Here is a 57,671-nt window from a genome sequence, read left to right as displayed (position 1 = left end):
AAAATTAACATCCGTCAGTTTTTCCAGGTAATGGGCGTTTTATTAGTGTTGATTGTCGCTGGGTTGGTAGTTTCAGCCTTAAAACATTTTGACGAAGCTGTGGCTAACCTTGCCCTTAGCAGTCGCGCTACAGAAAACCTTTGTTTCTATTACGAACATTTTACAAAAGTCCACTCTTGTATTTTGGGGCCAATGGTTTCCAATACTTCCACAATCTTACCTGACGAACAGTTTCCTGGGATTATTCTCAAATCTTTATTTGGTTATAGAGACAATCTCTATCTTGTGCAAGCAGTAGGATACGTGACATTTTTACTCACCATTGGAGGACTGTATTTCCGCAGTCTTGGGGGTGCTTCTCCTGAAGGTAAAAAGAATATCCCCTTTGGTCAAAAACCAATTAGTCCTGCAAAAGATTAAAAGCACAGTCGATTTTATATTTCTTGCCTAGTTCCCAGTCAGAGACTGGGAATTCCTATTGGGAGGCTCCGCTCCCCTATTCATGAATGACAAGCATTTCAAAATAGAACCTAAAACAGGATTTTAAATTATATTTATTGAGCTAAGTACCCTATGGTGCAAACAACGCTTGCTTAAGCTGCTGACAAGCCTTTTCGATTGCATCTATACTACCTGGATTTACCAGACCAAAATAATCAAACACATAGACTCGGTTATTTTTAGTTGCTTGCAATTTCTGCCAAAAAGCTTCCTTTTTCAAAGAATCTAAAAGCGCTACTTCAGAATTTCCTTGTGGAGGATTAACTAAAATTATCACCTCTGGATTTGCTTCTAAAACTTTCTCAGCCGAAAGCGTCACGTAACCACCAACTGGGCTTTTTCCTTGTAAATCTGCTGCTATATTTTTCGCCTGGAATTTCGCCAGTAAATCCCCTGCCCAACTGTTTTTATTCGGCGCTAGAATTGGTTGACGACTAACCAGCGCTAGAGTAGAAGGACTCTGAGTTGGCTTATCTGGCAAGAAAGTTTTATAACGATTTAATAAAGGCTGAGGATCGGCATTAATTAACTCAGCCAGCTTTTTAGTAAGTTCTTCTAGAGATTCCCAGCTATTCACCTTAGTGAGCAAAGTCGAAATTCCTAGCTGCTGAAGTTTTTGAATTGGGATGTTAGAAAAACCTTCAGCACCAATAACTAAATCTGGTTTTAGTGCTACCACTTTCTCTAAATTTGGCGGACTTTGACCTTCGCTAACGCGGGGAATATCCTTGAATCTTGAATCATTCTTAAATAATTTACTCCCAGTAATTCCAACAATTTTTGTTGGTTCGAGTCGAGAGATAATATCAGCAGAAAGAGAAGAAAGAGTAACAACTCTTTTTGCCGAGCCTTTTGATAATTGTTGAGAGTTCGCGTTAGTCGCCTCAGTGGTATTTTCCACTTTGGTTTGTGGTTGCTGAGTATTTGCAGTAGTGCAAGCAACTAAAACTATACTCAACAAAATTGCTAAAGCAGATAAGAGCCAACGACGATGCATATTAAAATTCCTTATATGAGTGAGAATGGTATAACATTAGCATTCGTAATTCGTAATTACTAATGATGCTATCAGTTGAATTACGAATTACGAATTACGAATTACGAATTATTAATGTAATTTTTCCAATCCCCAGTTAAACTTACTTCGTCTCCATCCAATTGTCACCGACACGCGCCTCCACAAGCAAAGGCACACTCAAATTCGCTGCGTTTTCCATCACCGATTTAATTTGTAGTTGTAATTCTTCCCACTCATGAGTGGGGATTTCAAACACTAATTCATCGTGAACTTGCAACAACAAACGCGCCTGATAGTTCTTCAGAACCTCATGCAATCTCACCATTGCAATTTTGATAATATCAGCGTTAGAACCTTGAATTGGTGCATTAGCAGCAGAGCGTAGTAAACCTGCATCATAAGCACCTAAATTCTTCAATTTACTCAGATCAATATCTTCTGGATTACTGCCTTTTAATTTACGTAAACTGTTATTAGTAAAATCAAAGTAACGACGGCGACCAAAAATAGTTTCTACATAACCAAGTGCGATCGCTTCTTTTTTCACTCGTTCTAAATATGCAAAAACTTTTGGATATCGTTCATTAAACCGCTTAATGAACTCGTTGGCAATGTTTTTATCTATCCCAGTTGAGCGCGAAAACCTGAGAGAACCCATTCCATAAATCACGCCAAAATTGATAGTTTTTGCCATCCCTCGTTCTTCTGAGGTGATATTTTCTTTTTCAAATACTAACCGCGCGGTAACAGTATGAACATCTTCATTTTGCTGATATGCTTGCACTAATATCGGCTCTTGACTCAAATGAGCCAAAATTCGTAATTCAATTTGTGAGTAATCAGCAGCCACCATTAACCAACCAGATTCTGGCAAAAATGCCTTACGAATTTGGCGACTAAAAGCTGTACGAATGGGAATATTTTGTAAATTCGGATTAGAAGAAGATAACCTACCAGTTGATGTCGCTGCTTGATTAAAATCAGTATGTACTCGCTGGGTATCTGGACGCACCAATGCAGGTAATGCATCAACATAAGTAGACTTTAATTTAGATAGAGTACGATACTCAATGATCGCCTCAACAAACCCAGTGTTATCGTCTTCTTGAAGTCTTTCTAGTGTTGCTGCGTCTGTAGAGAAGCCCGTTTGTATTTTACGAGAATGTTTGGTGCTTAACCCCAGCTTTTCAAACAATATTTGGCTCAATTGTTTAGGAGAACCTAAGTTAAAATTTTCTCCAGCTATTTCAGTTGCTTCCTCTTTTAACCTGGCTAACTCAGTTTCTAAATGCTGTGAAAGTTCTTGCAAATAAGCTGAATCAATACGAACACCTGTGTATTCCATTTCGGCTAAAACTGCTTCTAGTGGCTGTTCCACTTCTGCTAACAGCTTAGACAAAGACGGAATTTTCTCCAGATCCTCACGCAATTTTGCCACTAAACCAAAGGTAGAATAGGCATCCATCCCGCAGTAATCAGCGACAGCCGGAATATCTATATCAGCGATAGTTTTGCCTTTAGGAACTAAATCTAAGTAACTTTTAGCTATCAATCCCAAATATCGCTGCGACAAATCCATCAAGTTATGACTTGAATCGGGATTTAGAATGTAACTTGCCAGCATGGGATCAAACACTACACCCGCCAAATTAATTCCTTGACACCTGAGAACTAATCGGTCAAATTTGGCATTTTGTAAAGCTTTTGGATAATCCGCACTTTCGAGAATTGGGCGTAATACTTCTAACACCAAATCTTTATGCAAATTTTCTCCAGTTTTATGCCCCACAGGAATATAGGCCACCTCATCTGGTTCCATTCCCCAACAGCAACCAATTCCTACTAACTCAGCATCTCTTGGTTCTAAAGCGGTAGTTTCAGTGTCCCAAGCAACGGGTGTTTCTAGATTAGTGAATTTTTGCAAAATTTTCACTAACTCAGTTAATTTAGCTTCGGTATTGATGATACGTGGTGTAATTGGAGAAGTCGATTGTTGTGGAACTGCTGCTGTATCACTAGCACTGAAAAACCACAAATCATTATCTTCATCACCACTGAATTCTGAGTTAGTAGACTTGGAATTATTTACGTCTGTTTTAGTTTCTTGCTTTTCTTCAACTTTGCCACCAAAACGCTGCTGAAGGTCGTTTATCCTGCCTAAAAAAGACTTAAATTCTAATTTTTCTAAAATTGGTGATAAGACGCTTGTATCAAAGCCTTTTAATTTGCAATCTTCTAAATTAAATTCTATCGGAACATCTAAAACTATAGTTGCCAAATAGCGAGACTTCTCGGCATCTTCTTTACCCGCTGCCAGTTTTTTCTGAGTTGCACCTTTAATTTCATCTAAGGCAGCATAAACATTTTCAAGTGAACCGTATGTATTCAGCAGTTGTACCGCAGTTTTTTCTCCAATTCCCTTGACACCAGGAATATTATCTGATTTATCACCACAAAGAGCTTTGAAATCAACAATTTGTGAAGGGAAAACGCCCATCTTCTCTTTGACTTGTTCTGCTTCAAATTCTGTGATGCTATTTGTGGAGCGTTTTAGAGCATCTGGACTAAAATTCAGAACAGTAATTTCTTTGTCAGAGTCGATTAGTTGAAATAAATCGCGATCGCCAGTCAGTATCTTCACCCTATACCCAGCAGCAGTTACTCGCTGTGCTAAGGTTCCCAAAACATCATCAGCCTCAAAACCAGGGGCAGTGAAAAAGGGTAGATTGAAGCCATTCAGCAACTCATGCAGGTTTGCTAAGTCGGGAATGAAGTCTTCTGGCGTTTCCGGGCGATCGGCTTTATAAGTCTCGTCGGCTTCGTGGCGAAAAGTTGCCTCAGCCAAATCAAAAGCGATCGCCATTGCTTCAGGCTGTTGTGTTGCCATTACCTCCAACAGGCACTTCACAAAACCAAAACATATACTGGTAGGAATCCCCGTTTTGGTACGCAGTCCTCCATCTCGCCCTTTGGCGAAAGCAAAGTATGAACGATAAGCCAAGGAGTGTCCATCTACGAGGATGAACGTGGGGCGTGTTGCAGTTGCAGAAGTGAAAGTTTCAGACATAGCCCTATTTTAGCCAGAAGCCTTGTCACATAGTTAGCAATTTCAGATGCTCGTTTAGCTTGGCTTTGGCGACAATAGCCCAATTTTTACGTACCAATTGCTCTTACATATCATTTTAGACAAAGCGATGTCTACGCATTTGTAGCTTTAGTACGGAAGCCAAGTAGAACCAACTTTTAGCAGGGATACTAGCCCAATTAAGTACGTGAGTATAAACATACTAACCAGATAGTAACTAGATCCCCGACTTCTGGTGATAAGTCGGGGATCTATCTCCTGAACCTTTTATGTTTAATTAGGTTGACCTAGCTTACATCTCAGGAACCAACAAAAACTAGCTTAATTTTTCGACATAATATTACCCTATCAAAGCCTCTTTGCCTTAACAAAACTTTATATATACCAATCAAAAAGTCTATTTGTCGAAGGAACTTAAACATAATAACTTTACATAAAGTTACGTGTATTTATCAAGACTACAAGCAAATTTTCAGAGTTAGAAATAAGTTAGTAATCCCGTAATGATTCGTTTCAGAAAAGCATCTCCATCATGACAACAAAACTATTCAACACTCTAGCTGCTGCCACAACTTTGGCAGGAATCGTTGCGACTTCTGGAGTAGCTAATGCAGCTTCTCTCTCGTACACTAGTTCCATTAATTACGATTTGACAGATATCATTGAAGCACCACTGAGCGTCCAAAAGTTTGACTCATCTTTAGGCACACTTCAAGGTGTAACAATAGAATTTACTGGCGATATCCTTGGAAATGCAGGTTTTGAAAATAGGAGTCAAACGGCGAGCCTGGTGGCATTAAATCTCACCAGCGAATTCAGCTTACAACTAAATAATCAGTCTCTATTTGCACTCAATCCAGGATATAGTTACAGTTACCAAACTGCTAAATATGATGGTATCACTGATTATAGTGGCACCTCTGGAAAGACTGTTTCTAACTTAACTGCCACACAATCGGGTATACAGTCTTTCACTAATACGCAATTCTTGCAGTCATTCATTGGTAATGGCAATATAGACTTTTTGTTCACAGCTTTAGCTGAATCAGTAGTTTCAGGATCGGGCAACATTAGATCCTATGTTGATACTTATGCCAAATCAGGTATCAAAGTAACTTATAACTACGATGATGTGAAATCAGTACCAGAACCCTCTGCCACTCTTGGAGTTGGTTTAATTGCTGGGCTTTGTCTGTTGTCACAACGCAAAAAAAGCTGGCTCAAGATGCCTAATTCATAGATTTTTTTGAATAGGTAGGTTTTTACCATCCCATCTATCAGTCAGTCTATTTAATTTAAATAAAAATGCCCGATTTTTTCGAGAATCGGGTTTTTTATTGCGCCTATTAGCCAGAATTTTAACAATTTAATTGTGTAACACAGCATCCTCACAGTATGGAAATTTGGTTGACTAGAGAAGCCAATTTTTTCTACTATTCCCCACTGGTCGCTACAGCCTGTTAACCTCTTACTGGAAGTTAAAATCTAGGAAATTATGCAGAAAGTATCTGCCACACATTTGGCATCTACCGATCATCAGGCTGTTGCAAAAGACATTAAACTACTAGTTTTGGATATAGATGGCACGATCGCCGGACACTCTAACACCATTAGTACAGGTGTCAAGCAAGCTATTCTTGCAGCGCAAGCACGAGGAATTCAAGTGGCGATCGCTACCGGTCGAATGTATCGTTCAGCTTTACACTTTCACCAAAACATCGGCTCTACACTACCATTAATGGCTTATCAGGGAGCCTGGATTCAAGACCCGAACACCCAAAAAATTCATCGTCATTGGGTTGTTTCCAGGGAAATTGCCCACCAGTTACTCGACTATTTTGAACAACCTGAGTTGCGATCGCTTCTATCTGTCCACTTTTACATCAATGATCAGCTATACGTCCGTGAGTTAACCAGAGAAACCCAAATGTATGCAGAACGTTCTGGTATCACGCCGATTCCTGTGGGTGATTTGCGTCAAGCCTTAACGAATGAACCGACAAAAATTCTTGCTTTGTGTGATGACACTGATGTGATTGACAAGCTATTAGGAAATTTGCGCCGCCAATACACACCCGCTGAACTTTATCTGACAACATCTGTTGCTACCTTTTTTGAAGCAACGAACGCCTCTGTGAATAAGGGTACTGCTGTACGTTACCTAGCCGAAGAATTATTAGGATTACAGTTAGCCAATGTTATGGCCATTGGTGATAACTTCAATGATGTGGAAATGCTGGAGTATGTTGGACTTGGTGTAGCTATGGGCAACGCACCAGCAGCGGTACAAGCGATCGCTAGGTGGGTAGCTCCTAGCGTAGAAGAAGATGGGGCAGCAGTCGCAATTGAAAAGTTTTTACTGTAGTGAGGGCACTTCTTTAAACCTAACCCATATAAATCAGAAAGGACACCGACGACTGGCCGTGTTTCGTCTCGGTGCCCTAGCTGGTTCGCTCCTCACACACCTGCTAATGTAGCCGAGGTGGTGCATTGAGTCAATAGCTATATTAAAGTTTTTATTTTTACCTAAGCGACATTACCGATTTATAACTCCACAGGCGCAAAAACACCCAGGTTTTCCTCTAGGACAAATCTTAATACTGACTGAGTAGCCATGAGCAATCCGAGTCTGGCTTGGGCTAACTCTGGTGATTTAATTTTTACCTCACCCCAAATCCGGCAATTAGACCAGAACTTTTCAAAAGCTTGGCTCAAATTCAGCGCCACTTTTTCCCATTTAACAGAACCGTTAACATCAGGGCACTCCATATCGTCTATCACTTGTATTAACTCGCCAATTAGCTGACGCTCATCTGGGTGATTTAACCGCAGTGTTCCGTCACAATTAAGCCAAGGTAGAGGGTTAGGAGAGATAACATCCCAAAAAGCTGAACTAGTATTTGGAACTGGTTCTCTAAGTTTAATCAACCCCTCTCGATGAGCTAAAAGCACTAGGGAACAGCAGCGTGCGTGAGCATATTGAACAGCAAATAAAGAATTGGGCGCTGAGGAGGCAGGAGGCAGGAGGCAGAAGTTGTTTAATTTTGAATTTTGAATTTTGAATTTTGAATTGATTTCTCTCCCTGCTCCCTGCTCCCTGCCCCCCATCTCCCCCTCTCCCCCCGAACTCCCGACTGCGAGACTTTGTAACCAAGTCGCTAAGGTTGAGTGAGTTAGTTCAAAATGTATCCAACCAGGGGGAACTATTTGGACGCTAAAAACGTCGCCACAGATCCCTGATATATCTGAGGCGATCGCACTGGCAAGCTCCATTGCTTTTCGATTCTGAGATTTTGATAGTCGCAGGGACACACTTGAGATGTATAAAACTCTATGATCATCTCTACCTTTATATAGAGGAATTTTCTCATCTTTTATGCATTCGTTTTCTGCTTTGTAAGTATCAATGCTTAGTGTTTTTATTAAATAACTGTACACTAGCAGCTTTATTGATGTATATTTGCTAATTGGTAATTTATAATGCACGTAATATTTCTTAAATCAGCATGTAAGATATATTTGTTACATTTCTGTCATCTATCTTGCGGTATAAATTTAATTTAGATGAAGAAAAATGAGAAGAGGATAAAATTTGATGAATAATCGATGAATAGTAAGTAAACTTTACTACCATCATTGTACAGTAGGAAGTATAACAAAAGAGTAGAGAGTAATTTGCTTTCTATTCTTTGGATTGGCTGGCGCTGTTAGGCGTTAAGCCTGCCTCGCCAACACAAAGACACTCCTTGCACCCTTTTATTTACGTCTTTGTCTTCAGCCGAACGCTCTTTGTTACCTATGCAATCTCCATCCTCCTTTTCTGAGGCATCACGGCCTTTTTTGACTTGGCAACGCATTCTTGACTGGGCTCAAGAACACTACCGCTGCCGCACCTTTAGCAAAGATGAGCGCATTCCAGCCCGGCCTGGATTGCTGTATTTGGTGCAAAGGGGTGCGATCCGTATGGTAGGAACCGCACAAGTTAGTGCGACTGCTAGTCAGCTAACGTCTCGACGAATCAACAGAACTCCAGAAGAAGCGTTCTTGGGTTTTGTGGGAGCGGGACAGCCATTTGAAATTGTTGCTCAATCACCATTCACACTCCAGGCTTACGCCCACGTTGATCAAACTGCGGTGCTGTGGATGTACTGGCACGATTTAGACAATTGGCCTCACTTTCGTCGCGAAGTTATGGATGCTTTTAGGTATCAGCACCAGCGTAAGCTGCTGTGGCTGAGTGCCTTGGGACAACGCCGCACAATTGACCGACTCTTAGGATTTCTCACATTGTTAATTGAGGAATATGGAGAGCCAGCAATGAGCGACACTGATCCTGATGTGATTCGCGGTTATTGTCTGCCCTTTCCCCTAACCCATGCCCAAATTGGTAGCGCGATTGGTTCCACTCGTGTCACCGTCACCCGCTTGATGGGTAAGCTACGTCAACGTGGCTTAATCCTGACTCAAGGGGATAATCTAATCTGCTTGCCAGCAGAATCGATTAATAGAGCTGGTTAAGGCAGAGTTCAGAGCGGCGATTTCCGCCACTCTGTCTTGAGTGAGATGGGCTACGCCCTATTGGAAGCGATCGCAGGAGTCAGCGAATTTTGACAAACCCTGCTTGGGTAATCAGTTCCTGTCCCTGCTCAGTCAGCAGTAAGTTGGCATAAGCGACACCTGCTTGCTGCTCAGTCTGATCATTCTGTTTGACCACCACAAACAGATTGCGGGTAATTGGGTATTTTCCTGATTGGAAAGCTTCGATGTTCAACTTGTTCCGTTTACCAGGACATTCAGACGGGAGGACAGAAGGTTCTTGGTATGGAGCAATGTATTGCCCTTGCGTCCGCCCCAACGGCAAGGCTTTGATTGAGCATTGAGGAATCACCTCTGGGGCAGAAGCGTAGTAGATGCTGCCAGGACTACCAGCCAATTTTTGCAAGGCTTGGGTGGTTGTGGAGATAAATTCCACATTGGAGCTGAAAGCTTGACCACCCAAGATGTCTTGGACAAAAAGTTCGACTGTACCGCCATCAGTAATGCGGCGGGAATAGGGCTTAATCGGGATATTGGGGCCGCCCACCTGGCTCCAATTATTGATTTTGCCTATGTAAATTGACTTTAACTGTTCTACCGTTAGTCCTGGGATATTCAGGTTGGGATTAACTGCAACCGCTAAACCATCAATTGCCACAGGAATTTGTTTTAAACTGAATCCACGCTGCTGGGCACGACTTAATTCTTGATCTAAAACTGGTCGAGAGGACTGGGTAAAGGCTAGTTGACCATCTATTAACGACTGGATGCCAGTACCAGAACCAGGAGATGCATTGCTGGGTTCTACATAACGCAGCCGTAACTCTGGTCGCGCGGCTTGAATTGCGGAATCAACTATTAGTCGAATCGGTGCCCAAGATGTACTGCCACCGTAATTGAATAATCCTGTGGGAACATCCTTTACTAAAGAGAAAGTCCCGCTGCTAGGTTTTCCTGATGCGGCTTGGGGCGTGTTGGTGTTACCAGAATTATTACCAGAATTAATTGTATTTAGCTCCAAACCAGACTTTCTACTGAACCACCAAAAACCACCAGCTATTAGCCCAACCGTAATCAGTATTGATAATACAAGAATAGGTATTTCATTTTTTTGGGACATAGTAAATTACCCCCGCGTCCATTCAATATAAGTGCTTGATAGGTGCTTGCTACTTGAGATTGTATTTGGAGGACGGGTATTTTATTAGCAAATTATGACAAATCCTAACTTCTGATTACTTTAGAAGCCAAGGTATAGTAAATTTCACCTAGATTATTTGTCTCTTGTCTCAAGGTTTGAGTGCTTGTGAGAATAAGTTGACAGTAAGATTTTTTCCCCATGAAGCTCAATTTCCCATGTTGAGAGCTTTTCCAGGTTAAGTATTGGTTAATTTTTAACTTTTTCTTACCGATTAACGCACTGGTTCAAAGTCATAACCAGTGCGGGAGCGGGAACCAGGAACAATTTTTACAAGTTGGACTGGGGCATTGCGATCGCCTGATGCTAAAAATCGAATTGTGCCAGAAGCGCCACTGGTAGAAAAGTCAGAGGACAAGAGTGCTTGTTGGACTCCTGATCGGGTGGGATTACTTTCTAATGCCGCAATTAGAGCGATAGTGGCATCATAACTGAGGGCGCTTCGCCAACTCACATCACCGCCCCATAACTGTCGCGATTTCTGAGGAAAATTTGACTTGCGATCGCCCTCAATATGCCAGGGAACTGCCACTATCATTCCCGCAGCTTGCTCTCTGCCGATTTCTAAAGTTTTAACGGTGTAAACATCATCTCCTCCCAGCAGAGTTAAACGTTTCTGGTTAATCTGAACCACTTGCAGCGCTTTATCGAGAGTTTCAGTATTAGCAGCTAACATTATCACTTCTGCACCTTGTTTAGTGGCTTGTTCTACACTTTTAACCGCACTAAAACCCGCCTTGGATAAGTCAAATTCGCTGGATACCTGTCCACCCTCTAGGGAAACAGATGAAACAAACTCTGATTTTAAAGACTGGCTATAGTTACTCTGAGAATTAAAAAAAACCACTGCATTTTTTTTCTGCAAGGTTCTCGCCATGTAGTTAGCTAAACTTCTAGCAGCCATAAAATCACTAGGAACCGTGCGAAAAACATAGCGGCTAAAGTTAGAAATTTTGACAGATGTGCTGGTAGGAGAAATTGCTACAAGTTGTCCAGAGGTATAGATAGTACCTGCGGCTAAGGTGGAATCGCTAGTATTGGGCCCAACTACACCTAAGACTTCGGAATTGCTGACTAGGCTGGAAGCAATTTGTTTGGCTATTTCTGGATTGTCGTCATCATTAGCTATCCCTACCCTCAACGGCACTCCCTTGACTCCACCAGAGGTATTGATTTCATTTTGGGCTTGGGCAATACCACGTAAAATTTCCAAAGAAACATTGGGGTTGGTGCCAAATGGTACAGAAGCCACAATAGTGTAGCTCTTGGAAGAACCGATCCGGGCATTGTTAAGAAATATCAGAGCTTCTGGATCGTTACGGTTGAGTTTTAGGGCAGCTGTGAAATTGGCGATCGCCTTATCATAACTTTTATTAGCGATCGCCTGTACTCCTTCTTTTTTAACTGGGGAAATCTCACCGGAAGTAAAGGTTTTTTCCCCAAAACTAAGGCGGTCTTGGCTGACTGTTTCTGGGTTTTGAGTGATGGTATTACCAATTTTGACCCCAGAGTTGTTAGTAAACCACCAAAAACCACTGCCAACTATGCCAACTGTCAGCAGCAGGGCCAAAGCTAAAATTGTGGTTTCATTCTTTTGTGACATGAACAAATTTGAATAAAGTAAATATGTTTATTATTTGATTATTTGGCTAAATCTAAGCATTCTGATCATTTAATTCTGACAAATCCAACTTTTTCGATTAGTTCTTGACCTTGAGGTGTCAGCAGCCAATTTGCATAAGCTTCGCCAGCTTGCTGATCTGTTTGACCATTCTGTTTAACGATTACAAATAAATTGCGGGTAATTGCATAATCTCCACTACGAAATACCTTAGTATTCAACTGATTACGCTTACTAGGGCATTCAGATTGAGGTATAAATGGTTCCTGGTAGGGAGGCACAAATTGACTGCTTGTCCGCCCTAGTGGTAAAGACTTAATCGTACATTGGGGTACAACCTCTGGGGCAGAAGCATAGTAAATTGCGCCAGTATTCACTGCTACTTTTCGTACTGCTTCTGTAGTCGTGCCAATGTAACTAATGTTGGTACCAAAATTCTCTTTATTTAAAACATTTTCGACAAAAAATTCTACTGTCCCTCCAGCTTCTTTGCTGCGAGAGTAGACTGTAATTGGCAAATTTGGCCCACCTACCTGTTGCCAATTAGTAATCTTGCCCGTGTAGATGTCTTTGAGTTGGGCGACAGTTAAACCAGGGATATTGAGATTGTGGTTAACTGCGATCGCAATGCCATCAATCGCCACTGGTATTTCTTTCAAACTAAATTCTTTTTGTTTAGCTTCTGTATTTTCTTCAGCTTTCACTGAGCGAGAAGATTGAGAAAAAGCCAGTTGATTATCTATCAACATCCGAATGCCTGTTCCCGATCCTGCTTGACCTGAAGGAGGTTGAGTGTAGCGTAAAATAAACCGAGGGCATTGAGTTTGCAGTATGAAGTCTACATCTTTACGGATGGGTGCCCAGGTTGTGCTACCACCATAGTTAAATGTCCCCTCTGGAAGATTTGCCACGTTACATCTGTTGACAAACTGGTTTATGGGATTACTTGTATTACCAGTCTCCGAAGGTTTAGAAACAGTTCCACTCAATTGCGCCCACCGTTCCATAAGAAACCATAGACCACCAAATATTAAACCAATAGTGATGATAACGGCTAAAAAAAGACTAAGTGTTTCGTTTTTCTGAGACATTATGTGGCTGTTAGCACCAGGAGTTTTTAAAGTAAGAGAGATAATAATTTATAAATAAGTCGAAATACGGCTGTCAGTGAAATGGCTACTAAGCCTGCGGCAACTGCTAAAATAACTACTGACAAAATGTCAAGCCCCCCGCGTAAAAAGGGGAGAAAAAAAATAATCGCAAAAGTAATTGTTGGAATAATTAATAAATCGAACTTTTCAATCCACCGTCTGGTTTGAGCAAATATCAGCATCCCCAAAATTACAGATGCAACGCTTAGAGTAACTATTGGTGATTTTACTAGACTGAAGAGAGCGATCGCGATCAATGCACCCTCAAATCCACTAAACGCCGCCCCACCCAATAATTCCAGTGTAGAAAATGCTGGTTGAATTGGTGGACGACGGGGGACGACAGGATTAGAACCTTTGGGTGTTTGTGGCGGGAGGGTTGCAGAGGGCGAGTTCAGTTGTGTAGGGGCTTGAGCCGCCTGTGAATTAAGTACACGTAGAACCTCCTGGGCTGACTGGAAGCGCTGATTAGCGGCGGGTAGGAGCATCTTGTCTAAAATGTCAGCAAGGCGGGGGTTGACACTAACTTGTGTTCGCCATTTCCACTGGTTGCTATAGGCATCAAATAGTTGAATTGCTTCCTGATTTGTTAACAAGGTAATCAGAGTTACAGCTAAAGCGTATAAATCCGTAGATGGAAATACTTGACCCCCAGCCATCTGCTCAGGTGGTGCAAATCCCATAGAATAAATTCCTGTGGAAGAAGCCGCAGAACCAGATGCAGCATTTGTGACTTGTTTAACTGCGCCAAAATCTAGTAAAAAAAGCTTACCATCACGACGACGCATGATGTTAGAAGGTTTAATGTCTCTGTGGATAATGCCTCTGTCATGGACAAACTCTAATACCTTCAGGATTTCTTGCAATACCTCTAACACCTGCTTCTCAGAAAATTTGCCCTGTTGAACTAATTCTTCCTCTAGGTTTTGCCCATTGATGTATTCTTGTACCAAGTAAAAAAATTGGTCTTGCTCTCCTGCTTGCAAGCTATTAACTATCACTGGAAAGAAGGCAAATAAGTCAGGAATTTGATCGTGATCGTTACCAAGCTGTGCTAAAACTTCTGCCTCTCTTTCAAACATCAACTGTGCTTGTTGCAGTTGAGTTAAGGTTAAATTTCCCGCTGGTTGGAACTGCTTAACTACGCATTGACGCATTCCCGGTATTCGGCGATCGCGTGCCAAAAAGGCTGCTCCAAACCCGCCCCTTCCCAGCAGCTTCGTTGGCACGTATCGACCATCTAGCATCAGTGGCATTCCACAGGTAGTGCAATACTTTTGCTGGGTTGTTTTTAGTGTCGTAACATCATCTAAATCAGCAAAATAGTTTTGCGGTCGTGGACAACGTGGACGAGTGCAGTAAACTTCCATTTTCGTGATTAGTCAAAATAATTCGTAATTGATAATACTCGCCATTCGCGTAGTGTCTCGTAGAGAAGGCGAGAAGCAAGCGACGTAATTCGTAATTAGTTCAGGTTACAGAGAAACTAAATTTCTTAATGAGGAACAGGAACCTTTTTTTTTCTGATGTTAAACCCTTGGCTTGCCTACAGTACCCTGTACGAACAGCGATAGGTTAATAATTACGAATTACGTTAGCGCAGCGGTAGCGAGTCCGCGTACTCTTACTCTTAAGCAAGCTACGCTTTTAGCGTCTGTCTTTGCTACGCAACGCTACAGCGAACGACACGCTGCGCGAACGCAGAGAGCGTCATTACGAATTATTTGGTCAAATGACCTAATTTTATTCTTCGCTGGAGGAGATGGGCGTTGCTATCTCTAATGTAGTTAACACTATGTTTTTTTGTGCTAATTTTAACATATCTTGGTTCCATCCTGGGTTAGCAAATTGGGGCAAAATTTCTTGACTAAAGGCTTCTGCGGCCTTGGATCTATAGCGATTAGGATTAAAAATCAGCCACAGTGTCCGTTTGACAACGACGCCTTCAATGTTGGCAAAGTGTAGAACGCCCATTTGTAACTCTTTAGCGATCGCACTTGTTGAAACAAAGGCAGCCCCCAAACCAGATTGCACAGCATTTTTAATGGCTTCAATGGAATTTAATTCCATTTCCACCTTCAAACGTCTGGTATCAATTTCACAGCGTGCTAACACTTGGTCAATTACTTTGCGGATAGTCGATTGGGAATCTAGGGCAATGAATTGTAATTTATATAGGTCTTCTTTTTGGATTTTTTCAAGTTTGGCAAAGGGATGAAAGACAGGTAAAATCAGCGCTAGTTCGTCTTCAGCGTAAGGAATAACTTCTAAAGATTCTGAAAGTTCCCCAGGAATTTCACCACCGATAATCGCTAGATCAACTTGTCCGTTAGCAACACTCCAAGCAGTCCGTCGGGTGGAGTGGACGTGTAATTGCACCGCCACATCGGGATATTTTTGTCGGAACATACCGATCATTCTGGGTAAAAGATAAGTGCCGGTGGTTTGAGAAGCACCGACAATCAAAGTACCGCCTTGAAGATTTTGCAAATCCTCAATGGCACGGCAGGTTTCCTGGCACAGACTGAGGATTTTTTCACCGTAGTTTAAGAGTAGATGCCCGGCTTCGGTTAATTGGGCGCGTCGTCCTCCACGGTCAAATAAGGGGACATCGAGTTGCCGTTCGAGATTTTGCACTTGCAAACTCACGGCGGGCTGGGAGACATAAAGACTATCAGCGGCACGCTTGAAGCTTCCTTCAACAGCGATCGCTTTTAAAATACGTAACTGATCTAAAGTGAAAGGAAGGTCAGACATAAGGCTCAACCCACAAACTTTTAAAGGAGCAGATGCACGCAATAAATCCGGTTTGGCAGCAATCAGCCGGACATGATTTGTTGCATATTGAAATTGAAGGCTTGACTCGAAAAAGACAGTAGCACAACATCTTGACTAAAGTCCCCTTTTGAATACTTTGTGGTATTGGTTGTACTGAATTCAATTTTCTTTAAATTACTTCACCGGTGTATATGCTGCTGATTTCTTGGTTGACACCCAGTCATTTTGTCATACTGGGGTTACAAATAGTTTTTGCGATCGCTCACAGTGGAGGCGCTGCTTTGCGTCCTTGGGCAGAAAAGTATATTGGCCCAAGGCTTTATCGCATTCTCTTTGCATTAGTCAGCCTACCGTTGGCTGTGATATTAATTATTTACTTTTTTGGGCACCGCTATGATGGTTTGCAACTTTGGCAGGTACAAGGGGTGCCAGGAGTACGAGAATTTGTTTGGCTGCTGTCAGCAATCTCGTTTTTGTTTTTATATCCTGCTACCTTCAATCTACTAGAAATTGCTGCCATTCAAAAGCCCCAAGTTCATCTCTACGAAACAGGAATTATTCGGATTACCCGTCATCCCCAGATGGTAGGACAAATAATTTGGTGTGTTGCTCATACTCTGTGGTTGGGTACTACCTTTACCCTTGTGACTTCCATTGGATTAGTATTGCATCACTTGTTTGGGGTTTGGCATGGGGATCGCCGTTTGAGCGATCGCTATGGGGAAGCTTTTGAACTTGCCAAACAGCGGACTTCAATTATTCCCTTTAAAGCAATTATTGACGGGCGTCAATCTCTCAAATGGCAGGAATTTCTCCGTCCTGCATATTTGGGAGTTGCTATTTTTATAGCTTTGCTTTGGTGGTCGCACCCTCTGTTACTGGAAGCAACTAGTAGGATAGCATGGTAAATTTAGGTGATCCCCAATGTCAACAGAAAATCCCAAATAGATGGAAATTTAAGCTTATCAATTACCCCAAATCAATGTAGGATAAATTCAAACATCTATCAGTGGGGGTGCGTTCAGTCAGCTTGAGATTCTATATTGGTAGTCGTTAGTCAGTTGCCTTTCCTTGGGAGTTAATGGCAGATTCAGTCAACCCCCAGGCAGCCACAGCGGTCAGTAGTTTAACATCAAAAAAAGCCAACGCGACTTCTACGGTGGCTTATTTCTCAGAAACACATAATAATGCGCTCAATTTTTCTTTAATTATTCTGTGTCCTGAAAGCTGGTGTCCTGAAAGCATCTATCGGCAGTTACTGATTTACCAATCCTTCACCAAAGTTAGTGCTGAGTCCTGAGTCCTGAGTAAAATCAAGCAATTTAGTATTCATTGCTTGGCAATTAGTCCCAAGCCCCCTTGTACTCCAAAAGAAAAAGAAACGAGTTCCTCATTCAATCTCTTAACTTTAGTTATGGACTTTTACTCAACACGGGCTAAACGCCCCCTACCGCTAACAGGACTCGGAACTCAGCACCACTGAATTCAGTGGTGATAGCTAGTTTGATATAAAAACCTTAATAATCCAAGAGGCGTCATGGTGTTGTCGGTTAGTGAGCGGACATTTACTCAAGAAGTTTTAGAATCTCCTATTCCTGTTTTAGTTAATTTTGAAGCACCTTGGTGTGGCTTGTGTCGGATTATCCACCCACTTTTGTTGCAATTTCAAGCCCAATGCGGGGAAGAAATTAAATTAGTTAGCGTTAACGCCGATCAAAATTTTAAATTGTCTACTACTTATAGGCTAAAATCACTACCCACTTTACTATTGATTGAAAATGGTACCATTCGCCATCGCTTGGAATGCTTTCGCGGCAGAGAAGATTTACGTCTAGCTTTAGAAGAGATTAAAGCCAGCTACAGCAATTACCCCAAAATGTACAAAAGTTCCAAAACAGTGGACTTAGAGTGTCGTTCAGCTTGATGGATACTGGGTATTGGGCATTGAGCATTGGGCATGGGGCATAGGACAAATGACAAATGACCAATGACAAATGACGAGTGACAAATGACCAATGACGAGTGACCAAATCTAAAACCATGCTTAACACCCCACCCAATGACCTTTGGGTGGGTTATTTTATGCTAAAGGGTGTGTGTCACAATTATTAACAGTTTCGACACGCTATTCAAGAATTCTAAAAGTAGGCGTCAGTGATGGAAGTAATCTATCAGTATGCCTGGCTGATTCCGGTGTTCCCTCTTTTTGGGGCAATGCTGGTCGGTCTAGGGTTAATCTCGTTTAATCAGGTGACAAACCGCCTACGGCAGCTTAACGCTGTGGTGATTATCTCCATGATGGCAGCAGCTATGGGGCTGTCCTTTGCCTTGTTGTGGAGTCAAATTCAAGGACACCCGGCTTATCTCCGCACCTTTGAGTGGGCGGCCGCTGGCAATTTTCACCTGAGCATGGGCTACACTATTGACCACCTGACAGCCCTAATGCTGGTGATTGTCACAACAGTAGCCTGTTTAGTCATGGTTTACACCGATGGCTACATGGCTCACGATCCCGGCTACGTGAGGTTTTACGCCTATCTCAGTTTGTTTGGCTCCTCAATGTTAGGTCTGGTGGTCAGCCCCAACCTAGTACAGATTTATATATTCTGGGAACTGGTTGGGATGTGTTCCTACTTGCTGGTCGGCTTTTGGTACGATCGCAAGTCAGCAGCCGATGCGGCACAAAAAGCCTTTGTAACCAACCGCGTAGGCGACTTTGGTTTGTTACTCGGCATTCTGGGGCTGTTCTGGGCAACAGGAAGCTTTGATTTTAATATCATGGGCGATCGCCTCGCCCAACTCGTGCAATCAGGTTCTATCAGCAATTTCCTCGCTGTCCTGTTGGCGATTTTAGTTTTCTTAGGGCCAGTGGCGAAATCAGCCCAATTCCCCCTCCATGTCTGGCTACCAGATGCGATGGAAGGCCCCACCCCCATTTCTGCCTTGATTCACGCGGCAACGATGGTGGCGGCGGGTGTTTTCCTCATTGCCCGGATGTACCCAGTATTTGAAGGCGTCCCTGTCGCAATGAATGTCATTGCCTTTACTGGGGCGTTTACGGCGTTTTTGGGGGCTAGCATTGCCATTACCCAAAACGACATCAAAAAGGGCTTGGCTTACTCCACCATTTCCCAACTTGGTTACATGGTGATGGCAATGGGAATAGGTTCCTACAGTGCTGGACTATTCCACCTGATGACCCACGCCTATTTCAAGGCGATGCTGTTCTTGGGTTCAGGTTCAGTAATTCATGGTATGGAAGGTGTCGTTGGACACGACCCCGCCTTAGCTCAAGATATGCGCTTGATGGGTGGACTGCGAAAGTATATGCCCGTCACGTCAATTACCTTTTTGATTGGTTGCTTGGCAATTTCTGGTATTCCGCCTTTTGCTGGTTTCTGGTCAAAGGATGAAATTCTGGGGAAGGCTTTTGAAGCTAATCCACTCCTCTGGTTCATCGGCTGGCTAACTGCCGGGATTACTGCTTTTTATATGTTTAGAATGTATTTCATGACATTTGAAGGCAAATTCCGGGGTACTGACGAGAAAATCAAGCAAAAACTCAAGAAGGCTGCGGCGACAATTGTCCTGGAATTAGAGTCAGAAGAACTAGCCCCGAATTTTGGGCCTGGGGCGATGAAGAAAGGAGAATTGGCGGCAACTAGTCAGCAGCATGATTCCCATGATTCCCACGGGCATCACAGCGACTCCCCCCACGAATCGCCGTGGACAATGACGCTGCCGTTGGCACTGTTGGCTGTGCCTTCGATTTTGATTGGTTTGGTGGGAACTCCCTACGCCAATTATTTTGAAGAGTTTATCTTTCCTCCTAGCGAAACTCTCTCCGAAGTTATAGAAAAGGCTGCCGAGTTCAATCCGACGGAATTCTACATCATGGCGGGTGCTTCAGTCGGAATTTCTTTAATTGCGATTACCCTGGCTTCGCTGATGTATTTGCGCCGTAAAATTGACCCAGCTGCGATCGCTGCTCAAATCAAACCACTTTACGATTTATCCCTCAACAAGTGGTACTTTGATGACATTTACCATCGGGTTTTTGTCCTCGGCTTGCGTCGCCTAGCTAGACAAGTTATGGAAGTTGACTTCCGCGTTGTCGATGGTGCTGTTAACCTCACAGGCTTTTTCACCCTTGTCAGCGGTGAAGGTCTGAAGTACCTAGAAAACGGTCGCGCTCAATTCTACGCCTTGATTGTGTTTGGGGCGGTTTTGGGTTTAGTGATTGTCTTTGGTGTTACCTGATTTTCATAGGGGTGGGCGATCGTCCACCCCTACATTATTTCTTGATTTCCTAGTTTGGTTGCCAGATGCTCGGATTACCCCTCTTCTGTCACTCTCCAAAAACTTTTGCCATTTCTGAATTCTAGAGCTTTTGTATAGCCTGCGATCGCGCGATTATTTTCTAATAACAAATACAAGACCGATTTTTTTCTAATAGTATAGCTTGTATTGATTGCCTCATGAGGCTTCTAGCGATCGCCTTATCGGAAAGTGACAGAAGAGGGATAGCTGGTTTTACAACTAGGAGACAAAAATGATGAAATGCGTAATTTGTCAGCATGGAGAAACTAAACTAGGTTTAGTAACTGTGACATTAGAAAGAGATGAATGTATTATTATATTAAAAAAAGTTCCAGCAGAACTTTGTGATAACTGCGGTGAATATTATTTAAGTGATGCAGTTACGGAACAGGTTTTAGAAAAAGCAGAGTTAGCTGTTAATAATGGAACAGAATTGGAGATTATTAGATATGTAGTTTAGTGTTCTTATTTGTGTTTCTGCTTTAGCAATGGGTTATTCAAAATATGGAATTTTATTATAAGTGGTAAATCAAATAGCGATCGTGTTATGAAAAAAAGCTTTCATAATCGTCATGGCTACCTATCCAGAACCATGTAACTGTGTCACCTTCCAAAACCCCAATTGCTCGATAATTGCGAGTTATTCTGACAGACCAAATATTCTCCTCGTTATTTATACATTTGAAATGCAAAGACGGATGAAAAGGATTTTCTCTCCATAACTGATAAGCTTTTCTCGCACTCTGTCTAACTTGCTTGTTAAGGGACTGATATTTATCCCAAAACGAAGGAAGAGTTGCAGACTTCATAAGTTTTCATAGTTCATTGGTTTTGCAAGTCCTTCCGCAATCTCTCTTTTAGCAGATTGGGCAGATGCAATCAGCTGTTGTTGAGTTTTATTAAATGATTTATTCCATTTCAATTCATCTTGCAAATCTTCCACGTACTCTCGGAGATGTTCTGCAACTCTTTCTTGTACATCTTCAGATAAAGATTCCATCATCTTAATTACAGTAGCGATCGCTGGAGATGACATAATCAAATTTCCTTTATCAACTTTCACTGTCTATTTTACTAAAAAAAACTCAATCAAATCGCTTACTCTAGTCCCAAAGCTCTGAAACTGGGAAAGTTTGTCCTGCTGCTGCTTGTCGCACTGACTCTTGCAAATCGGCTAATATTTGTGCTTTTGGCTCTTGTTCATCAATCCAAGCTAAACCACTGACGTTATCAGAATTTATGGAACTTATAAGCTGTTGCCAAAGTTCTACAGGTACGAGTACATCTGTTGTTTCTCCATTTACGTTGGTGACATAACGGATCTGACTTTCAATTTGTGCGATTATCATTATGTTTAGTTCTCCTAGTATGCTTTTTTTGCACAAAATCGCTTTTTTCAATAACGGTCAAACAGCATTTTGTATTTTTAGGATTTGACTACGCGATCGCACCCCTAAACTAGGATTTTACCAACTTTTTAGGGTAAATTATTGACTTGCCTGGGAGTATCACAACCCACATTCCGCACGCCCAAAGGTCAAAAGAGACTCCCAACAGCAGAAACCGGGGATTGCCAATTTAATTAAATCAACCTAACGAGGAAGACGAAATCCCCAAAAAGCTGTTACTTAATAACTAGTGACTTTTTGCCAAACATGATTTTGATAGCAGATTGATTGTGATGAATATAGCTAATTTCCCCTGGCTGACGACGATTATTCTGTTTCCGATAGCGGCGTCGCTACTTCTTCCCATCATCCCTGACAAAGAAGGCAAAACAGTGCGCTGGTACTCCCTCGTCGTAGGGCTGATAGATTTTGCACTAATTGTTTACGCTTTTTATACTGGGTATGATTTCTCCAATCCAGATTTGCAGTTGGTGGAAAGTTACCCCTGGGTACCACAATTGGGTTTGAATTGGTCAGTAGGGGCTGATGGCTTGTCCATGCCCCTAATTATTTTGACTGGATTCATTACCACGCTGGCGATTTTAGCAGCTTGGCCTGTCACCTTCAAGCCCAAGCTATTTTACTTCTTGATTTTGGCGATGTATGGCGGTCAGATTGCCGTGTTCGCTGTCCAGGATATGCTGTTATTTTTCCTGGTGTGGGAACTGGAACTGGTACCGATATACTTTCTGCTGTCGATTTGGGGAGGCAAAAGGCGGCAATATGCAGCGACCAAATTCATTTTATACACCGCCGGCGGTTCGCTGTTTATTTTGCTGTCTGCCCTGACAATGGGATTTTACGGCGATACGGTGACATTCGACATGAGAGCGATCGCCTTAAAAGATTTCGCCCTGAATTTCCAACTTGCCCTCTATGCTGGCTTCCTAATTGCCTACGCCGTCAAGTTGCCGATTATTCCCTTGCACACCTGGCTACCTGATGCCCACGGTGAAGCTACAGCCCCCGTACACATGTTATTAGCAGGTATTCTCCTGAAAATGGGCGGTTACGCCTTAATTCGGATGAATGCCCAAATGCTCCCCGATGCCCACGCTTATTTTGCACCAGTGTTGGTGGTTTTGGGGGTAGTTAATATCATCTACGCTGCCTTGACATCCTTTGCCCAGCGAAACCTGAAGCGAAAAATTGCCTACTCCTCAATTTCTCACATGGGCTTTGTGATGATTGGTATTGCCTCCTTCACCGATTTGGGATTGAGTGGGGCAGTATTGCAAATGGTTTCCCACGGGTTAATTGGGGCGAGTTTGTTCTTCCTGGTTGGTGCAACCTACGATCGCACCCACACCCTAATGTTGGATGAAATGGGCGGTGTTGCGAAGAGAATGCCGAAGATTTTCGCCATGTTCACCACTTGTTCAATGGCTTCTTTGGCATTGCCAGGGATGAGCGGTTTCGTGGCAGAATTGATGGTATTTGTGGGCTTTGCTACTAGCGATGCTTATAGCTCTACCTTCAAAGTTATCGTAGTGTTCTTGATGGCAGTGGGAGTGATTTTAACTCCGATTTATTTGCTGTCGATGTTGCGAGAAATTTTCTACGGTAAAGAAAACGAGGAATTAGTGTCTCACCAAGCTTTGATAGATGCCGAACCCCGTGAAGTATTTATCATTGCCTGTTTGTTAATTCCAATTATTGGTATTGGTTTCTATCCAAAATTGCTGACTCAGATGTACGACGCTACAACTGTACAATTGACAGCAAGATTGCGTGATTCCGTGCCGACATTAGCACAGCAAAAAGAAGAAACGCTAAAGGTTTCTTTGAGTGCGCCAGAAATTGGTAATTAAGTTGCGATCGCTAGTTTAGTTTAAATATTTATTGCTTCGAGGGCGGGTTTTGTACCCGCCCTTTTTGTTACTCTTGAACTAAGTTAAAAAAATACTGTATGGGGTAAGCGAGTAGAGGTGTTTTTTATAATTCAATACAGTTCAGATAAGACCAAAACACTTGTAGAGACGGCGATTTATCGCGTCTCGAAAACCCAAAATTTTTGCCAATAGCCCTTAACTGAACCGTATTGTTTTTTAATTTTCATAAAAAGAGATTTTAAGCTGATTGATTTGTTTGCAACCAGTTAAGTAAATCTTCCATAGCAGTAAAATCTAACAAAGCTTCACCAAGGTTTTCTAACTGATTTAAAGAAAGAGATTGGATGCGTTCTTGCAATTCTGGTGATAATTCTCCCACACGTCTTTGTAGTAACTTGAAAATAAGTCGTTGTTCACCTTCTTGTTCACCTTCTTTTTTCCCTTCTTGTTTCCCTTCTTCTTTTCCGCGCTCGTAGCCGATGCGCTCACCTGTAGTTACATATCTCATAGTCCGCTCCTGCTCAAATTGTTTAAACTCTTCCCAAAACTGATTTTCTAATGCCTTTGGTAATATCATAACCCAATCGATAAATCGATAAAGATTACGAATATCCTGTTCTCCTAACCCCAAATCATATAGTCTGCGAATTAAGCTAAATTTCCAGATTTTGCGTTGTTCGGGTGATGAGCGTGTCTGCTGCATTTTCAAATGCGCCATGACGACAGTCGCAAATGGATTATCGCTATTTTCTAACTCGTGAAAGCGATTTTCGTAATCCAAAAGTTTAATACTACCAAATTCAAAATTTAAGCGAGTATTGGGATAATTGTAACTATAATTGCTTGGTCGCCATTCGCGGTTTGAATCACAGAGAATTGCAAGGCTAATTGCTGGTTTATCAAAGCGGTCAAATATGCGAAAGTTGTAGGTAAACATTCGCTTAGAAAAATTATCTTCTTTTTGTGCCTGAATTTCAACATGGATTAATAACCAAAGTTCTTCCCCTTGGGTTTGCCAAACTTTGACTAATTGATCAGCATATCTCTTACCCTGTTCAGCTTCACGAGCTATTTGTTGAAATTCTTTATCTAGAAATTGGTATGGACGTTCCCAATCAATTAATGCAGAAGTTTCTGGAAAAAAGAAATGCATTGCTTGGGGAAAATAAGCTTCTAGAATTTCTTTCCAAGGGCTATCAAAATCAGCGCGTTCGCTATCACTAGTCATGTCATTTTTCATTTGTCCAGAATAGCATCAAATTCTGGATAGAGTCGCAGTACTTGCAGTAGCTAGTTTAGAACTTTGATTAATCGGAATCTCTACCCAAAACTCTGCTCCTTGTCCAGGTTCCGAAATACACCAAATAGCTCCGTTGTGTTTTTCTGTGATAATCTGAGCGCTAATTGCTAATCCTAATCCAGTGCCTTTACCTGCGGATTTTGTGGTAAAGAAAGGGTCAAATAATCTTTGCTTAACTACTTCGGTCATACCAGGGCCATTATCCGCAATTTGTACAGTTAAGCGATCCGAGTTGCGTAACTCAGTACGAATTACAATCTGGCTGGGGTTAGCTTCTATGTCCTCAATAGTTCGCTTACTGTTATAACTATCCAGAGCATCAATGGCATTACTGATCAGATTCATAAATACCTGATTCAGTTGTCCGGCATAGCACTCTACTAAGGGAATATCACCATATTCTTTGATTATTTCAATTCCGGCATTTCCAGACGTTTGTTTGAAGCGATTTTGTAAAATCAGTAGTGTGCTATCGATACCTTCATGAATGTTGACAGGTTTCATATCCGCTTCGTCAAGTCGAGAAAAATTCCGCAAGGATAGAACTATTTCACGAATGCGATTAGCTCCCATTTTCATTGAAGTTAGGATTTTAGGCAGATCCTCAGCCATAAAGTCAAGGTCGATCGCTTCTATATGAGCTTGTACTTCAGATGTTGGATTAACATTGGACTTTTGATAGAGTTCTACCAGTTCCAATAAGCCCAGCGTATATTCATTTACATGGGTTAGGTTGCCGTAGATAAAGTTAACTGGGTTATTGATTTCATGAGCTACCCCAGCCACTAATTGACCTAAACTCGACATTTTTTCGGTCTGAATCAGTTGAGATTGAGTCTGTTTGAGATTCTGCAAAACTTGGTTGAGTTGTTCTGCTTGAGCGGTAGCAGCAGCAGTAGCAGCGCGGCTTTGATTATACAATTGCGCTTGGTCAATAGCGATCGCTAACTGGTCAGCCACACCTCGAATAATTTCCACTTCATCATCACTCCAGGGACGAAGCGCTCTAGTATGTTCGCAGACAATCACACCCAAACAACCCGACTGAGTTTGAATTGAAACTATTAGTAGAGACTTAAAGCCCAATGTCACTAGTAAATTCCGACTCTTGAAATCAAGCCACGAATCTGTCGCAATGTCATCAAAGCAGAGCAAATTCCCTTGCATGACAGCTTCACTCAGGGCTTCCACATTCTGGATAGGAGAACAGCCTAAAGGTTCTGTCAAGTCGGGAGCGCAAGCTTGCTGACTCAGTTCAAAGCTAGTAGATTCATCTTCTTGATGACACCAAAAAAACTGGCATCGATCAATCTGTAGCAGTTCCCGAACTTCAACCACTACTGCACTCAAAATCGTATTTAGATCCAGCGAGTTACGAATTTGACTAGATAGACGAGTTTTAAGAATTTTCTCCCGCTCAACTAGCTCTCGCAATTGAACTTCAGACTGTTTTAACTCTAGCTGGGCCATCTGACGATTGACACTAGCTCTTGCTAGTAGCCAAGAACCAATGCCAATTAGTCCTACCAACCCAGCATATAGCAGTAGCAATTGACTCAAAAATCGGTTTGATTTGGTCGTCAACGCCTCTGGCGATACCCATGAGACAATCTTCCAGTGATAGGATTTAGTATCAATTTGATGTTGGCTTGGTGCAAAAGCTTGTCCGGCTCCCGTACTAGATTTTTGCCCTTCCACAAGTGGATAGACTGTGGTGAAGGTAAACATTCCCTCAGCAGTTTGGAATTGTCCCGATTCTTTTTGAGAAATTTCCTGCCATGCTTGGGGAAAAGCTTGGCTAAAAGTGCGGTTTTTGCGATGATCGCTAAACATAAATCCCCATTCATCTTCAGGCTTTGTCCCTTTTAACCAGTAGCCATCGGCATTCAGTAGCATTCCCTGACTAGAGGCGTTAGCAAAAGCTTGATTAAAATTGTCTAGCAGTTTTGCGCCGAAGTAATTTAGCACTACAACGCCTCGTTTCTGCCCACGGCTATCAAAAACGGGAGTTCCAAAGCGGATCATTGGCTTAAGGGGTTGTTCAACCTGACCTCGTTCGATGTTGAGGTCAAGGGGAGAGACAAATATTTGTCCTTGCTTCAGCCGCAAAGTGTCATTAAACCAGTAGCGCTTGGCTTGAACTTGCAATTTTTCTTCAGGGACAATCTCTGGCTCACCCTGGTTAAAGTTGACTCTGACAACTTCTTTTCCTGATTGATCCAAAAAGCGGATTTGGTCGTAAAGTTTTTTATATCGAGAAAATAATAAAAATTCTTGGGAAAGTGCCTGTTGTTGTCTATCCACTCCCTCTAAAATTCTTTGTAGCTCGTTTTGTTTAGAGATAACCATCAAATCTGAGATAACAGAATGAAAATCTCCGCTGATTACTTTGGTTTGTAAATCTACCTTGCCAAGTTCATTAGTTTCTAATACAACCTTCTCAGTTTGTACCTGTTGGTAGTAGATAGTCGCGATAACACCTCCAACTAATGCTGACAACGGCAAAAAAACTGTTAAAAAGTGTTTGATTAAAATTCGTGAATGGATCTGTGGTGACATATCTGATACTTAAGTACGACTCAAAATCGGGCTAAAAATCAGCTAAGTTCCAGCTGCGCCACATTTTCGGAGTCCAGGTTGAGAGAAAACTTTTTCTCCTGGTAGATATAGGTAATCAGCCCAGCTACCAAATTCACCATGAAATTGAATACTTTGCGACTTCTGGAATGTTCTAGTTGAACAATATTCCACCCTTTTTTGCTATTGTCAGTTAGACACTCTGATAGTCAGTACCGAAAAACCACGAGTTTAATGTAAAGATTTGACACTTATAAGTATTTTCATACTGAGATAAAAGACATAAGTCGATGTATACGAGGGGCTACGACTAGGCTAAAAATGGTTTTTGATTTTTGATATGCGATCGCACATCAATAGATTACCTACAATCTATCTAGAATCAGATTTGGCAAAACCGCTCATGTTAAACTACAATCCGCTCCATTGTTTGCCATCTTCCGAAGAACTACCGGACTCTAATGACACCCCTGTGGATAATGAAGTCCAAAATTTAATTCCCGGCTTGCTGAAAACGACACTAGCTTTAGTTTGGTGCGATCGCTGGGATTGGTTCTTTGGTGTTGATATGGGTATTTATTATGACCCAGAAAAACCAGCTATTGTCCCTGATGGATTTCTCAGCTTAGGAGTTAAACGCTTCATTGATGAAGATTTACGCCTAAGTTATGTGCTGTGGGAAGAAAAGCAACTGCCAATTTTAGCACTAGAAGTTGTTTCCCAAATATATCGGGAAGAATATAACATCAAGAAAGAATTCTATGCTAAAGAATTAGGAATTTTGTACTACGTTGTATATAGTCCCCTTCGGCGTAAAAAGACACCTTTGGAAGTGTATCGCCTAGTTGATGGGGAATATATCTTAATGTCAGGAAATCCCGTTTGGCTACCAGAAATTGGTTTAGGAATTGGGCGAGAACGGGGAATTTATCAAGGTATAGTGCGGGAATGGCTGTACTGGTATGACGAAGAAGGGCAAAGATTGCTGACACCAGAAGAACGCATTAGGGAAGCGGAAGAACGCACAGCTTTTGAAGAACAGCGACGAGTGGAAGCAGAACAAAAAGTAAAAATGTTAATTGAAAGGTTGAATGCGCTAGGTGTTGATCCAGAAACTTTGTTATAGATGCACCAAATTTTGTGATTTTTGCTGCCTTAATGTTAATTAGCTTGTTGGCTAGGGAATTATATCTGTAAAGCAACTAATAGCTTGACGGTAAAAATCGTCATGACTGGTTGCTCAATAAATATATTTACCAAAACCTTCATCAAAAATATGGAAGTTAAATTAGGATTTGGAGCAGTCCCAAAACCTCAATATGTTTTTGTCAGCAAAGAACCCGATCACTGTTGGTATATGCTTGTTGAAGATGAAAAACGCATCCCAATTTATGAAAAAGCGTTGACTGGGGTAATTACAGCGATAGAAGTTAATAGAAGGGTTGAAACTAGATTTGGAGTAGTTGAAAAAACTGATTTATATATTTTGGCAGACAAACTCTATATTATCCGTTCGGGAAGTGAATCTTACTTCTCTAAAGGTTTGTTGTTATCTTTAGATATTCTTACTCCTGAACAACTGCGTAATCCACTTACTATTAGCGTCAGATCAGGAGATAGTAATGTAGTTTTTTGTAATATTTCCGATCCAGTAACTTATCGCTCTATAGGTGTTAGTTGGGATGGACATAGGGAATTAGACTGGCAAGCTTTAGGGCAAAAAGTAAGTTTAAAAGTTCTGATAGCTCAAACCGACAGATATTTAGCTCAATTAAATTGGACTCCAGAGCAGGGAAGGGAGTATTTGCAGCAAAGATATGGCAAGCGATCGCGTCTACAACTCACTGATACAGAAATTCTGGAATTTATTGATTACCTGAAGCTACAACTAACCCAAAACTGCCCAACTTAACTGCTGTTATATGAACTTGGGATAATTGCGATCGCTTTTAGTCCAAATCTTCTTCGGTAAGTCCAGCATCTTTCATAATGCTTTTCAACGTTCCAATCGGTAAATCTCGATTACTATGAACCGGAACGGAGAGGATTACATCAACACCTTCTTTTACGTAAATATGATGACTGCCAGTAATCCGTTTCAATTCCCAACCCTTCCGTTCCAAAATTTTACAAAGTGCTTTACCTGAAACCGCTTTCATAGCGATATTTCAACCAACTGTTTCTCCGGGTCAAGTTCTTCTCGTTCGCTAGCAACTTCCAACCAACCTTGAACTGCATCTTGCAGCATCTCTAACAAATGTTCATAGCTGTCTCCCCAAGTGTGACATCCAGGTAGAGCGGGTACAGAAGCACACCACACACCGTCTTCTTGCCAGATAACTGCTTTAATTTTCATTACCAATCATCTCCACAAGATTGCGATTAATATTCTAGCGTCAAGCCGAGTGCGTAGGCGTAGCCCATCGTAGACATCGCTTGTCCATTGCATTGAGGTGTTAGCCACAGGTGCGATCGCACTCAACACCAAAAGGATTGACAACTGCATTCATTACAGTATCAAATTTATAGCTTCTGAATGTTTATTAGTTGGTATCTCAGGGAAAGATAAGTATAAGGTGATGCCTCAGTTTTATGTTTAACCCGTAGACGAGTACTAACCAAATACTAATCACATCAGGAGTATTTCATGATTCCACTGATTTTGGGTGCTGCTGCTTTGGCTACTGGAGCCTTATTTTCCAATACGCTCAAGTTCCTCTCGCAATACTCGCCTTAGTGTATCTTCTAACGGTTCACGACGCTGCTGAATGTACTCACGCAAGGCATCGTTAATCAAAGTTTGGTAATTTCCTCCACCTGCTGCGTGAACTTGGTCACGAAACCATGCTAGTACTTCATCATCTAGGCGAATTGTAATTCGAGTTTTGCCTGTTGGTGTGGATTCAATAGCTCCCCGCTTGCCCTGGCTAAAATCATACTCAGCTTCCATCACTTATCCATCCTCATACTGCTTTTGTTCATAGCGCGTAGCTTGGCGGGCAGAAATCAATCGAATCTCATCATTGCGCCATGTATACACAACTACTAAAACTCGGCTGAAAGCATCTATCCCAATAGTGATAAATCTCTCTTCATCAAAACGTTCATCTGCGATAGTAATTGCTAAATCGTCAGAAAACACGGTTACTGCATCAGCAAAGTCAACTCCATGTTTGCGAAGATTAGCTGCTGCCTTATCCCTATCCCACTGATACGCCATCTAAATCTATTGTATGCACATTCGTGCATATTAGCAGATGAAGAGTACTTAACTGGCTTACTTCTGTGTGTTTTTTCAAACCTCAAAAGTCTTCATCGTCAACAAAAAATTCCGCATCGTCTTCCAATCGAGAATTACCCTGCCCAATACCAGCAAGTCCCCACAGAGGTTGCAGCAGTGCCATACCAATTAACCCGACAACGGCACTAAAAGCTAGCACTAAACCCATTGGTATCTGAATCGATTGGAATGTTAAGAATTTTAACGATACGGGTGTGGCATTTTGGACTGAAATAATTGCGATCGCAATTACCCAAACTGCTACAACTAGAGATGTCAAAAAAGGAGCGAGATTTTTCATAATTTGATCGAAATGAGGAGAGACGCGATTGAGAAGTTAGGAGTTATTAATTTAGAACTCATAACTGTTTAAAAGGAGTTAAGAGTTAAGAATTGTTAATTTACAACTCTTAACTCCTAACTCCTAACTCCTAATTCTTGATTCTTATGCCTCTAGTTTAGCAATGGCACTCTCTAACTCTTGGGCGATTTTGGTGAGTTTTTCGGGAGTGTTGGTTTCTAGGTAGACGCGCACCAGTGGTTCTGTGCCGGAAGGACGCAGTAAAACCCAGCTACCTTCTTCTAAATAGAGCTTAATACCGTCTTTACGCCCCACTTCCTTGACTTTAATTCCTGCTACTTCTGTAGGTGGATTTTTAGTAAAGGAGTCGATGACGGCGGTTTTGTGCGCCTCTGTGAGGTGCAAGTCTAGGCGGTTGTTGTAAAGTGGGCCATCGGCTTCAGCGATCGCTTCTTTGACAAGTTGACTCAGCGGTTTGCCTTCATAAGCGATCGCTTCTGCCACCAGCATATCGGCTAATACCCCGTCTTTTTCGGGAATATGCCCGATAATACTCAATCCGCCTGATTCTTCTCCACCAATTAATACATCAGTTTCGCGCATTTTTTCGCCGATGTATTTAAAACCAACTGCTGTTTCGTAAATTTGCAGCCCATTTTTAGCAGCGAAATTATCCAGCAGGTGGGTTGTCGCCACAGTGCGGACAATAGCGCCTGTTTTACCTTTGTTTTTGATTAAATGACGTGCTAAAAGTAGCAGCACAGTATTCGGAGTCAGGACGTTTCCTTGTTCATCGACGATGCCAAAGCGATCGCTATCTCCATCTGTCGCCAAGCCCAAATCAGCTTGATCTCGAACTACTGCTTCCACTAACTCAACTAATTGTTCTCCTTTGGGTTCTGGCATCCCACCCCCAAATAAAACATCCCGCCAATCGTGGAAACTTTCTAGCTGAACGCCACTATGTTGCAAAACTTCATCTAAATATCCGCGAGAGGTAGAATACAAAGCATCGTACTTTACCTTTAAATTAGCGCTTCTGATCTTTTCTACATCAAGTAGAGTGTAGATAAATTTCAGGTAATCAGGTTTCGGATCGAAAATTGAAATTGAACCTGATGGGTTGCTTCCAGGCAACTCATCAGATGCACTTTCTATATTTGCCACAATAGTATCAGTAATCTCTGGAGTGGCAGGCCCAGCATAATCGGGTATATATTTAATTCCACAGTAAGGTGCTGGATTATGACTAGCAGTAAACATTAACGCCCCTGCGGAATTTAGGTGACGGGCGTTGTAGGCAATTACTGGTGTGGGGCAATCCCGATCAGTAATTTTCACAGTCCAACCTAAGTCTGCTAGGACTTGGGCCGCTGTTTGGGCAAACTGGTCAGCTAAAAAACGAGTATCGTAGGCAATAAGTACTGGTCTATCTTTTGTGTAGGCTGTTTCTAAGTAAGTGGCGATTGCCCTTGTTACTTTCCGCACATTAGGAAAAGTAAAGTCATCGGCAATAATCCCTCGCCATCCATCGGTACCAAATTTTATCTTGCTGGAATTGCTACTAGCGCTCATTTTTGCCACTTGCTCCCGTACATTATCAGTACTATTAAAAGCTTCCCGCAAAGCGTGTGTAGCAGCAAGTATCCTCCGAAGTTCTTTTCTAAGGAAGCCTTAGCTTAAACTTCTCCCCACCGTATTTTCTCTCACTGTTTCTGAGCAATGTCAACCCCCGATCGACCTTTTGCCAGTTATCACCTTTGGTCTCTAGTTGCCCCAGCAACCGGGCAAGAACGCTGGCATTGCCAGATGAGACGGGGGTTTATCAAGGCACGGCAACACGAACCACAAGTCAAGGCGCTGTTAGCGCAAGCCACCGCACCCCAGCGGATTGGGATACTCGCCCAAAAAGGCGTTTATGAGTTTCATCATCACAGGCATCTGTTGAAGCAAGCAGATGGTGTAGAAAGAGTTGCACAGCTACTTAAATTAGCCAACTCAAGCGATCAAGTCCAGCAACGCGTGCTGCAAATTTTGAAAAAATATCATGATGCTCCGTTGCTTTTGGATAAAGATATTATCCAATTAACTCCGGGTGATGAAGGCTTTCCTAAACCGATAGTAGTTGAACAAGAGGATTATTGTTTCCGCTTATATGCGGCTATGGACTGCGTTTTCATTGAGTCTGATAGCACTTTACATATTTTGGATTTCAAAACTGGTAAGTCGGCTTTTGACCAACGACAGGCATTAGTTTATTTATTAGCAGCTCGTTATCTTTACCCTGGGCGAGAAGCTGTGGCATCATTTTATAATTTAGAAATATGTAAAAAGTCTGAGCTAATTAGCATTAATAATAGTGAATTAGAATCCTTAAAATTTGAGTTGGCGAACATTGCTCACAAGCACCAACACGATTTACAAAAATATCAGGAACAAAGTAGCAATTTCAGTAAAATTTTCCCTCCTAATCCTGGATCTCACTGCCGCTTTTGTCCATTTAACTCAATCTGTGAATTTGCCGATTTTAAGCAACATCAATCGTATCCACTGCCCAGTTTAAGAAGTTTAAGAGTTAATAGCTAATTATAGCGCTTCTCGTTTGGATGCAATACATTTTAACCTCTCTCCAAAGCTCTCTCCTCTTAGGAGAGAGGCTTTGAACTTTACTCCCCTTCCCTTGTAGGGAAGGGGCTGGGGGTTAGGTCTGTATTTCACACAACTGAGAACTGCTATAGTTTATTTATTTACCTTGGTTAAATTTTCAAAAAAATCTACTAAATACTCGTATTTTTACTGGACTAATTCTCTTCTCCTATCAGACAACCTAGATGTCAGATACACCGATTTTTATCTTTGGTTGTAAGGAGTTAAGATTAGTGCGATTAACCGCAAATAAATCTGTATTTAGATTAGTAGGAATTTCGGCGTTTATTTTATTTCTAATATTTAAGGGGATTTTACCTCAACCTGTTTATGCATTGCTGTTGTCTTCAGACGCTTGTGCTGTTCAACCTAAATGTGCCGCTACTGGCTTGGAATTAGCTTCTGTTGCAAAGGCTGCAATTAGCACAACTAAAGCTCAAAATGAGCAGGTTCCAAATAAAGCTGATGAGAGATATTGTTCTTTTTTCCCACTTAATTTGGTTTGTGGCCCACAAGGTCAATCTTCAGTTCTTTATAATTACAAATTTCACCAAACAGTACATTATAGGAAGCCTGGTTTTCCCGATAAATTTGTAACTCATCATTATCGAAGTTGGCGACCTGTAGCAGGGGCAATTAGAAGTTTAGCTCAACCTCCAAGTATTGAATTCGGTGGTGGTTATCCTCCATCTGGTGATTATGTAACCTGGATTCGTTTAAATGATGGAGATGGTAATAATCAAGATCGTGGAGTCATTTATGAATACTCAACTGGTGACACTATGACATGGGATGATTATGCAAATTATTCTAACAACAATGTTGAGGGAGAATGGATTAGCGATGTGGTTCGTGCTGATACAATGCCAGATAATTCATTCCCTCGTGATAGGAAAGATTGACTTCAATAAACGCGTGATACGGCTGTTCAATTACTAAATATTCATCAAATTAGAGGTTGCTGGCATGAATGAGCTTTCTACGCTTCTCCAAAAGATTAAAGAAAATCCAGTCATGTATATAGATAAGCCATCAATTACTTGTCTTGATTTCTTTGTAGGTGGGTATTTAGGTCAAATAAGTGACTTAGGATTAACTCCTGAAGGCTACCCAATGGAAGGATTTCAAGAATGGATACAAGAAAGAAAAAAAACTAATGTGGCTCAATCTTGGGCTGGAATACTTATATTTTACTGTGGTAGTGAAAGAAGTGCTTTCTATAGTTTTTTTGAACTATTTGAAAAGTTTATAAAACAGAAAAATGATTCAAAAACTCAAGAAAGTGAAGACGTTTTAAGGCTTCGTCAGAATTTGATATTTCCTCGGTTTGATATTTATGACGAGATTTTAAAGGGCATAAAGAAAAGACCAGGTATGTTCTTAGGTAGAAGTTCAATTACTAGACTTGATATGCTTTTGCGAGGATATAGTCTAGCTCGAAGAGAAGTTGGCGTACCTCCAACTGAGCCAGAAAGCGAATTTGAAGGTTTTCAATCATGGATTGAAGAAAAATATGGCATTAACTCAGGTCAGTCATGGTCTAAAATAATTCTTTTCTATTCTGTAGACGAGCATGAGGCACTACATAAATTTTTTGAATTGTTTGAGGAATACTTGAAATTGAATTGAAGTAATCAGCATGAATAATCTCTTTAGACTTCTCCAAAACATTAAAGAAAATCCAGTTATCTACATAGACAAGCCATCAATTACTTGTCTTGATTCATTCTTAACTGGCTATATAGATGGTCTAATCACACTAGGATTTACTGACCTAGCCTCTTGTGGAATGGAAGGGTTTCAAGAGTGGATACAAGAAAGAGCAAAAACTAATGTGAGTCGGTCTTGGGCTGAGATAATTCTCTTTGGCTCTGGAAGTGAACGAACTGCTTTTAATAGGTTTTTTGAAGAATTTGAGCAGTTCTTAAAGCAGAAAAATAATTCAAAAGTTCAAGAAAGTGAAGATATTTTAAGGCTTAGTGAGGATATGAGTTTCCCTAAGTTTGATATTTACAATGAGATTCTAAATAATATAAAGAAAAGACCAGGAATGTATTTAGGAGCTAATTCACCAATTACTATACTAGATATGCTTTTGCGAGGATATAGTTTTGCTCGAAAAGAAGTTGGCGTACTCCCAACAGAGCCAGAAAGGGAATTTGAAGGTTTTCAATCATGGATTGAAGAAAAATATGGAATTAACTCAGGTCAGTCATGGTCTAAAATAATTCTTTTCTATTCTGTAGATGAGCCTGAGGCACTACAGAAATTTTTTGAATTATTTGAAGAATACTTGAATAGGAATAAGAGTTTAGAAATAGACGAAAATTGTGGTTAAGCAGAGAGTATTAAGGTGCGTTAGCCTACGGCATAACACACCCTACTCGCTTTCTCAGCGCCTTTCCAGGATGCTCAATACCCGAATTCAAAAATCTGGTAACTCTTTAAGAATTGTGAACCGGATATGATTAATCGCCAAATCACCGATGGGGATATCTTCTTTGGTTAGTCGCGCACCTTGACTTGTCACGGTTTCAAAGGTGATGCCTTTGCCAATTTCAATGTGATACCAACATAAGCCCATAAAAAAGCGCGTTGGATAAGGGCCACCTTCACCCACATCATCAGGATTTGATTCCATTGGCAACCAGCCAAAATTCGGGACATAGAATTCTAGCCAAACATGATTAAAGTCTGGTTGTAGCGGTACTCCTAGTAAGTCACTATGAGGAGGACATTTGTATCTGCCTACGGTGCGGCAGGGGATGCCATTTAAACGGGCTAGGGCAAGTAAGACGCCGACATATTCACCACAGGAACCAACGCCCCGTTCTAAAACGATATCTGGCGTGTCAATGTAAGGTTTAATACCGTAAGATAATTGATCGTAAACGTAGTTGCGGATGCTATACATTTTCCGCAGCACATTGGTTTCAGAACCAATCGCTTCTCTAGCAGCACGGCGAACTATGGTAGTATCCATTGCTAAATCGTCGTCATCCACTAGGTAACGTGTTTGCAATTCTGGAGACAGTTCGGGAACGTTTTCCACATCTCTGGGTGTGATGCGATACTTAATGCCCCGAACTTCCAAAAGTGCTTTCCAGCCAAATATATGCCGTTCTCCTGGGGTAAGAGAATCAAATTTAAATACTGCTACACGTTGCCCCTCTATCACTTCTTCGGTAAAGGGTATACCAATGGCTTCAACGTGTTTCACCTTTTGACGCTCAGTTTCCGATGGTAGGGCGATACGCCATTCCACATCAGGTAAATAAACCTCGTCTAAGGGTGCAATTTCCTCAGCATAAGACATTTCAATGAGATAGCCATTAGAGAGGGCGTAACACTTATCTGGCTGGTAATGATAATACAGGGGATGAATAAAAGTGCGATCGCGGAAGGTTAGCTCATGACTCGGATCAGCATTGGGATTATCCCGAATATAAGGCTCCTCTGAGGCGTAGGCAACGTAAATACTTTCTTGTCCTGTTTCGTCATTTTTATGGATTGCAATACCTGTGGGACATTCAAATGGTGTTAGGACACTAAATTGAAGTTCTCCCGTTGCTCTATCCATCGCGTAAACTGATTGTTCAGTGCGATCGCAAATCCATAGCATTTCCTGGGTTACAGCCAAATTCTCTATCCCAACTCCAGGAGCATAAAATCTGGTAATCTCTTTTCGCGTTTCGCGGTCAAAAACCAGAATGTAGCCCAGCCTTTGGCAACTTACATAAACTGCTGTTTCCCAAACAGCAACGCCATCAGCGGGATAAGGCAATGTTACAAAATGTTCTAGACCCAAAGCATTGAGCTTGCACAAGTAAACACTATTTTCTCGGCTCACCCACAGGGTATCTTCCCATGCAGCTAGACCAGTGACATCAGTAAATTCTTTAACTTGATGGGGATTGAGAATTTTGCTGTTGTCAGAGGTCGGATCAATCTCCAGTAGATGGCCTTTAATACTGTCAATGGCAAGTAGCCTATCTTTGATGAAAGTAATGCCACACAGGGTAGCAGCAGTAAGCGGTCGAATTGTCTTTTGCCCAAACATCTGGCTTGCGGTCGTGGGGAGTGCAAAACTTATATTAAGCATATTTCTTGAATGGTTTAGCACGCCTGGGCAATTCAAAATTCAAAATTCGTCTTGAAAAGTTTGCTAAATCGGGTAACCCTACTGGCACGCCAATTCGCTTGAGCGGGGAAATACACAAGCGAATGGCTCAACTTTCGACAAAATTAAAAATGAAGAAATGCAATCGGGCCATGCATCCTAACTATTGATTACGGGATGTAAATGAAAGCAATGGCAGCCTGAAATTAATTGTGGCATATCCTCTGTAACAAAGCTTCAAAGCTCTATTACTCATAATTATCAGTAAAATGTGTTCCGATAAACTCTTTCGTGAGAAATAATACTATCTTAAAAAAAGAATAAATTTACAAATGTTAAAAATTACATATACACTCATACAACTGGGCGATCGCCTTAATGTAACTTTAGAAGATGGAATTCCTGCCATCACTAAATTATGATCGAATTTTGTAACTATTTCCTGTGACTTACACGATGTCTGCTAATTCTCTGCCTGAAGGTGCCGCCGTTTGGCATAGTTTAGAAGTTGATAAAGCGTTAGACCTGCTCGATAGTAACGCAGACAGTGGCTTAACACCCCAAGAAATTCAACAGAGATTACAAAAATACGGCCCCAACGAACTCGAAGAAACTGCTGGCCGTAGCACTTGGGAAATTCTGCTGGATCAGTTCAAGAACATTATGTTGTTGATGCTGATTGGCGTAGCTCTGATTTCGGGGATTTTAGACTTGATAGCTTTGCAATCGGGCAGTTTGAAGCCCGGTGAAGTGCCATTTAAAGATACGATCGCTATTTTGGCAATTGTCATCCTCAATGGCATACTCGGCTACGTCCAAGAAAGCCGTGCCGAAAAAGCCTTGGCAGCCCTGAAAAAAATGACTTCTCCCTTGGTGCGAGTCATCCGCGCCGCTAAACTGGTGGAAATAGCAGCCAAGGAACTAGTCCCAGGGGATGTCATGCTGCTAGAAGCTGGGATGCAGATAGCCGCAGATGGACGCTTGATCGAACAGTCGAATTTACAAGTGCGTGAGTCGGCATTGACGGGTGAAGCCCAATCTGTGAATAAACAGGCAACCCTAAAATTGCCAGAAGAAACAGATTTAGGCGATCGCATCAATTTAGTATTTCAAGGAACCGAAGTCATCCAAGGACGGGCGAAGGTTCTAGTAACTAACACTGGCATGACAACAGAATTAGGCAAAATTGCCACGATGTTGCAGTCTGTGGAAAGTGAACCTACACCTTTACAGCAGCGGATGACTCAACTGGGCAATGTCCTAGTTACGGGTTCTTTGATTCTGGTGGCGATCGTTGTCGTCGGCGGTGTGATCCAAGCAAGAGGTTTTAGCAACATCCAAGAACTCTTGGAAGTTTCCTTGAGTATGGCGGTTGCTGTGGTGCCAGAAGGTCTACCAGCTGTAATTACCGTCACCTTGGCACTGGGAACCCAGCGAATGGTGCGCCAGAATGCCTTGATTCGCAAACTGCCAGCAGTAGAAACACTGGGTTCTGTAACCACTATCTGTTCTGATAAAACCGGCACGCTGACTCAAAATAAAATGGTGGTACAATCCGTTTCCACCAATAACAAAACTTTTCGCGTCACCGGCGAAGGTTATGCTCCCACAGGGGACTTTCAGTTAGATGGTCAAACAATTTCCCTGGAGGAGTCTCCAGAAATCACAGCGTTGTCAGTCGCCTGTGCTGTTTGTAATGATTCGGTCTTACAAAAAGAACAAGGTGAATGGGCAATTTTGGGAGATCCTACAGAAGGGGCGTTAGTCACTCTGGCGGGGAAAGCCGGAATCGAAAAAGACCAGTGGAACAATAAGTTACCTCGTGTAGTGGAGTTCCCCTTCTCTTCAGAACGGAAGCGGATGAGCGTGGTTTCTCAGGTGGAGGGAGTCGCCACAGGTGACGCGTCTTCGAGAGGCGTTGACCCAGCGATCGCTAATTTTCTCCAATCTGAACCTTACTTAATGTTTACCAAAGGTTCTCCAGAGTTAACTTTGGCACGTTCGGCTCAAATTCATTTGGGTAATCATTCAGCCCCCTTAACCGAAGAACAACGCCAGAAAATTTTGGCAGAAAATGACCAAATGGCCAGTAAAGGTTTACGGGTGCTAGGTTTTGCCTACAAACCCCTCGCGGACATCCCACCGGAAGGTTCAGACGAAACATCTGAGCAAGACTTAGTGTGGCTGGGATTGGTGGGAATGCTAGATGCGCCACGCCCAGAAGTGAGGGCAGCTGTCCAAGAGTGCCGAGAAGCAGGTATTCGCCCAGTGATGATTACTGGCGACCACCAATTAACAGCACGAGCGATCGCTACTGATTTGGGAATTGCCCAAGAAGGCGATCGCCTGCTCACTGGTCAAGAGTTGCAGCGGATGACTGACCAAGAATTAGAGCAAAACGTTGACCTGGTAAGCATCTATGCCAGGGTTTCTCCAGAACACAAACTGCGAATTGTCCAAGCACTGCAACGCCGAGGCAGATTTGTAGCGATGACAGGCGATGGTGTTAACGATGCCCCAGCCCTCAAACAAGCTGATATCGGTATTGCGATGGGCATTACTGGCACTGATGTCAGTAAAGAAGCCAGTGACATGGTGTTACTTGATGACAACTTCGCCACCATTGTCACCGCCACCAAAGAAGGCAGAGTTGTTTACACCAACATCCGCCGCTTTATTAAATACATCCTGGGCAGTAACATTGGTGAAGTTCTGACAATTGCAGCTGCACCTCTAATTGGTTTGGGAGGCGTTCCCCTTACCCCCTTACAAATTCTGTGGATGAACTTGGTGACAGACGGTTTACCAGCTTTGGCATTAGCTGTGGAACCTCCAGAACCGGATGTAATGCAACGTCCGCCTTTTAGTCCCCGCGAAAGTATTTTTGCCAGGGGATTAGGTTCTTATATGATTCGCATTGGGATAATTTTTGCCATTATCACCATTGCCTTAATGTGGTGGGCTTATCAACATACCCATGCTGCCGGGTATCAGGGCAATCCTGATGCTTGGAAAACAATGGTATTTACCACCTTGTGTATTGCCCAAATGGGTCATGCGATCGCCATTCGCTCTAACAACCGACTGACTATCGAGATGAATCCCTTCTCCAATATCTTTGTATTAGCGGCTGTTGTCGTCACCACGATTTTGCAGTTGATGCTAGTTTACGTCCCACCCCTGCGAGATTTCTTTGGTACTCACTACCTGACTCTAGAGGAATTGGGAGTTTGTATTGGCTTCAGTGCCTTAATGTTTGTGTGGATTGAAGCAGAGAAGATATTTTTGCGAATTATGGGCAAGAAGGCTGTGTAAATTGGGCATAGGGCATGGAGAAGAGAGGGGAGACAAGGGAGAGACTTGTTCAATAATTCCCCTCATCCCCCAGTCCCCATTACCCAGTACCCAGTCCCCAGTCCCCAATCCCTACCATGTACCTCAAAACTCTAAACCTCCGACAATTTCGCAATTATCAAGACCAGCAGGTTGAGTTTACTGCTGCCAAAACAATTTTGGTAGGTAATAATGCTCAGGGAAAGTCGAATTTGTTGGAGGCTGTAGAGTTGTTGGCGACATTGCGATCGCACCGAATGACCCGCGATCGCGATTTGGTTCAAGAAGGAGAAGCCATAGCCCAAATTAATGCCACCCTTGAGCGACAAACAGGCGTTAGTGACCTTACTTTAACTCTCCGGCGCAATGGTCGCCGTAGCGTTGCTATCAATGGCGAGTCTATCCGCCGTCAAATGGATTTTCTCGGCGTTCTCAATGCAGTCCAATTTTCCAGCTTAGATTTAGACCTAGTACGCAGCGGCCCGGAAGGTCGCCGCAACTGGTTAGATACACTCTTAATTCAACTCGAACCAGTTTATGCTCACATTTTGCAGCAGTATAACCATGTGTTACGCCAGCGCAATGCCTTTTTAAAACGCCATGTAGAAACCTTGGATGCAACATCTCTACACTCAGAATTAGCGGTGTGGGATGCACAGTTAGCGACCACAGGAACCAGGGTAATTAGAAGACGCGATCGCGCCATCCAAAGATTAGCTCCTATTGCAAGTGCTTGGCACGCCAGTATTAGCGGCAGTACAGAAGTTCTGCAAATTAATTACGTGCCAAATATTCCTTTAGAGGATAACCGTCTAGAGGAAGTGCAACAAGCTTTTTTAGCAAAAATTCAGCAGCGAGCGATCGCTGAAATGCACCAAGGCACTACCCTTGTTGGCCCCCATCGCGACGAAATAGAATTAACTATTAATCAGACACCTGCTCGTCAATACGGTTCTCAAGGTCAACAACGAACGCTAGTTCTAGCCTTAAAATTAGCCGAATTACAATTAATTGAAGAAGTCGTCAAAGAGCCACCGTTGCTATTGCTTGATGATGTTCTTGCCGAACTCGATTTATCTCGTCAAAATCAATTGCTTGATGCCATTCAAGATCGTTTTCAAACCCTAATTACTACCACTCACTTGGGTTCTTTTGATTCACAATGGTTGAAGTCCTCACAAATTCTTTTTGTGAAAGCAGGAGAAATAATCCCACAGTAATGTATAAATTATTCTAACCTTTTAAAAACGTTGAGAACTACAAAAGTCAGCAGAGAAGCGATTAATCCTAACTGCCATAAACCGCAGCCAGCAGCAATTCCCAATGCAGCCGAAACCCAAATCGCCGCTGCTGATGTAAGTCCGTGAATTTCAAGTCGCTGTGATTCTTGGGAAGATTGGCGGACAATTTCTCCAGCACCGAGAAATCCTATACCAGTTGCAATCCCCTGAATCACCCGGCTAACTGCATCCTTTTCAATCACCCGACTAACTTCATCAGGATTGGTTTGTAGTCCTCCTGTTTGCATAATTGTCAAAATAAAAATGGCTGAACCAAAACTCACCAGCATGTGAGTTCTTAAACCGGCTGGTTTGCGTCTAATTTCGCGGTCTAAGCCGATTATTGCTCCAACAAGCAATGCAATGCATAGCCGGAAGCTTATATTCAGCCAATCATCAGTTGCAAGGTAGTAAGTGTTTGACAATGCGTAGTCTGGTATAGAGTATTCTATATACTAGGTTAACTGGTAATATTTTTATTAATGGAGTTTAATCCAATGGGTTTAGTACGATAGCCTATCTCGTACTTGGATTCTATCGACTTAGTAATGCTTTTTAAGCCACTAAATTAATATCTTCCATTATTAGGATTATTTTTCAGTAATATATTCTTTCTGTCAATAAATTGAGGTTTGCATTGCGAAATTATGGCAGTGATCATAATGTAGGCAAACTATATGAATCTTAAGTTTATTAAATAGTTTTTGGGCTATTTTAAATAACTCATGCTATAAAATTTTACCTTAAATTGCTAGATTTAACCCATACACCTAATAATTAAATATGATACGGCCATGTAGAATCTCATAAAAGCTGACTTTTCACGTTATGTGGAGAAGTCCACGAAAAACCTAACTCCCTAACCCCCTTCCCGATGCGGGAAGGGGAAATTCAAAGTCTCTCTCCTTTTAGGAGAGAGATTTAGAGAGAGGTTTTCCAGATGCCGTGAAAAGTCAGCATAAAAGAACTAAACCCCTACTTTTAGGGAAAGGAGGCAAAATGAAGGCAAAAATTTGATTTTCAAAGGAGTTGAATTACAGTAATACATCGTGTAACGAGCAATTAGCCACTAACAAGGTCGGTAAATTCAACGTAAATGCTGGAAACTATTCCTATTGAGGAGTGCTGATTCAGTAGTCAGTGGATTGACGGCTGATAATGTACCAGGAGGGAATAGCTATGGCTACAAATAGACAACTGACAACTAACAAATTGAGTGGATAAACTCTACTGGCTAGACCAAATTAAACTACAAGACCGCGCCAAGGTAGGTGACAAAGCGTTTTACTTGAGCAAAATTATCCAGCGTGGCTATCCGGTAGTGCCTGGTTTTGTGGTTTCAGCGGAAAATTTACGACAATTTCTTGAAAATCTCAATAGTTCAGAGTCATTAGTGGCTGACTTACCCCATTCTTCATTACACCTGGATGTCACTAATTGGCGTCAACTTCAGCAGGTGGCTAGTCGCTTGCGCCAAGAAATTCTCACTGCGACTGTGCCACAGGAGTGGGTGAGTACAATTTTCCAAGCAGCTAGAGAATGGCAAACTGGCTGTTTGATTCTTCGACCGACTTTAGCAGTATCAACTGCTAACCCAGGCATGAAAAATATATCTGGGTTGCTGGAGTCGGTATTTTGCGAGTGCGAACCCGAAGCGATCGCTTTTGCCCTAAAGCGCACCTGGAGCCAGATATTTCGAGCGAGAAGTTTATTATATTGGCAGCATTCAGGAATTAATCTGCAACAAATTAATCTCGCCGTTTTGGTGCAACCTGTTGAGAATGCGATCGCCAGTGGCTCGCTCACAGCCAACCCTTCTGGGTGGGAAATTGAGGCTACTTGGGGATTAGGAATTGCGATCGCTCTTGGTGAAGTCCAACCAGATATCTACTATATTCAACAAGAAACTGGGGTTGTGCTTGAGCAACAACTGGGCAATAAAATGCTGGCTTATGGTGTTGATGATGCAACGCCTAGAGCTTTTTCGCAACCCGTGCCGAACTCAGTGCTAACAACAGAACACACTTGTCTGAGTACCTATCTACTTCAGGAAGTGCAACAAAAACAGTACTCTTTACAAGAACAATACTTACAACAAATAATTGCTCTAGGAACTCAACTGGTGAGTGAACTGGGTAAAACCTTCACCATTAAATGGACTATTGCTGGGCACAATACATCTGGCAAACTCTACATCACACAAGTTAGTCCTCCTCAATCTGTAATTCCCCACTTACACTTCATTCGGGGACTAGGAGCAGCCGGAGGACGTGTTGTGGCAACTGCCCTGGTAATTATTAATCCGCAACAGAAACCCGAACAATTACCCAAGGGAGTGATTTTAGTAGTACCAACAATTACACCTGATTGGTTGCCATTACTGCAACAAGTTGCTGGTATTATCACAGAACAAGGGGGATTAACCAGCCATGCGGCAATTCTGGCGAGAGAATTAGGTATCACAGCAGTAGTAAACGCCACATCTGCGACCACTTTAATTCAAAATGGCGAACGACTGCTGCTTGATGGCGACAGAGGAGAAGTTTATCGGATCAAAGGAGATTCAAAGGAGGAGATGGAGAAAGGAAGAGAAGAAAATCTTCTTTCCCCTCATCACCCCAAGCCAAAAGCCCCCCATCCTGCTGTTACGTTTCATCGACCTATGATTGCTACCCAACTGCTGGTTAATTTAAGTCAGTCCACTTTAGTAGAACAAGTGCAAAGCTTGCCTGTGGATGGGGTCGGATTGTTGCGCTCAGAATTGATGGTACTAAATATATTGAACGGGCAACATCCTAATAGTTGGATTTTAAGCGGGCGTCAGGCAGAATTATTAGAGCTATGGTCTGAGCAGATTATGCAGTTTGCCCGTGCCTTTGCACCAAGACCAGTTTTTTATCGTTCTTTAGATTGGCGATCGCAGGATTTACCATCATTGAGTGATAATTTAGAATCCTCTCCCCAGTCGATGTTAGGTGAACGCGGGACTTTTAGCTATTTACGAAATCCCGCAGTATTTGAGTTGGAACTGCAAGCTTTGGCGAGTGTACAGCAAGCTGGCTACAGCAATGTCAACTTACTATTGCCCTTTGTGCGGACTGTCGAAGAATTTGTCTTTTGTCGTCGTAAAGTTGAGCAAGCTCTTTTAACCGAGGTGGCGCAATTTCAATTGTGGATGATGGCAGAAGTGCCAAGCGTCCTATTTTTATTGCCAGAATATGTCAAAGCAGGTGCAGCCGGAATTTCTATTGGTACAAATGACCTGACTCAATTATTGCTCGGAGTGGATCGAGAACAAGGACAGCTAGCAAAAGTATTTAACGAACGTCATCCAGCAGTGATGAGTGCGATCGCTCAATTGATCCAAATGGCTAAAAATGCCGGCATACCTTGTTCAATCTGCGGTCAAGCACCAGCCCTCTATCCAGAAATCATCGATAAGTTAGTGGAATGGGGTATTACTTCCATTTCCGTGGAACCGGAAGCAGTGGAGCGAACATATCAAGCGATCGCTCGTGCCGAACAACGTCTAATTTTAGCAGCCGCACGACGAAAACTGCATTAGTTAAGAGTGATTCAATTTTAGATTTTAGATTGAAGGAAAAATCTAAAATTAGCAGAGTTATATAAAAATTTAAAATGTTTTTAATTATAACACCAATTAAAAAAAGAATCCAACAAATAAACCATTTGTAGAGACGCGATTCATCGCGTCTTTCTGATATATGAAGTTGGTAATTTTCTGCTAAATTTTTGAGTTCATCAATCATCAACAGATAATAAAATGTGAGATTTTGATGAAAAACCGTAAGAATTCAGCACCCAGAAGTCAGAATTTCAAAGGAATGCAGCATGGTTAGTACATTTATGTATCAAATTTTCTCCTAATTATTTAATTATTCTGACTCCTGAATTCTTACGAAAAACCTTCACTCATCCAGCATTTGGGGTGTTAGTATCGGCTGATTGTGTCTTAATAGGATATGCATTTTTTGGTTGCCTGACTAAACCCAAAGTCACTCGTTTCATAATCCAGTACAGCCCGACCAATATCACAAAACTGATCGCAATAATCACTAATGGCTGTTTACCAAGAAGTTCTTCAACACCTTTGGTTAGTATGGCATCGGGTTGAGTAATCAAATCCCAACTGTTGAAACGCAAAAATCTTCCCCAATAGACGCCAATCGCACAGAGAAAATGAGTAATCAACTCAACGCGCCAAATCCACTGGCTTTTACCGATGCGATGTAAGTAGTGACCCCAATTAATTAACGATATTACATAAGCTTCAAATCCACCGAGAATTACTAGCAAATATACAGGAATGAGGACTAAAGTAATCATCCAAACCGATTGAATCGTGCGGATATCATCTATCAAATGAATTACATCGGTCAACAAATATGGTGCATTTGGTAAGAAAGCATAGAAAACTAAGAATCCTAGCCACCAAAGCCAAGTGCCACCGCGTCTCATGCGAAATAGCCACACACTCAAAGCCAAAGGTATAAAAGCCAGAAATAAATTCCAAGTCATCCATCTCATATTAATTTGCAAGACCTGCACAACTCTGGCTATCAATTCTTCTTTCATAGGTGCTTACTCGGAAGATATTTGATTGATGTATATTCACTCTTGTGATTGATTAATAAATTTTTTTCAGTCCCCCAAGAAAATTAATTTTCTCCAACATCAGACAATATTGTTGTGTCAGTTAAAAGTAAATACACACTGAATTATGTCCAAAGTTTAGAGTTTTTGTATGTTTCATGCTGGGAGATAAAATTTGTCAATCAATCGGCTTAAGTCACTAGTATAGCCAGAAAATCATCAGGGTAAAATCTACCACCGAAAGGAAGTCTGAGCAGCAAAAACGCCGCGAATACCTTCTGGTGGACTCTTTTAATTGCAATGTTGCTCCTGTCCTGGCTATTATATTGATTTCATTTTGCCTTGCTAGAGTTCCAGAAGTACCCAAAGTTTTTGTCTAAGTCAGCTTTTGCTTAGGGGCGGGCGAGACGCCACTGGTGTCAACTTAAGCCAAAAATAGCGTACTGATTGGGTGTTGTTCACCCGCCAGGGATTGTAAATCCCTGACTAATTGCTCAAGTCTACTGAAGTAGACTGAAAATTTTTGCGCTATAAAGTCCTCTTCAGAGGACTTTAGCTATGAGACAGGGATTTACAATCCCTGGCGGACGTGCGGTTTTGCGTTAAGTTGACACCAATGGCTTTTCGACCCACCCGGTTGGATATTTTTATGTGAAAGTCCTTAACTAACGCCATGTGCGACTTTATCTCAAACCTAACCCCCAACCCCTTCCCTACTAGCGTTGGGGAGCAAAAATCAAAGCCTCTCTCCTTTTAGGAGAGAGGTTTGGAGAGAGGTCAGAATATTAACTTGCACATCGCGTTTAACTAACGCAGTAGCACTCGACTACGGGGGCCGATCGCTTGTTTGGGTGAAGTGGATATTGCACAACTCTTGGCAGAATCCTGTGAACAAGCAGCTTGAGCTAGGGTTGCAGGGTTGACTTCCAGGGAATTACCACTACTGAATTCTATATTAGGTGTAGTAGAGAGTGATGGAGAATTAGATCCAGATGTGTAGGTTGTAGGTGTCGAGGAAGCGCCACCATCAACTATTGGTGTAACAGTGAATGTGTTACCACCACTAACCACAGGTGTAGGTGCGATCGCACTACCACCACTAACCACAGGCGCAGGAGCGATCGCACTATCACTATTAACTACAGGCGTAGGAGTGGGTGTGCTACCACCATCAATTACTAGTGGGGGAATGGGTATACTACCACCGCTAATTACTGGCAGGGGAGTGGGTGTGTTACCACCACTAACTACGGGCGGGGGAGTGGGTGTGCTACCACCGTCAACTACGGGCGCGGGAGTTATGAGAGTTGCAGTTGCAGGTACTTTGATTATTATTCTCGCTAGGGGTGAGTTAGTCATTTCCAAAGATGTCACCTTTGGGGAACCTGGGAGATCGGACTTGAAATCAAAGACTGTGGGGGTTGCACTACCATTGCGATCGCTATATCGCACTCCATATCCACTCACTTCAAAAGTGCCCTGATACTGATTTCCAGTCTTGGGATCGGTGACAATTCCAGTGTATAAGGCTTTTGTGAGATTAAATTCATCCTGAACTACTCCTTGAAATGTAGTTCCTGCCAATCTTCCCTGGTATTTATAGGGTGTCAATTCACCCTCAGAGAGAATCGGCGAAGTCAGAACGCCGTTGAATGAGACAATCGGAATGCCTTTAAAGTCAACAAAATAATGCAGACTTCCATCATTACGTGTTCTTACTTGTACATAATCTGACTTGTATACAGGAACGTAATTAGGATTATTATTAGTTCCTAAGTTCCGCGAGTAAGTTCCTGTGTTGTCTGTATCAATACGAGTAGTGCTTTGATTGAAATTGGGATTAATGCTCGGAAGTTGAATAGTGCCTGATAATGTCCCAGTGCTTTGGATTGTAATTTGAGCAAAAGCACTTGTTCCACCTAGACCGATGAAAACTGCGGCTAAACTGCTGCTGCTAACAACTGCACAACCCAATTTAGTGAATGAATCTAATTTCATGAAAAATTTGCTCCTTTAATCACCTATGAAAAAAATACGCATAGGTTTAAGCACGATTTTTCCTTGCTATCACTGGATAATGAAAGCATATAATACTGAATCAACCAGTATCTAAACAGCGTATTTGATTACATTTACATCAGTACAAAATTAAAACCGGAAAGTAGCTCTTAATGTCCCAACGACTAATGCATCGTTAGCAGAATTGTGATCGGGATTGAAAATGACGAATAAGCCAGGAGTCAGGGCGATATTGTCGCTCAGTTGGGCGCGGTAAAAAACTTCTACGTGAACTGATGTGTCACTACGTCCGCCTGCTGTCCCCCCATCAGAAAAGTTGGGAAAATTTAAGCCTTCGGGTAAAGTACTAGAAGTAATTTTGGGCGGTTGTCCGACGAGAACTCCCCCTAAATTCCCAGAACGCAGCAAGTTGGGAAAAGCCGCGAACACCATCCAGTTGGTAGTTTCCACACTTCCAGAAAGGTTAACTGGTTTGGAGGAAGTAAAGCCACCCCAACCGCCCAACTGCAAGTTAGGGTTAATTCGCCAAGCAACGGTAGCACCAATTGCGTGGGTATCGAAAGCTGTAGGATCTGCAAAAGGCGAAATTAGTTGAGAATCGCCGATACCACTTCCTAGTAAGCCATCTGGGGAGTGGGAATAAAGATAATGTACGCCGACATCGATGTTATTAGTAGGTGCTAAACTTAACTGAGCGCCAGCAGTAAATCTGCCGCCAAATAGTCCACCTTGGTTGATGTTGCCAGGAAAACTGGGGATTTCTGAACTATAAACGCCTTGTAAACTGATGCGATCGCTAATTTGCCAATCAAAGCCGATACCACCAGTGCCGTTACCAATACTTAAAATCGGGTTCCGCTGACCAAATAGAGAAATTGCACCGTCGCTAGAACCTTCTAAAGGGCTAATACCGCGAAAGGTGTTGATGGGGTTGACTCCCGCCGTACCTACGACGATTCCCAAGTTATCCGAGGCCAGAAATCGATAAGATAAGTCACTAACAACTAGATTGTTGTCTGTATTTGACTCGAAACCTAAGCGTCCCATATTGGTGGATAGCAAAGATGCAGTAGAACCTAAATTCCCCGCAGATAGACCTGTTAACAGCAAATCTCGCCCTGTAAACGACGTTGCTAAGGTTAGTTGGGCGCTACTTGTGAAAGTTAGATTGGTTTTTCCCTGGCGTTCAGGGACTCCATCTCTCGGAAACAAATCTACATCGGGGCTATTGGTTCCCTGAACACTAAAAATGGCTTGACCAAATAATCTGGTAGTTGTGGAAAATTGATTACTTTGTAATTCACTAGTCCGGTTTTCTACAGTTTCGATACGCTGCTGTAATTGTTGTAACTCTGCTTTAAATTCGTCTTGCAACCTTTGCAGCAAGATTAAATCTTCATTATTAACAGTAGTATTAACTTGATTGTTAGCGATAGCTTCGTTAATCTTTTCCAAACAAGCATTTAAACCAGCCGCAAATTCATAACGGCTAATGGTACGATTCCCCAGATAAGTACCATCAGTATATCCCGCAATGCAGCCATAGCGTTCTACCAAAGACTGCAAAGCATCAAAAGCCCAATCAGATGGTTGCACATCTTCAAGTTGCGACACTGAGGTGACTTGAGACATTGGGTTGTCTGAGTCTGGGGGATGGGGAGATAGAGAGAATTCTTCTATGTTCTTCTGGTTCTGTGCAATTTCTGTTACAGGTTGAGTATTTTTTAATTCAGGTAAGTTAGAAGAACTGATAAATTGAATTTTCTCTCTGCTTTTTTTAAGTATATTTTCGTACTTATTATTTATAGCTGATGAAGTGGTTATATCTGGCTGCACAAATTCAGGCGGTGTAATTTCAGCAGGTGAGACAACTTGAGGTAAATTTTCCTCTGTTGACTCCTGCACTGGATTGTCTGAAGTAATTACAGGCTGTTCTGGTAAATTGAGGGCAGAGATTGGCGCTGTTACTAGCACACTCGCCATCAGTAGACTAATATCACTCATGGTATTTCATTTGACTTGCACCACTATTTCTTTTGACGGAGAAACTTGGTGTATATCAGGAAGATTTACAAAAAAAGGAGTGATAAAAATTACCAAAAATTAGCGAGGAGTTTCAGGTTTCATAAGGCAGTCCCGATGAAAAAATTTCACAGCCAAGTATGAAAGAGGGATTAAGCCCGAATTTCTCACTCATAGGGTGAAGAGTGTGGGGGGTGTGGGAAGGGTGGGGACTGAGATTGTAAGTTATACATTTACATTTTTCAGAAATTGAAGAAGAATTCTGACTCCTGACTCCTGAATTCTGTTTGATAAATATTTCTTTGGGTAGTAGAGTTATCGGCTGAAAAAGCAAGATGGTTAACGCAGGAGGGTAGGTAGAATGCGTCAACTCATTATTCAAGTGCCACGGGGAAACGGAAAAGCTGTTATCGATATTGCCAAATCTCATCACGGCACAAATCTGGCTCGATTAGAAGGAAATGCAGAAGAACCGATTGATGTGGTGGGTGACACCTCTAGTTGATGTCAACGTGCTATAGGAATCCGCTTTAACGTTAGCAAAGATTAATTGGTGAATAAACTATATGAATGCAGAAATATCCACAGCTTGGGACAAGGTTCAAAGCATGATTAATGGGTTCATAGCTTTAGTACCGAACATTGTCTTAGGGTTAATTGTCTTCATTTTATTTTTATTTATTGCTAGCAGAATTAAGGCACTGGTTAAGCGTTTAACTCGCAATCGGCGCTCCGCGCGAAATTTGGGACTAGTACTAGGAAGATTAGCGCAAGGGCTAACAATTTTGATTGGCTTGTTTATCGCCCTTTCCATTGTAATTCCTACATTTAGAGCCGGTGATTTAGTGCAACTTTTGGGAATTAGCGGTGTTGCAATTGGTTTTGCTTTCCGCGATATTCTACAAAACTTCTTAGCTGGGATTTTAATTCTGCTGACTGAACCTTTTCAAATTGATGACCAAATTGTTTTTAAAGGCTTTGAGGGAACTGTTGAAAATATCGAGACACGCGCAACAACAATCAGAACTTATGACGGTCGGCGAATTGTGATTCCTAACTCGGAATTATTTATCAATTCTGTCACAGTGAATACTGCCTTTGACAATCGCCGATTAGAGTACGATGTCGGCATTGGCTACAACGATGACACTGATCTAGCCAAGCAGTTGATGTTAGAAGCAATGTATAGCGTAGACGAGGTTTTAAGAGAACCGGCTCCTGATGTGCTGGTAATGGAACTTGCCGAAAGCACTGTCAACATCCGTGTGCGTTGGTGGATTAATCCACCGCGAAGGATAGACTCTCTCCAATCACGGGACAAAGTACTGTCTGCAATCAAGAAAAAATTAGTCGCCAATGGCATTGATTTGCCCTTTCCAACTCAACAAATTCTATTTCATGACCAAACCGAAGAGACAGATGGAAACCGCTCCCGTCAGCGTGAAGGTTGGCCATCTGGTAAAGGTGAAGTACCAAAACCCCGCCGAATTAGCGATTCACTCAGGTTACTTGCTCAAGAGCGTTTCTCGCAAGATGGCAACAATAAGGTAGATTCTAAAATTAACGAAAAATGAGAAACGTCAAGTTAAGCAAACTTTGGGATCAGATCCACTCAAGTTACTGGTTTATACCATCTGTCATGGCGGTAGCATCTCTTGCTCTAGCTTTCATCATGCTAAGTCTTGACCGCACAGACAAGGTAGAAATTGATTATTGGTGGATATATACTGGTGGAGCAGATGGGGCGCGATCGCTACTCGGAACTGTTGCAGGTTCGATGATCAGCGTTGCTGCTACAGCTTTTTCAATTACAATCGTGGCGCTTCAGCTTGCTGCTTCTAACTTTGGCCCCCGCCTACTGCGTAATTTTATGCAGGATACAGGTAATCAGGTTGTACTTGGTACATTCATTGCGACGTTCATCTACTGCTTACTCGTACTGCGGACAATTCATGGAGAAGGAGATGGATATGAAGAGTTTGTGCCACAACTTTCGGTTACAATCGGCACTTTACTGGCAATTATTAGTATTGGTGTATTGATTTATTTTATTCATCATGCTTCAACAATAATTCAGGCATCTTATGTAATCCAAAATGTTAGTGAAGATTTACATTCAGCAATTGAGCGGCTATTTCCAGAAAAAATTGGGTGTGGTGAATCAGAAGATAGCCTTGGAGTTGAAGAAATTCCAATGTCTTTTGAGGAAGAAGCTTTACCAATTCGAGTTAATGGCACTGGTTATTTACAAGCGATCGATCATGAAGAATTGATAGACATTGCTTGTAAACATAATTTGCTAGTACGTCTTCAGACTCGACCGGGAAAATTTTTGGTTCAAGGTGGCGATTTAGTCTTAATTTTCCCTGGTGAAAAAGTAAATAAAAAACTTACCAAACAAATCAATGATGCCTTTATTTTAGGTAAAGAACGTACAGAGCAACAAGATGTAGAGTTTCCAATTGATCAACTAGTAGAAATTGCTCTGCGTGCCATTTCTCCTGGAATAAATGATCCATTTACTGCTATTCGCTGTATTGACCGAATTAGCGCTGGATTGTGTCACTTAGTTCAAAGAAATTTACCTTCACCCTACCGCTACGATAACAATAAAATATTACGCATAATTGCCGAAGGAGTAGATTTTCAAGGATTGGTTGACCGTGCTTTTAACCAAATTCGGCAGTATGGAAAGTCGGATGCAGGAGTAACTATTAGGTTGTTAGAAGCTATAGCTACTATTGCCAGCTACACAAACAATAGTAAATACGGTCAAATCCTACGATATCATGCTGAGAAGATTTTGCAGGATAGTCATGAGGAGCTATCACAAGAGCAAGACCGCAAAGACGCACAAGAGCGTTATTCTGTCGTCATTAAAACTTTAGATTGCAAAGGTGCTATTAAAAATTGGGATTAATCAAAAAAAAATAATTAGTTTGGATGTCACAATAGGTTTGCTTACACAATTATCAGCAGCGATCGTAAATATCTGCTTCTAAATTATCAACCAAAAATAGCACTGCTAGAAATTGCCCTTGTGATCCCAATTCCCGAAAATCCTGATACATATAGATTTATCGTAGGGGAGCATCCACTTTTGGAAGAAAGCCCAAGTAGAGCAATGCTCCTCATATACCCCAAGTTAGATTATTCTGGCTCGCTACAATACTTATTCATCTGATTGACTAACGTATCTGACTGCTTACCAACAGTTGTAGCTGCTGTTGTCAGTGTTGAATCAATTTCGGCTCTAGCCTTTTGAATTTTTTCTCTACCAGATGCCGAGGCTTGTGCTGTCTTGGTTGCACCCAGGGCCTTACCAGCTTTAGCGATCGCTTGACTGAGATTTTGAAAAATTTTGACAAAACCACTTTGAAATTCTTTCAGCTTGGGGTCTGTTAAATTCAGTTCCCCAATAGATTTAGTCACAAATTCTAAATCTTTAGATAGCTGTATGCTAGTTATGACTTGCGTTCCTTTATTTTGATCAATCAGAGAAGTGCCGGCATTTACAACTCGAATTAGTCGCTGGCATTGAGAGACTTTATCTTCACTGCAACTAGTAATTAACAAAGCGATGCTCAGACTAACAGGAGCAAGAACACTATATTTATGTAAAACAGACATTAACACCCCAACAGCAATAAGACCGAGAATATAGTATCCAATATTACTAATAAATAAGGTATTTGGGCATTGGGCATTGGGCATTGAGCATTAATTAATAATTTTTCTTCCTCTGCTTCCCCTGCCTCTCCTTGTCCCCATGCCCCATACCCAAATCACCAATCTATCGGCAAACCCAACTGGTCTAAAGTAGTACCATCTTGCAAAAGTGGCTGAATATCACTGTCTATTTGAATGCGACCACCAGCCAGCACTAAAGCGCGTTGAGTAACTCTGCCTAACCAATGTAGGTCATGGGAGGCAATTAATATCACCTGCACGGGTAACTTTAACAACACTTGGGCCAAATGACGCCGCCACGCTGGATCAAGACCGCTGGTTGGCTCATCCAAAATTAGAATTGTCGGTTCTAGGGCTAAAATTGAGGCTAGAGCGGCTAGGCGTCTTTGTCCACCAGAGAGTTCGTGGGCGGAACGATTGGCGTAGGCTTCTAGACCAAAATCAGCTAATAATTGTCGGGCGCGATCGCTTGCCTCTGCTGGTGACACACCATAGTTACGTGGCCCAAAGGTAACATCTTCTAAGATGGTCGGCATAAATAATTGGTCGTTGGCATCTTGGAAGCTAAAGCCGATTTGACGACGCACTTGGGATAAAGTTTGCGGTTCTACAGGGATGCCATTAATTATAATTTTCCCAGATTGCGGTTGTTTTAAGCCGATCAGGTTCTCTAGCAAGGTACTTTTTCCGGAACCTGTTGCTCCCATCAACGCCACGCGATCGCCTTTATTCAAGGTAAAAGATATTTCTTGTAATACCGGCTCCTGGCGAGAATATGCATACACCAGGTTCTCAACCTCGACTACGGCTGTGTGGGGGTTACTGGTTGATGTTTGGGGATTAGAAGTTAATGATTTCAAAATTTACAAACTCAATATTACTGCGTAAAGAGGTTGGGAGTGGGGAGTGGGTTAAATTTTGTAAGAACTTAGGGTAACAACAGCAGCGATCGCCCAAGCTACTAATAGGGCAAAACGTTCTTTTGGTCTGAGGGTAGAATCTATGGGCAATTGTCCGTTGTAACCACGAGCTACCATTGCCGCGTAGACTCGCTCTGCTCTATCTAGACTACGAAGATACAAGGCTCCAATCATAGCAGCACTGGCATAGCGCAGCCATCCTGTTGTTCCAGTCAAACCACGTAATTGGGCGCTGCGCCGCATTCGGATTACTTCTGAGAGCAAAATTTCCATGTATTGCCCAGCTAACAACAAGTTTTCCTTTAAAGGTGCTGGTACTGGTAAGGTTTTGAGGGCAATGCCAAAACTGTGGGGCGGTAAGGTTAGCAAAAAACTATTCATGGTAACCAGACAAACCAGCGAACGAACCAGCAAAAAAGTGGCTCGTTCCCATCCTTGGGGCAATGCCAGCAATGACAAAAAAATCAATTCTGTGCCGAGTAATCCTCCCAATTGGCGAATTGGTACGCGCAAGAAGCAAGCCCATAAAATTGCGATCGCGCCATATACACTTAGTCCATACCAGGCAGAATGCTTTAATAAAGCGGCCCCCACCACAATCACTAGAGACAGTTGCAAGCGTAGCGGTAAGGAAAGTTTAAGCATTCTTCGGTTTCACTACCTTGGCAATTGCAAAGGCAACAGCAAAGCAAACCGCAGCTCCCACCAGTCCGGCGATACTAGTGCCAATTGCCCCTAGACCCTCAATCCCATAGTCAGCTAAGGGGGTCGGCACAATTATCCGCACTTTCTCGGCTAAGTCAATAAAGCCCGTATTTTCGGCAACTTTCTCCAAACCATCAGGCCATGCTGAGGCAAATAGTGAGAGTACTCCCGCAATTAAGAAAATGGTGACAATAGGCACTGACCAGCCACGAAACTCCTGCTGTTCCCCTGGTAATAAATCTGGTCGAGCGGTGGCCAGATAAGTCAGCACACCCCCGGTAATCAGCCCTTCGCCAATACCGATCAAAATATGCACACCAGTCATGGCTGGTAAAATTATGGCTACGGGTGCAGTCCCTGAGAGGGCTAACTCAATAGCACAAGCTATAGCAGCTACCACTACACTTACACCCGCTGCTATACCAGCAGCCAACGGTAAGCGCCCTTTAGATCCGCCAAACAACCGTTGTAAGGTTTCGGTTAAAACCCAGCCTACCCAAACACCAATCACTCCCATATTCAAAATATTTGCTCCCAAGGCAGTAATACCACCATCAGCAAATAACACAGCTTGAATAATTAAAACTGTGGCGATACACAACGTTCCTGCCCAAGGACTGCCCAAAACGATCGCAGCTAAGGTTCCCCCCAACAAGTGACCACTAGTACCTCCTGCTACCGGAAAATTGATCATCTGGGCGGCAAAAATGAAGGCGGTGGTTAGTCCCAATATGGGCGCACGACGAATACCAAAAGCTTCTTGCGATCGCCCAAAGGCAATAAACAGTGCTGCCACACTCGCTAAACTAGTAGCCCCTGCCACTGGAACAGAAACAAATCCATCAGGAATATGCATGATCTACCCTGTATTCTTAAGATGTTCACGTACTCAAAACAAGCAATAAAACTACGCCATCGACGCCTTCAATTTAATAACAAACAAAATTTTTCTCTTTTTTGCAATGCCCTATTGGGGGATTTTATAGTGTTACTTTTGACATATTTACAATCCGATATCTACTCAATAGTATACTTATTTATTAAGCAGTTAAGTTTTATTAAGTTTATTTTTTATATCACTAAACCTTGACTGTTCATTGGTTAAACAGGATTTTGGTGCACACCCCATCTCTTGCGATGACCTGAACTTGCTTTTATGGTGGGCGGTAAAACTTTGTCTTTCATCGGACTAATTCCAACCACGTAAATAGTAGGCGTGGTTTATCTTGCACTCATGACTCTCACTTTGCGATTTGATTTTTGTCTGTATTGTGATATTTGGTTAACTCAATACTGATTCCATCAACAAGTAGATTTTTACGCTTACAACAAGCTTATATAATCGGCATTGGCGCTTTCTTTCTATCTTTTGATAA

At 42.1% G+C, this 57,671-nt stretch carries 51 protein-coding genes (1 of these 51 running past the window's edge); 22 read left to right on the top strand and 29 right to left on the bottom strand.

Annotated elements, in window-relative coordinates; translation table 11 throughout:
- A protein-coding gene (locus ACWATR_RS24250) for an FTR1 family iron permease (RefSeq protein ID WP_460338102.1) crosses the window boundary here: on the top strand, window positions 1–420 show its end. It extends 549 nt beyond the left edge of the window; only the last 420 of its 969 coding nucleotides appear in the window; its start codon lies off the left edge, out of view; the stop codon is at window positions 418–420.
- Between the two features lie 151 nt (window positions 421–571).
- On the opposite strand, the gene ACWATR_RS24245 is transcribed toward ACWATR_RS24250, so the two are convergent.
- Window positions 572–1,498 carry an ABC transporter substrate-binding protein gene (locus ACWATR_RS24245; protein WP_460338099.1) on the bottom strand — a complete coding sequence of 309 codons (927 nt, stop codon included), beginning with the start codon at window positions 1,496–1,498 and terminating at the stop codon, window positions 572–574.
- Between the two features lie 142 nt (window positions 1,499–1,640).
- Window positions 1,641–4,586, bottom strand: a complete 2,946-nt coding sequence (polA, locus tag ACWATR_RS24240) for a DNA polymerase I (RefSeq protein WP_460338097.1) — start codon at window positions 4,584–4,586, stop codon at window positions 1,641–1,643.
- 550 nt (window positions 4,587–5,136) lie between these two features.
- Here polA and ACWATR_RS24235 point away from each other — a divergent pair.
- Window positions 5,137–5,844, top strand: coding sequence for a choice-of-anchor E domain-containing protein (locus tag ACWATR_RS24235; protein ID WP_460338095.1), 708 nt, complete (start codon window positions 5,137–5,139; stop codon window positions 5,842–5,844).
- Window positions 5,845–6,099: 255 nt separating this feature from the next.
- On the top strand, window positions 6,100–6,969 hold the full coding sequence (locus ACWATR_RS24230; protein ID WP_460338093.1) for a Cof-type HAD-IIB family hydrolase: 870 nt from the start codon (window positions 6,100–6,102) through the stop codon (window positions 6,967–6,969).
- A gap of 179 nt (window positions 6,970–7,148) precedes the next feature.
- On the opposite strand, the gene ACWATR_RS24225 is transcribed toward ACWATR_RS24230, so the two are convergent.
- Complete coding sequence (locus ACWATR_RS24225) at window positions 7,149–7,877, bottom strand: DALR anticodon-binding domain-containing protein (RefSeq protein ID WP_460338091.1); 729 nt, start codon at window positions 7,875–7,877, stop codon at window positions 7,149–7,151.
- Between the two features lie 525 nt (window positions 7,878–8,402).
- Here ACWATR_RS24225 and ACWATR_RS24220 point away from each other — a divergent pair.
- Window positions 8,403–9,122, top strand: coding sequence for a Crp/Fnr family transcriptional regulator (locus tag ACWATR_RS24220; protein ID WP_012412419.1), 720 nt, complete (start codon window positions 8,403–8,405; stop codon window positions 9,120–9,122).
- Window positions 9,123–9,201: 79 nt separating this feature from the next.
- On the opposite strand, the gene ACWATR_RS24215 is transcribed toward ACWATR_RS24220, so the two are convergent.
- The 5 genes from ACWATR_RS24215 to ACWATR_RS24195 form a co-directional block, all read right to left on the bottom strand.
- Complete coding sequence (locus ACWATR_RS24215) at window positions 9,202–10,260, bottom strand: PstS family phosphate ABC transporter substrate-binding protein (protein WP_460338088.1); 1,059 nt, start codon at window positions 10,258–10,260, stop codon at window positions 9,202–9,204.
- A 292-nt stretch (window positions 10,261–10,552) separates the two neighbouring features.
- Window positions 10,553–11,941 (bottom strand): ABC transporter substrate-binding protein, encoded by a 1,389-nt coding sequence (locus ACWATR_RS24210; protein WP_460338086.1) that lies wholly within the window; start codon window positions 11,939–11,941, stop codon window positions 10,553–10,555.
- Window positions 11,942–12,006: 65 nt separating this feature from the next.
- Window positions 12,007–13,050, bottom strand: coding sequence for a substrate-binding domain-containing protein (locus ACWATR_RS24205; RefSeq protein WP_460338084.1), 1,044 nt, complete (start codon window positions 13,048–13,050; stop codon window positions 12,007–12,009).
- A gap of 26 nt (window positions 13,051–13,076) precedes the next feature.
- On the bottom strand, window positions 13,077–14,480 hold the full coding sequence (locus ACWATR_RS24200) for a protein kinase domain-containing protein (protein WP_460338081.1): 1,404 nt from the start codon (window positions 14,478–14,480) through the stop codon (window positions 13,077–13,079).
- A 373-nt stretch (window positions 14,481–14,853) separates the two neighbouring features.
- Window positions 14,854–15,867, bottom strand: a complete 1,014-nt coding sequence (locus ACWATR_RS24195; RefSeq protein ID WP_460338079.1) for a LysR substrate-binding domain-containing protein — start codon at window positions 15,865–15,867, stop codon at window positions 14,854–14,856.
- Window positions 15,868–16,079: 212 nt separating this feature from the next.
- Here ACWATR_RS24195 and ACWATR_RS24190 point away from each other — a divergent pair, with 212 nt between their 5' ends.
- The 5 genes from ACWATR_RS24190 (at window position 16,080) to ACWATR_RS24170 (ending at window position 20,668) form a co-directional block, all read left to right on the top strand.
- The gene (locus ACWATR_RS24190; RefSeq protein ID WP_460338077.1) at window positions 16,080–16,796 is read left to right on the top strand and encodes an NnrU family protein; all 717 of its coding nucleotides are present in this window, start codon (window positions 16,080–16,082) and stop codon (window positions 16,794–16,796) included.
- A 173-nt stretch (window positions 16,797–16,969) separates the two neighbouring features.
- The gene (locus ACWATR_RS24185) at window positions 16,970–17,188 is read left to right on the top strand and encodes a hypothetical protein (RefSeq protein WP_460338075.1); all 219 of its coding nucleotides are present in this window, start codon (window positions 16,970–16,972) and stop codon (window positions 17,186–17,188) included.
- Between the two features lie 237 nt (window positions 17,189–17,425).
- A complete protein-coding gene (locus ACWATR_RS24180; RefSeq protein WP_069068611.1) occupies window positions 17,426–17,812 on the top strand; it encodes a thioredoxin family protein in 387 nt (128 codons plus the stop codon).
- A gap of 233 nt (window positions 17,813–18,045) precedes the next feature.
- Window positions 18,046–20,148 (top strand): NAD(P)H-quinone oxidoreductase subunit 5, encoded by a 2,103-nt coding sequence (locus ACWATR_RS24175; protein ID WP_460338073.1) that lies wholly within the window; start codon window positions 18,046–18,048, stop codon window positions 20,146–20,148.
- Window positions 20,149–20,440: 292 nt separating this feature from the next.
- The gene (locus ACWATR_RS24170) at window positions 20,441–20,668 is read left to right on the top strand and encodes a type II toxin-antitoxin system MqsA family antitoxin (RefSeq protein WP_460338071.1); all 228 of its coding nucleotides are present in this window, start codon (window positions 20,441–20,443) and stop codon (window positions 20,666–20,668) included.
- Window positions 20,669–20,753: 85 nt separating this feature from the next.
- On the opposite strand, the gene ACWATR_RS24165 is transcribed toward ACWATR_RS24170, so the two are convergent.
- From ACWATR_RS24165 to ACWATR_RS24155, 3 genes are all read right to left on the bottom strand, one after another.
- Window positions 20,754–21,017, bottom strand: a complete 264-nt coding sequence (locus ACWATR_RS24165) for a ParE family toxin-like protein (protein ID WP_460338069.1) — start codon at window positions 21,015–21,017, stop codon at window positions 20,754–20,756.
- On the bottom strand, window positions 21,014–21,244 hold the full coding sequence (locus ACWATR_RS24160) for a hypothetical protein (RefSeq protein WP_460340642.1): 231 nt from the start codon (window positions 21,242–21,244) through the stop codon (window positions 21,014–21,016). Before ACWATR_RS24160 ends, ACWATR_RS24165 begins: the two co-directional genes overlap by 4 nt.
- 67 nt (window positions 21,245–21,311) lie before the next feature.
- A complete protein-coding gene (locus ACWATR_RS24155) occupies window positions 21,312–21,557 on the bottom strand; it encodes a hypothetical protein (RefSeq protein WP_460338067.1) in 246 nt (81 codons plus the stop codon).
- 332 nt (window positions 21,558–21,889) lie between these two features.
- Here ACWATR_RS24155 and ACWATR_RS24150 point away from each other — a divergent pair, with 332 nt between their 5' ends.
- Window positions 21,890–23,467: an NAD(P)H-quinone oxidoreductase subunit 4 gene (locus tag ACWATR_RS24150; protein WP_460338065.1), complete on the top strand. Its 1,578-nt coding sequence runs from the start codon at window positions 21,890–21,892 to the stop codon at window positions 23,465–23,467.
- Between the two features lie 259 nt (window positions 23,468–23,726).
- Here ACWATR_RS24150 and ACWATR_RS24145 read toward each other — a convergent pair whose 3' ends face one another.
- Window positions 23,727–24,716 (bottom strand): Rpn family recombination-promoting nuclease/putative transposase, encoded by a 990-nt coding sequence (locus ACWATR_RS24145; RefSeq protein WP_460340639.1) that lies wholly within the window; start codon window positions 24,714–24,716, stop codon window positions 23,727–23,729.
- Between the two features lie 27 nt (window positions 24,717–24,743).
- The gene (locus ACWATR_RS24140; protein WP_460338063.1) at window positions 24,744–27,347 is read right to left on the bottom strand and encodes an ATP-binding protein; all 2,604 of its coding nucleotides are present in this window, start codon (window positions 27,345–27,347) and stop codon (window positions 24,744–24,746) included.
- A gap of 421 nt (window positions 27,348–27,768) precedes the next feature.
- Here ACWATR_RS24140 and ACWATR_RS24135 point away from each other — a divergent pair, with 421 nt between their 5' ends.
- Both ACWATR_RS24135 and ACWATR_RS24130 read left to right on the top strand, forming a co-directional pair.
- A complete protein-coding gene (locus tag ACWATR_RS24135) occupies window positions 27,769–28,491 on the top strand; it encodes a Uma2 family endonuclease (protein ID WP_460340636.1) in 723 nt (240 codons plus the stop codon).
- Window positions 28,492–28,641: 150 nt separating this feature from the next.
- Complete coding sequence (locus tag ACWATR_RS24130; protein WP_460338060.1) at window positions 28,642–29,277, top strand: hypothetical protein; 636 nt, start codon at window positions 28,642–28,644, stop codon at window positions 29,275–29,277.
- A gap of 37 nt (window positions 29,278–29,314) precedes the next feature.
- Here ACWATR_RS24130 and ACWATR_RS24125 read toward each other — a convergent pair whose 3' ends face one another.
- The 7 genes from ACWATR_RS24125 to ACWATR_RS24095 form a co-directional block, all read right to left on the bottom strand.
- The gene (locus ACWATR_RS24125; RefSeq protein WP_335011617.1) at window positions 29,315–29,524 is read right to left on the bottom strand and encodes a type II toxin-antitoxin system HicA family toxin; all 210 of its coding nucleotides are present in this window, start codon (window positions 29,522–29,524) and stop codon (window positions 29,315–29,317) included.
- A complete protein-coding gene (locus ACWATR_RS24120) occupies window positions 29,521–29,721 on the bottom strand; it encodes a type II toxin-antitoxin system HicB family antitoxin (protein ID WP_323230667.1) in 201 nt (66 codons plus the stop codon). Before ACWATR_RS24120 ends, ACWATR_RS24125 begins: the two co-directional genes overlap by 4 nt.
- 6 nt (window positions 29,722–29,727) lie before the next feature.
- Window positions 29,728–29,871, bottom strand: coding sequence for a hypothetical protein (locus ACWATR_RS24115; RefSeq protein ID WP_460338057.1), 144 nt, complete (start codon window positions 29,869–29,871; stop codon window positions 29,728–29,730).
- Window positions 29,872–30,057: 186 nt separating this feature from the next.
- Window positions 30,058–30,315, bottom strand: a complete 258-nt coding sequence (locus ACWATR_RS24110; RefSeq protein ID WP_109007450.1) for a BrnA antitoxin family protein — start codon at window positions 30,313–30,315, stop codon at window positions 30,058–30,060.
- A gap of 3 nt (window positions 30,316–30,318) precedes the next feature.
- A complete protein-coding gene (locus tag ACWATR_RS24105; RefSeq protein ID WP_460338055.1) occupies window positions 30,319–30,585 on the bottom strand; it encodes a BrnT family toxin in 267 nt (88 codons plus the stop codon).
- A gap of 82 nt (window positions 30,586–30,667) precedes the next feature.
- A complete protein-coding gene (locus ACWATR_RS24100; protein WP_460338053.1) occupies window positions 30,668–30,946 on the bottom strand; it encodes a LapA family protein in 279 nt (92 codons plus the stop codon).
- Window positions 30,947–31,090: 144 nt separating this feature from the next.
- Window positions 31,091–32,521: a phosphoglucomutase/phosphomannomutase family protein gene (locus tag ACWATR_RS24095; protein ID WP_460338051.1), complete on the bottom strand. Its 1,431-nt coding sequence runs from the start codon at window positions 32,519–32,521 to the stop codon at window positions 31,091–31,093.
- Between the two features lie 147 nt (window positions 32,522–32,668).
- Here ACWATR_RS24095 and ACWATR_RS24090 point away from each other — a divergent pair, with 147 nt between their 5' ends.
- The 4 genes from ACWATR_RS24090 (at window position 32,669) to ACWATR_RS24075 (ending at window position 35,930) form a co-directional block, all read left to right on the top strand.
- On the top strand, window positions 32,669–33,532 hold the full coding sequence (locus ACWATR_RS24090; protein WP_460338049.1) for a PD-(D/E)XK nuclease family protein: 864 nt from the start codon (window positions 32,669–32,671) through the stop codon (window positions 33,530–33,532).
- A gap of 245 nt (window positions 33,533–33,777) precedes the next feature.
- Window positions 33,778–34,494 (top strand): hypothetical protein, encoded by a 717-nt coding sequence (locus tag ACWATR_RS24085; protein ID WP_460338047.1) that lies wholly within the window; start codon window positions 33,778–33,780, stop codon window positions 34,492–34,494.
- 64 nt (window positions 34,495–34,558) lie between these two features.
- Entirely contained in the window at window positions 34,559–35,221 is a 663-nt protein-coding gene (locus tag ACWATR_RS24080; protein WP_460338045.1) for a hypothetical protein, read from the top strand.
- A gap of 10 nt (window positions 35,222–35,231) precedes the next feature.
- Window positions 35,232–35,930 carry a hypothetical protein gene (locus ACWATR_RS24075; protein WP_460338043.1) on the top strand — a complete coding sequence of 233 codons (699 nt, stop codon included), beginning with the start codon at window positions 35,232–35,234 and terminating at the stop codon, window positions 35,928–35,930.
- Between the two features lie 87 nt (window positions 35,931–36,017).
- On the opposite strand, the gene ACWATR_RS24070 is transcribed toward ACWATR_RS24075, so the two are convergent.
- Window positions 36,018–37,694 (bottom strand): transglutaminase domain-containing protein, encoded by a 1,677-nt coding sequence (locus ACWATR_RS24070; protein ID WP_460338041.1) that lies wholly within the window; start codon window positions 37,692–37,694, stop codon window positions 36,018–36,020.
- A gap of 474 nt (window positions 37,695–38,168) precedes the next feature.
- Between ACWATR_RS24070 and ACWATR_RS24065 the strand changes: the two genes are divergently transcribed.
- Entirely contained in the window at window positions 38,169–41,027 is a 2,859-nt protein-coding gene (locus ACWATR_RS24065; RefSeq protein WP_460338039.1) for a cation-translocating P-type ATPase, read from the top strand.
- A 116-nt stretch (window positions 41,028–41,143) separates the two neighbouring features.
- The gene (gene recF / locus ACWATR_RS24060; protein WP_460338037.1) at window positions 41,144–42,265 is read left to right on the top strand and encodes a DNA replication/repair protein RecF; all 1,122 of its coding nucleotides are present in this window, start codon (window positions 41,144–41,146) and stop codon (window positions 42,263–42,265) included.
- An 8-nt stretch (window positions 42,266–42,273) separates the two neighbouring features.
- Here recF and ACWATR_RS24055 read toward each other — a convergent pair whose 3' ends face one another.
- Window positions 42,274–42,750: an MgtC/SapB family protein gene (locus ACWATR_RS24055; RefSeq protein ID WP_460338035.1), complete on the bottom strand. Its 477-nt coding sequence runs from the start codon at window positions 42,748–42,750 to the stop codon at window positions 42,274–42,276.
- A gap of 791 nt (window positions 42,751–43,541) precedes the next feature.
- On the opposite strand from ACWATR_RS24055, the gene ACWATR_RS24050 reads away from it, so the two are divergent.
- Window positions 43,542–45,890 (top strand): putative PEP-binding protein, encoded by a 2,349-nt coding sequence (locus ACWATR_RS24050; protein ID WP_460338032.1) that lies wholly within the window; start codon window positions 43,542–43,544, stop codon window positions 45,888–45,890.
- Between the two features lie 368 nt (window positions 45,891–46,258).
- Here the strand turns inward: ACWATR_RS24050 and ACWATR_RS24045 are convergent, their stop codons facing one another.
- The 3 genes from ACWATR_RS24045 to ACWATR_RS24035 form a co-directional block, all read right to left on the bottom strand.
- A complete protein-coding gene (locus ACWATR_RS24045) occupies window positions 46,259–46,921 on the bottom strand; it encodes a DUF1361 domain-containing protein (protein ID WP_460338029.1) in 663 nt (220 codons plus the stop codon).
- 825 nt (window positions 46,922–47,746) lie between these two features.
- Complete coding sequence (locus ACWATR_RS24040) at window positions 47,747–48,937, bottom strand: hypothetical protein (RefSeq protein WP_460338026.1); 1,191 nt, start codon at window positions 48,935–48,937, stop codon at window positions 47,747–47,749.
- A 150-nt stretch (window positions 48,938–49,087) separates the two neighbouring features.
- Entirely contained in the window at window positions 49,088–50,962 is a 1,875-nt protein-coding gene (locus ACWATR_RS24035) for an iron uptake porin (RefSeq protein ID WP_460338023.1), read from the bottom strand.
- Window positions 50,963–51,341: 379 nt separating this feature from the next.
- Between ACWATR_RS24035 and ACWATR_RS24030 the strand changes: the two genes are divergently transcribed.
- The 3 genes from ACWATR_RS24030 to ACWATR_RS24020 all read left to right on the top strand — a co-directional run bounded on the left by ACWATR_RS24030 (window position 51,342) and on the right by ACWATR_RS24020 (window position 53,900).
- The gene (locus ACWATR_RS24030; protein WP_176726905.1) at window positions 51,342–51,485 is read left to right on the top strand and encodes a hypothetical protein; all 144 of its coding nucleotides are present in this window, start codon (window positions 51,342–51,344) and stop codon (window positions 51,483–51,485) included.
- A 61-nt stretch (window positions 51,486–51,546) separates the two neighbouring features.
- On the top strand, window positions 51,547–52,554 hold the full coding sequence (locus tag ACWATR_RS24025; protein ID WP_460338019.1) for a mechanosensitive ion channel family protein: 1,008 nt from the start codon (window positions 51,547–51,549) through the stop codon (window positions 52,552–52,554).
- Window positions 52,551–53,900 carry a DUF2254 domain-containing protein gene (locus ACWATR_RS24020; protein WP_460338016.1) on the top strand — a complete coding sequence of 450 codons (1,350 nt, stop codon included), beginning with the start codon at window positions 52,551–52,553 and terminating at the stop codon, window positions 53,898–53,900. Before ACWATR_RS24025 ends, ACWATR_RS24020 begins: the two co-directional genes overlap by 4 nt.
- A gap of 230 nt (window positions 53,901–54,130) precedes the next feature.
- Here ACWATR_RS24020 and ACWATR_RS24015 read toward each other — a convergent pair whose 3' ends face one another.
- The 4 genes from ACWATR_RS24015 to ACWATR_RS24000 all read right to left on the bottom strand — a co-directional run bounded on the left by ACWATR_RS24015 (window position 54,131) and on the right by ACWATR_RS24000 (window position 57,151).
- Window positions 54,131–54,610, bottom strand: a complete 480-nt coding sequence (locus tag ACWATR_RS24015; protein WP_460340633.1) for a hypothetical protein — start codon at window positions 54,608–54,610, stop codon at window positions 54,131–54,133.
- Between the two features lie 155 nt (window positions 54,611–54,765).
- Window positions 54,766–55,530 (bottom strand): energy-coupling factor ABC transporter ATP-binding protein, encoded by a 765-nt coding sequence (locus ACWATR_RS24010; RefSeq protein WP_460338013.1) that lies wholly within the window; start codon window positions 55,528–55,530, stop codon window positions 54,766–54,768.
- A gap of 51 nt (window positions 55,531–55,581) precedes the next feature.
- Window positions 55,582–56,235, bottom strand: a complete 654-nt coding sequence (locus ACWATR_RS24005; RefSeq protein WP_460338010.1) for an energy-coupling factor transporter transmembrane component T family protein — start codon at window positions 56,233–56,235, stop codon at window positions 55,582–55,584.
- Window positions 56,228–57,151 (bottom strand): energy-coupling factor ABC transporter permease, encoded by a 924-nt coding sequence (locus ACWATR_RS24000; RefSeq protein WP_435026229.1) that lies wholly within the window; start codon window positions 57,149–57,151, stop codon window positions 56,228–56,230. Before ACWATR_RS24000 ends, ACWATR_RS24005 begins: the two co-directional genes overlap by 8 nt.
- Between the last annotated feature and the right edge of the window lie 520 nt (window positions 57,152–57,671).

Source organism: Nostoc sp. UIC 10890 (genome assembly GCF_054786515.1).
This window is presented reverse-complemented; position numbering and strand designations above follow the sequence as displayed.

Bases quoted from the DNA above. Each gene is read 5' to 3' on its own strand.
- ACWATR_RS24245 (WP_460338099.1), bottom strand. From the start codon at position 1,498: ATGCATCGTCGTTGGCTCTTATCTGCTTTAGCAATTTTGTTGAGTATA.
- polA (WP_460338097.1), bottom strand. From the start codon at position 4,586: ATGTCTGAAACTTTCACTTCTGCAACTGCAACACGCCCCACGTTCATC.
- ACWATR_RS24235 (WP_460338095.1), top strand. From the start codon at position 5,137: ATGACAACAAAACTATTCAACACTCTAGCTGCTGCCACAACTTTGGCA.
- ACWATR_RS24230 (WP_460338093.1), top strand. From the start codon at position 6,100: ATGCAGAAAGTATCTGCCACACATTTGGCATCTACCGATCATCAGGCT.
- ACWATR_RS24225 (WP_460338091.1), bottom strand. From the start codon at position 7,877: ATGGAGCTTGCCAGTGCGATCGCCTCAGATATATCAGGGATCTGTGGC.
- ACWATR_RS24220 (WP_012412419.1), top strand. From the start codon at position 8,403: ATGCAATCTCCATCCTCCTTTTCTGAGGCATCACGGCCTTTTTTGACT.
- ACWATR_RS24215 (WP_460338088.1), bottom strand. From the start codon at position 10,260: ATGTCCCAAAAAAATGAAATACCTATTCTTGTATTATCAATACTGATT.
- ACWATR_RS24210 (WP_460338086.1), bottom strand. From the start codon at position 11,941: ATGTCACAAAAGAATGAAACCACAATTTTAGCTTTGGCCCTGCTGCTG.
- ACWATR_RS24205 (WP_460338084.1), bottom strand. From the start codon at position 13,050: ATGTCTCAGAAAAACGAAACACTTAGTCTTTTTTTAGCCGTTATCATC.
- ACWATR_RS24200 (WP_460338081.1), bottom strand. From the start codon at position 14,480: ATGGAAGTTTACTGCACTCGTCCACGTTGTCCACGACCGCAAAACTAT.
- ACWATR_RS24195 (WP_460338079.1), bottom strand. From the start codon at position 15,867: ATGTCTGACCTTCCTTTCACTTTAGATCAGTTACGTATTTTAAAAGCG.
- ACWATR_RS24190 (WP_460338077.1), top strand. From the start codon at position 16,080: ATGCTGCTGATTTCTTGGTTGACACCCAGTCATTTTGTCATACTGGGG.
- ACWATR_RS24185 (WP_460338075.1), top strand. From the start codon at position 16,970: ATGGCAGATTCAGTCAACCCCCAGGCAGCCACAGCGGTCAGTAGTTTA.
- ACWATR_RS24180 (WP_069068611.1), top strand. From the start codon at position 17,426: ATGGTGTTGTCGGTTAGTGAGCGGACATTTACTCAAGAAGTTTTAGAA.
- ACWATR_RS24175 (WP_460338073.1), top strand. From the start codon at position 18,046: ATGGAAGTAATCTATCAGTATGCCTGGCTGATTCCGGTGTTCCCTCTT.
- ACWATR_RS24170 (WP_460338071.1), top strand. From the start codon at position 20,441: ATGATGAAATGCGTAATTTGTCAGCATGGAGAAACTAAACTAGGTTTA.
- ACWATR_RS24165 (WP_460338069.1), bottom strand. From the start codon at position 21,017: ATGAAGTCTGCAACTCTTCCTTCGTTTTGGGATAAATATCAGTCCCTT.
- ACWATR_RS24160 (WP_460340642.1), bottom strand. From the start codon at position 21,244: ATGTCATCTCCAGCGATCGCTACTGTAATTAAGATGATGGAATCTTTA.
- ACWATR_RS24155 (WP_460338067.1), bottom strand. From the start codon at position 21,557: ATGATAATCGCACAAATTGAAAGTCAGATCCGTTATGTCACCAACGTA.
- ACWATR_RS24150 (WP_460338065.1), top strand. From the start codon at position 21,890: ATGAATATAGCTAATTTCCCCTGGCTGACGACGATTATTCTGTTTCCG.
- ACWATR_RS24145 (WP_460340639.1), bottom strand. From the start codon at position 24,716: ATGACTAGTGATAGCGAACGCGCTGATTTTGATAGCCCTTGGAAAGAA.
- ACWATR_RS24140 (WP_460338063.1), bottom strand. From the start codon at position 27,347: ATGTCACCACAGATCCATTCACGAATTTTAATCAAACACTTTTTAACA.
- ACWATR_RS24135 (WP_460340636.1), top strand. From the start codon at position 27,769: ATGTTAAACTACAATCCGCTCCATTGTTTGCCATCTTCCGAAGAACTA.
- ACWATR_RS24130 (WP_460338060.1), top strand. From the start codon at position 28,642: ATGGAAGTTAAATTAGGATTTGGAGCAGTCCCAAAACCTCAATATGTT.
- ACWATR_RS24125 (WP_335011617.1), bottom strand. From the start codon at position 29,524: ATGAAAGCGGTTTCAGGTAAAGCACTTTGTAAAATTTTGGAACGGAAG.
- ACWATR_RS24120 (WP_323230667.1), bottom strand. From the start codon at position 29,721: ATGAAAATTAAAGCAGTTATCTGGCAAGAAGACGGTGTGTGGTGTGCT.
- ACWATR_RS24115 (WP_460338057.1), bottom strand. From the start codon at position 29,871: ATGCAGTTGTCAATCCTTTTGGTGTTGAGTGCGATCGCACCTGTGGCT.
- ACWATR_RS24110 (WP_109007450.1), bottom strand. From the start codon at position 30,315: ATGGAAGCTGAGTATGATTTTAGCCAGGGCAAGCGGGGAGCTATTGAA.
- ACWATR_RS24105 (WP_460338055.1), bottom strand. From the start codon at position 30,585: ATGGCGTATCAGTGGGATAGGGATAAGGCAGCAGCTAATCTTCGCAAA.
- ACWATR_RS24100 (WP_460338053.1), bottom strand. From the start codon at position 30,946: ATGAAAAATCTCGCTCCTTTTTTGACATCTCTAGTTGTAGCAGTTTGG.
- ACWATR_RS24095 (WP_460338051.1), bottom strand. From the start codon at position 32,521: ATGAGCGCTAGTAGCAATTCCAGCAAGATAAAATTTGGTACCGATGGA.
- ACWATR_RS24090 (WP_460338049.1), top strand. From the start codon at position 32,669: ATGTCAACCCCCGATCGACCTTTTGCCAGTTATCACCTTTGGTCTCTA.
- ACWATR_RS24085 (WP_460338047.1), top strand. From the start codon at position 33,778: ATGTCAGATACACCGATTTTTATCTTTGGTTGTAAGGAGTTAAGATTA.
- ACWATR_RS24080 (WP_460338045.1), top strand. From the start codon at position 34,559: ATGAATGAGCTTTCTACGCTTCTCCAAAAGATTAAAGAAAATCCAGTC.
- ACWATR_RS24075 (WP_460338043.1), top strand. From the start codon at position 35,232: ATGAATAATCTCTTTAGACTTCTCCAAAACATTAAAGAAAATCCAGTT.
- ACWATR_RS24070 (WP_460338041.1), bottom strand. From the start codon at position 37,694: ATGCTTAATATAAGTTTTGCACTCCCCACGACCGCAAGCCAGATGTTT.
- ACWATR_RS24065 (WP_460338039.1), top strand. From the start codon at position 38,169: ATGTCTGCTAATTCTCTGCCTGAAGGTGCCGCCGTTTGGCATAGTTTA.
- recF (WP_460338037.1), top strand. From the start codon at position 41,144: ATGTACCTCAAAACTCTAAACCTCCGACAATTTCGCAATTATCAAGAC.
- ACWATR_RS24045 (WP_460338029.1), bottom strand. From the start codon at position 46,921: ATGAAAGAAGAATTGATAGCCAGAGTTGTGCAGGTCTTGCAAATTAAT.
- ACWATR_RS24040 (WP_460338026.1), bottom strand. From the start codon at position 48,937: ATGAAATTAGATTCATTCACTAAATTGGGTTGTGCAGTTGTTAGCAGC.
- ACWATR_RS24035 (WP_460338023.1), bottom strand. From the start codon at position 50,962: ATGAGTGATATTAGTCTACTGATGGCGAGTGTGCTAGTAACAGCGCCA.
- ACWATR_RS24030 (WP_176726905.1), top strand. From the start codon at position 51,342: ATGCGTCAACTCATTATTCAAGTGCCACGGGGAAACGGAAAAGCTGTT.
- ACWATR_RS24025 (WP_460338019.1), top strand. From the start codon at position 51,547: ATGAATGCAGAAATATCCACAGCTTGGGACAAGGTTCAAAGCATGATT.
- ACWATR_RS24020 (WP_460338016.1), top strand. From the start codon at position 52,551: ATGAGAAACGTCAAGTTAAGCAAACTTTGGGATCAGATCCACTCAAGT.
- ACWATR_RS24015 (WP_460340633.1), bottom strand. From the start codon at position 54,610: ATGTCTGTTTTACATAAATATAGTGTTCTTGCTCCTGTTAGTCTGAGC.
- ACWATR_RS24005 (WP_460338010.1), bottom strand. From the start codon at position 56,235: ATGCTTAAACTTTCCTTACCGCTACGCTTGCAACTGTCTCTAGTGATT.
- ACWATR_RS24000 (WP_435026229.1), bottom strand. From the start codon at position 57,151: ATGCATATTCCTGATGGATTTGTTTCTGTTCCAGTGGCAGGGGCTACT.